The organism is Magnetospirillum sp. UT-4, assembly GCF_902729435.1.
GTDB lineage: Bacteria > Pseudomonadota > Alphaproteobacteria > Rhodospirillales > Magnetospirillaceae > Magnetospirillum.
This window is the reverse complement of the sequence record NZ_LR746523.1, coordinates 50,342-96,206: the sequence shown is the minus strand read 5'-3', so window position 1 is coordinate 96,206 and position 45,865 is coordinate 50,342. Positions and strand designations below refer to the sequence as shown.

45 protein-coding genes and 2 riboswitches are annotated in these 45,865 nt (G+C 69.4%); of the genes, 32 read left to right on the top strand and 13 right to left on the bottom strand.

From position 1 onward, the window contains the following. The first annotated feature begins 104 nt into the window (after positions 1–104). Positions 105–410: a hypothetical protein gene (locus tag MTBUT4_RS17765; protein WP_254434920.1), complete on the top strand. Its 306-nt coding sequence runs from the start codon at positions 105–107 to the stop codon at positions 408–410. 31 nt (positions 411–441) lie between these two features. On the opposite strand, the gene lepA is transcribed toward MTBUT4_RS17765, so the two are convergent. Next, positions 442–2,244: a translation elongation factor 4 gene (gene lepA / locus MTBUT4_RS17760; RefSeq protein ID WP_173981041.1), complete on the bottom strand. Its 1,803-nt coding sequence runs from the start codon at positions 2,242–2,244 to the stop codon at positions 442–444. Between the two features lie 168 nt (positions 2,245–2,412). Between lepA and MTBUT4_RS17755 the strand changes: the two genes are divergently transcribed. The 3 genes from MTBUT4_RS17755 to MTBUT4_RS17745 all read left to right on the top strand — a co-directional run bounded on the left by MTBUT4_RS17755 (position 2,413) and on the right by MTBUT4_RS17745 (position 4,399). Then, the gene (locus MTBUT4_RS17755; protein ID WP_173981040.1) at positions 2,413–2,733 is read left to right on the top strand and encodes an ATPase inhibitor subunit zeta; all 321 of its coding nucleotides are present in this window, start codon (positions 2,413–2,415) and stop codon (positions 2,731–2,733) included. 5 nt (positions 2,734–2,738) lie between these two features. After that, the gene (locus MTBUT4_RS17750) at positions 2,739–3,470 is read left to right on the top strand and encodes a hypothetical protein (protein WP_173981039.1); all 732 of its coding nucleotides are present in this window, start codon (positions 2,739–2,741) and stop codon (positions 3,468–3,470) included. A gap of 182 nt (positions 3,471–3,652) precedes the next feature. Continuing rightward, entirely contained in the window at positions 3,653–4,399 is a 747-nt protein-coding gene (locus MTBUT4_RS17745; protein ID WP_173981038.1) for an ABC transporter substrate-binding protein, read from the top strand. 9 nt (positions 4,400–4,408) lie between these two features. Here the strand turns inward: MTBUT4_RS17745 and MTBUT4_RS17740 are convergent, their stop codons facing one another. After that, positions 4,409–4,912, bottom strand: a complete 504-nt coding sequence (locus MTBUT4_RS17740; RefSeq protein WP_173981037.1) for a cache domain-containing protein — start codon at positions 4,910–4,912, stop codon at positions 4,409–4,411. A 73-nt stretch (positions 4,913–4,985) separates the two neighbouring features. Between MTBUT4_RS17740 and MTBUT4_RS17735 the strand changes: the two genes are divergently transcribed. Continuing rightward, positions 4,986–6,206, top strand: a complete 1,221-nt coding sequence (locus tag MTBUT4_RS17735) for an iron-containing alcohol dehydrogenase (protein ID WP_217424204.1) — start codon at positions 4,986–4,988, stop codon at positions 6,204–6,206. A 233-nt stretch (positions 6,207–6,439) separates the two neighbouring features. On the opposite strand, the gene MTBUT4_RS17730 is transcribed toward MTBUT4_RS17735, so the two are convergent. Both MTBUT4_RS17730 and ispH read right to left on the bottom strand, forming a co-directional pair. Next, a complete protein-coding gene (locus MTBUT4_RS17730) occupies positions 6,440–6,883 on the bottom strand; it encodes a response regulator (RefSeq protein ID WP_173981035.1) in 444 nt (147 codons plus the stop codon). Between the two features lie 90 nt (positions 6,884–6,973). Further along, complete coding sequence (ispH, locus tag MTBUT4_RS17725) at positions 6,974–7,918, bottom strand: 4-hydroxy-3-methylbut-2-enyl diphosphate reductase (protein WP_173981034.1); 945 nt, start codon at positions 7,916–7,918, stop codon at positions 6,974–6,976. A gap of 100 nt (positions 7,919–8,018) precedes the next feature. On the opposite strand from ispH, the gene MTBUT4_RS17720 reads away from it, so the two are divergent. From MTBUT4_RS17720 to gcvPB, 5 genes are all read left to right on the top strand, one after another. Then, on the top strand, positions 8,019–8,549 hold the full coding sequence (locus tag MTBUT4_RS17720; protein WP_173981033.1) for a hypothetical protein: 531 nt from the start codon (positions 8,019–8,021) through the stop codon (positions 8,547–8,549). Between the two features lie 172 nt (positions 8,550–8,721). Beyond that, a riboswitch (glycine riboswitch) is annotated at positions 8,722–8,831 on the top strand. Positions 8,832–8,834: 3 nt separating this feature from the next. Beyond that, positions 8,835–8,924: riboswitch (glycine riboswitch) on the top strand. Positions 8,925–8,979: 55 nt separating this feature from the next. Then, entirely contained in the window at positions 8,980–10,095 is a 1,116-nt protein-coding gene (gene gcvT, locus MTBUT4_RS17715; RefSeq protein WP_173981032.1) for a glycine cleavage system aminomethyltransferase GcvT, read from the top strand. 12 nt (positions 10,096–10,107) lie between these two features. After that, positions 10,108–10,482 carry a glycine cleavage system protein GcvH gene (gene gcvH, locus MTBUT4_RS17710; RefSeq protein WP_173981031.1) on the top strand — a complete coding sequence of 125 codons (375 nt, stop codon included), beginning with the start codon at positions 10,108–10,110 and terminating at the stop codon, positions 10,480–10,482. A gap of 12 nt (positions 10,483–10,494) precedes the next feature. After that, positions 10,495–11,844 carry an aminomethyl-transferring glycine dehydrogenase subunit GcvPA gene (gcvPA, locus tag MTBUT4_RS17705; protein ID WP_173981030.1) on the top strand — a complete coding sequence of 450 codons (1,350 nt, stop codon included), beginning with the start codon at positions 10,495–10,497 and terminating at the stop codon, positions 11,842–11,844. A gap of 1 nt (position 11,845) precedes the next feature. Then, positions 11,846–13,357: an aminomethyl-transferring glycine dehydrogenase subunit GcvPB gene (gcvPB, locus tag MTBUT4_RS17700; RefSeq protein WP_173981029.1), complete on the top strand. Its 1,512-nt coding sequence runs from the start codon at positions 11,846–11,848 to the stop codon at positions 13,355–13,357. Positions 13,358–13,805: 448 nt separating this feature from the next. Here the strand turns inward: gcvPB and MTBUT4_RS17695 are convergent, their stop codons facing one another. Next, positions 13,806–14,639, bottom strand: a complete 834-nt coding sequence (locus tag MTBUT4_RS17695) for an LD-carboxypeptidase (RefSeq protein WP_173981028.1) — start codon at positions 14,637–14,639, stop codon at positions 13,806–13,808. A gap of 55 nt (positions 14,640–14,694) precedes the next feature. Between MTBUT4_RS17695 and MTBUT4_RS17690 the strand changes: the two genes are divergently transcribed. Then, complete coding sequence (locus MTBUT4_RS17690; protein WP_173981027.1) at positions 14,695–16,104, top strand: glutamate ligase domain-containing protein; 1,410 nt, start codon at positions 14,695–14,697, stop codon at positions 16,102–16,104. 89 nt (positions 16,105–16,193) lie between these two features. Here MTBUT4_RS17690 and MTBUT4_RS17685 read toward each other — a convergent pair whose 3' ends face one another. Next, entirely contained in the window at positions 16,194–17,189 is a 996-nt protein-coding gene (locus tag MTBUT4_RS17685; protein WP_254434919.1) for an ion transporter, read from the bottom strand. 184 nt (positions 17,190–17,373) lie between these two features. On the opposite strand from MTBUT4_RS17685, the gene cobA reads away from it, so the two are divergent. Continuing rightward, a complete protein-coding gene (cobA, locus tag MTBUT4_RS17680) occupies positions 17,374–18,153 on the top strand; it encodes a uroporphyrinogen-III C-methyltransferase (RefSeq protein ID WP_173981025.1) in 780 nt (259 codons plus the stop codon). Next, positions 18,153–18,923, top strand: a complete 771-nt coding sequence (locus tag MTBUT4_RS17675) for a CbiX/SirB N-terminal domain-containing protein (RefSeq protein WP_173981024.1) — start codon at positions 18,153–18,155, stop codon at positions 18,921–18,923. Before cobA ends, MTBUT4_RS17675 begins: the two co-directional genes overlap by 1 nt. Positions 18,924–19,114: 191 nt before the next feature. On the opposite strand, the gene MTBUT4_RS17670 is transcribed toward MTBUT4_RS17675, so the two are convergent. Both MTBUT4_RS17670 and MTBUT4_RS17665 read right to left on the bottom strand, forming a co-directional pair. After that, positions 19,115–19,696, bottom strand: coding sequence for a thioredoxin family protein (locus MTBUT4_RS17670; RefSeq protein ID WP_217424203.1), 582 nt, complete (start codon positions 19,694–19,696; stop codon positions 19,115–19,117). A 21-nt stretch (positions 19,697–19,717) separates the two neighbouring features. Beyond that, a complete protein-coding gene (locus MTBUT4_RS17665) occupies positions 19,718–20,164 on the bottom strand; it encodes a DsrE family protein (protein ID WP_173981022.1) in 447 nt (148 codons plus the stop codon). Between the two features lie 72 nt (positions 20,165–20,236). Between MTBUT4_RS17665 and MTBUT4_RS17660 the strand changes: the two genes are divergently transcribed. Genes MTBUT4_RS17660 through MTBUT4_RS17650 form a run of 3 tightly spaced genes read left to right on the top strand, consistent with a single transcriptional unit; the run spans position 20,237 to position 23,716 of the window. Next, a complete protein-coding gene (locus tag MTBUT4_RS17660) occupies positions 20,237–21,805 on the top strand; it encodes a fused MFS/spermidine synthase (protein WP_173981021.1) in 1,569 nt (522 codons plus the stop codon). Between the two features lie 41 nt (positions 21,806–21,846). Next, a complete protein-coding gene (gene magA / locus MTBUT4_RS17655; protein ID WP_173981020.1) occupies positions 21,847–23,130 on the top strand; it encodes an iron transporter MagA in 1,284 nt (427 codons plus the stop codon). After that, positions 23,120–23,716, top strand: coding sequence for a ribonuclease HII (locus MTBUT4_RS17650; protein ID WP_173981019.1), 597 nt, complete (start codon positions 23,120–23,122; stop codon positions 23,714–23,716). Before magA ends, MTBUT4_RS17650 begins: the two co-directional genes overlap by 11 nt. On the opposite strand, the gene MTBUT4_RS17645 is transcribed toward MTBUT4_RS17650, so the two are convergent. The 3 genes from MTBUT4_RS17645 to MTBUT4_RS19850 form a co-directional block, all read right to left on the bottom strand. Next, positions 23,711–24,067, bottom strand: coding sequence for a DUF86 domain-containing protein (locus MTBUT4_RS17645; RefSeq protein ID WP_173981018.1), 357 nt, complete (start codon positions 24,065–24,067; stop codon positions 23,711–23,713). The genes MTBUT4_RS17650 and MTBUT4_RS17645 overlap by 6 nt on opposite strands. Then, positions 24,054–24,359, bottom strand: coding sequence for a nucleotidyltransferase family protein (locus tag MTBUT4_RS17640; protein WP_173981017.1), 306 nt, complete (start codon positions 24,357–24,359; stop codon positions 24,054–24,056). Before MTBUT4_RS17640 ends, MTBUT4_RS17645 begins: the two co-directional genes overlap by 14 nt. Positions 24,360–24,524: 165 nt before the next feature. Then, positions 24,525–25,769 (bottom strand): D-alanyl-D-alanine carboxypeptidase family protein, encoded by a 1,245-nt coding sequence (locus tag MTBUT4_RS19850; RefSeq protein WP_173981016.1) that lies wholly within the window; start codon positions 25,767–25,769, stop codon positions 24,525–24,527. 229 nt (positions 25,770–25,998) lie between these two features. Here MTBUT4_RS19850 and MTBUT4_RS17630 point away from each other — a divergent pair, with 229 nt between their 5' ends. From MTBUT4_RS17630 to clpA, 4 genes are all read left to right on the top strand, one after another. Further along, the gene (locus tag MTBUT4_RS17630; RefSeq protein WP_254434918.1) at positions 25,999–26,655 is read left to right on the top strand and encodes a hypothetical protein; all 657 of its coding nucleotides are present in this window, start codon (positions 25,999–26,001) and stop codon (positions 26,653–26,655) included. A gap of 160 nt (positions 26,656–26,815) precedes the next feature. Beyond that, complete coding sequence (locus MTBUT4_RS17625; protein ID WP_173981014.1) at positions 26,816–27,511, top strand: phasin family protein; 696 nt, start codon at positions 26,816–26,818, stop codon at positions 27,509–27,511. 221 nt (positions 27,512–27,732) lie between these two features. Continuing rightward, positions 27,733–28,065 carry an ATP-dependent Clp protease adapter ClpS gene (clpS, locus tag MTBUT4_RS17620; RefSeq protein ID WP_173981013.1) on the top strand — a complete coding sequence of 111 codons (333 nt, stop codon included), beginning with the start codon at positions 27,733–27,735 and terminating at the stop codon, positions 28,063–28,065. A gap of 20 nt (positions 28,066–28,085) precedes the next feature. Next, positions 28,086–30,377 (top strand): ATP-dependent Clp protease ATP-binding subunit ClpA, encoded by a 2,292-nt coding sequence (gene clpA, locus MTBUT4_RS17615; protein WP_173981012.1) that lies wholly within the window; start codon positions 28,086–28,088, stop codon positions 30,375–30,377. A 666-nt stretch (positions 30,378–31,043) separates the two neighbouring features. Here clpA and MTBUT4_RS17610 read toward each other — a convergent pair. Next, positions 31,044–31,517: an EF-hand domain-containing protein gene (locus MTBUT4_RS17610; protein ID WP_173981011.1), complete on the bottom strand. Its 474-nt coding sequence runs from the start codon at positions 31,515–31,517 to the stop codon at positions 31,044–31,046. Positions 31,518–31,606: 89 nt separating this feature from the next. On the opposite strand from MTBUT4_RS17610, the gene MTBUT4_RS17605 reads away from it, so the two are divergent. Further along, on the top strand, positions 31,607–34,429 hold the full coding sequence (locus MTBUT4_RS17605; protein ID WP_173981010.1) for an ATP-dependent DNA helicase: 2,823 nt from the start codon (positions 31,607–31,609) through the stop codon (positions 34,427–34,429). A 670-nt stretch (positions 34,430–35,099) separates the two neighbouring features. Here the strand turns inward: MTBUT4_RS17605 and MTBUT4_RS17600 are convergent. After that, a complete protein-coding gene (locus MTBUT4_RS17600) occupies positions 35,100–36,938 on the bottom strand; it encodes a GGDEF domain-containing protein (RefSeq protein WP_173981009.1) in 1,839 nt (612 codons plus the stop codon). Between the two features lie 195 nt (positions 36,939–37,133). On the opposite strand from MTBUT4_RS17600, the gene MTBUT4_RS17595 reads away from it, so the two are divergent. From MTBUT4_RS17595 to MTBUT4_RS17550, 11 genes are read left to right on the top strand one after another with little or no spacing between them, the layout of a single operon-like run. Next, positions 37,134–38,399, top strand: coding sequence for a PP2C family protein-serine/threonine phosphatase (locus MTBUT4_RS17595; RefSeq protein ID WP_254434917.1), 1,266 nt, complete (start codon positions 37,134–37,136; stop codon positions 38,397–38,399). Continuing rightward, positions 38,396–38,812: an ATP-binding protein gene (locus tag MTBUT4_RS19640; protein WP_254434916.1), complete on the top strand. Its 417-nt coding sequence runs from the start codon at positions 38,396–38,398 to the stop codon at positions 38,810–38,812. Before MTBUT4_RS17595 ends, MTBUT4_RS19640 begins: the two co-directional genes overlap by 4 nt. Beyond that, on the top strand, positions 38,809–39,135 hold the full coding sequence (locus MTBUT4_RS17590) for an STAS domain-containing protein (RefSeq protein ID WP_173981008.1): 327 nt from the start codon (positions 38,809–38,811) through the stop codon (positions 39,133–39,135). The genes MTBUT4_RS19640 and MTBUT4_RS17590 overlap by 4 nt, the downstream gene beginning before the upstream one ends. Positions 39,136–39,139: 4 nt before the next feature. Further along, positions 39,140–39,943 (top strand): ABC transporter permease, encoded by an 804-nt coding sequence (locus MTBUT4_RS17585; RefSeq protein WP_173981007.1) that lies wholly within the window; start codon positions 39,140–39,142, stop codon positions 39,941–39,943. A gap of 1 nt (position 39,944) precedes the next feature. Further along, the gene (locus MTBUT4_RS17580; RefSeq protein ID WP_173981006.1) at positions 39,945–41,012 is read left to right on the top strand and encodes a hydrogenase maturation protein HypF; all 1,068 of its coding nucleotides are present in this window, start codon (positions 39,945–39,947) and stop codon (positions 41,010–41,012) included. A gap of 7 nt (positions 41,013–41,019) precedes the next feature. Beyond that, positions 41,020–41,241 (top strand): HypC/HybG/HupF family hydrogenase formation chaperone, encoded by a 222-nt coding sequence (locus tag MTBUT4_RS17575; protein WP_173981005.1) that lies wholly within the window; start codon positions 41,020–41,022, stop codon positions 41,239–41,241. Continuing rightward, complete coding sequence (gene hypD, locus MTBUT4_RS17570) at positions 41,238–42,362, top strand: hydrogenase formation protein HypD (RefSeq protein ID WP_173981004.1); 1,125 nt, start codon at positions 41,238–41,240, stop codon at positions 42,360–42,362. Before MTBUT4_RS17575 ends, hypD begins: the two co-directional genes overlap by 4 nt. Beyond that, complete coding sequence (locus tag MTBUT4_RS17565; protein ID WP_173981003.1) at positions 42,355–42,615, top strand: DUF4160 domain-containing protein; 261 nt, start codon at positions 42,355–42,357, stop codon at positions 42,613–42,615. The genes hypD and MTBUT4_RS17565 overlap by 8 nt, the downstream gene beginning before the upstream one ends. 3 nt (positions 42,616–42,618) lie before the next feature. Further along, a complete protein-coding gene (locus MTBUT4_RS17560; RefSeq protein WP_173981002.1) occupies positions 42,619–42,882 on the top strand; it encodes a DUF2442 domain-containing protein in 264 nt (87 codons plus the stop codon). Then, complete coding sequence (hypE, locus tag MTBUT4_RS17555) at positions 42,883–43,932, top strand: hydrogenase expression/formation protein HypE (RefSeq protein WP_173981001.1); 1,050 nt, start codon at positions 42,883–42,885, stop codon at positions 43,930–43,932. 6 nt (positions 43,933–43,938) lie between these two features. Next, complete coding sequence (locus MTBUT4_RS17550) at positions 43,939–45,555, top strand: enoyl-CoA hydratase-related protein (protein ID WP_173981000.1); 1,617 nt, start codon at positions 43,939–43,941, stop codon at positions 45,553–45,555. Positions 45,556–45,865: the final 310 nt, after the last annotated feature.

Below are 45,865 nucleotides of genomic sequence, written 5' to 3'. Positions count from 1 at the left end.
GCGAAATCCGCGGCGCTCGCGGAAAAGCGTTGAAATTTATCCCTCTAGGGTGCAAACCTTAGGGCGTTTATGAAAATCGCCATCTTTCCCACCGGTTCACCATGATGTTCGGACGTTTCCTCGGCTGGTTTCTCATCGCGCTGACCGTGGTCATGGCGTCGGCCGACGCCGTGCTGGCGCTGGGTCCGGCCGATTATTCCGGCATCGTCACCGCCGACCTGCTGACCCTGCTGACCGGCGGCGCCCCCGATGGCACCGACGTTGCGCCGTCGCTGCTGGCCACCGCCTCGGGCATGCTGCTCGACCTGCCGGCCTGGGTGATGGTGGGGCTGGCCGGCACCGCCATGGTGGTGGCCTTCCGCAAGCGCAACAAGCGCTTCCGCTTCCGCCGCACCGGCGGCACTTTCTAGTTTACGCCGCCTTTCCTGCCGCAAGTCCCTTTTAGTCGTCGCCCATCTTGAGGGCGGCGAGGAAGGCGCTCTGCGGGATTTCCACCTTGCCGAACTGGCGCATGCGCTTCTTGCCTTCCTTCTGCTTCTCCAGCAACTTGCGCTTGCGGGTGGCGTCGCCGCCATAGCACTTGGCGGTGACGTCCTTCCTGAGCGCGCTGATGCTCTCGCGGGCGACGATGCGGCCGCCGATGGCCGCCTGGATGGCGATCTGGAACATCTGGCGCGGGATCAGGTCCTTGAGCCGCTGGCAGATGCCGCGGCCGCGGCTTTCGGCATTGGCCTTGTGGACGACGAAGGACAGCGCATCGACGGGGTCCTGGTTGACCAGGATCGAGACCTTGACCAGCTCGCTCATGGCGTAGGAATCCACCTCGTAGTCGAAGCTGGCATAGCCGCGGCTGATGGATTTCAGGCGGTCGTAGAAGTCGAACACCACCTCGTTCAGCGGCAGCTTGTAGACCGCCATCGCCCGCTGGCCGGCATAGGTGAGGTCGAGCTGCTGGCCGCGCCGTTCGGTGCACAGGGTCAGCACCGGCCCCAGATACTCGTCCGGCACCATGATGGTGGCCTTGATCCAGGGCTCTTCCATGTGGTCGATGCGGCCGGGATCGGGCATGTCGGCGGGGTTGTGCAGCTCCATCATCTCGCCGTTGGTGAGATGGACGCGGTAGACCACGCTGGGCGCCGTGGTGATGAGGTCGAGGTTGAACTCGCGCTCGAGCCGTTCCTGGATGATCTCCAGGTGCAGCAACCCCAGGAACCCGCAGCGGAAGCCGAAGCCCAGCGCCGCCGAGGTCTCGGGCTCGTACTGGAAGCTGGCGTCGTTGAGGCGCAGCTTGGCGAGGCTGTCGCGCAGATCCTCGTAATCGGCGGCGTCGATGGGGAACAGGCCGCACCACACCACCGGCACGCTGGGCTTGAACCCGGGCAGGGGCTGCGCCGCCGGCTTCTTGTCGTCGGTGACGGTGTCGCCGACCTTGGTGTCGGCCACCGCCTTGATGCCGGCGGTGAAGAAGCCCATCTCGCCCGGCTTCAGCTCGTTGCACTGGATCAGCTTGGGGGTGAAATAGCCGACGCTGTCGACCTGATAGGCGGCGCCCGAGGCCATCATGCGGATTTTCTGGCCCTTCTTCAGGACGCCGTTCTTGATCCGCACCAGGATGATGACGCCGAGATAGGAATCGTACCACGAATCCACCAGCAGGGCCTGCAGCGGCTCGCCCTCCTCGCCCTCGGGCGGCGGCAGGCGGGTGACCAGGGCCTCGAGCACGTCGCCGATGCCGATGCCGGTCTTGGCCGAGATCATCACCGCGTCGGTGGTGTCGAGGCCGATGACGTCCTCGATCTGCTGCTTGATGCGCTCGGGCTCGGCCGCCGGCAGGTCGATCTTGTTGAGGATCGGCACCACCTCGTGGCCGGCATCCAGGGCGTGGTAGACATTGGCCAGGGTCTGCGCCTCGACCCCCTGGCTGGCATCGACCACCAGCAGCGAGCCCTCGCAGGCGGCCAGCGAGCGGCTGACCTCGTAGGCGAAGTCGACGTGACCGGGCGTGTCCATCAGGTTGAGCTGGTAGGTCTTGCCGTCCTTGGCGGTATAGTCCAGGCGGACGGTCTGGGCCTTGATGGTGATGCCGCGCTCGCGCTCGATGTCCATGGAATCGAGGATCTGTTCCTTCATCTCGCGCGCCTCGATGGCGCCGCAGGACTGGATCAGGCGATCGGCCAGGGTCGACTTGCCGTGGTCGATATGGGCGATGATGGCGAAGTTGCGGATGTGGGCGAGCTTGGTCATGGGTCTTCGCGGCTTTCGAAATCTGGGCGGAACATAGGGAATTGGGCACGGTTTGGGAAGCCCGCGCGATTGCCCATCGCCGGCACCATGGGAGATGCGCGGCCGCGGCACTTCCGCGGCGGCCGCGGTCAGGGTAGAATTGAGTCCAGACCTAGCGGGAGCGTGTCCATGCTGTTCGATCGTAAGCGCAAGTCCGGCGACGGCGACGGCGAGGCGGCGCTGGAGCCCCACCTCAAATCGCAGCGCAACCGCATGGCCGGGATGTGGGCGGCCGAGCTTCTCGGCCTGATCGGCCAGGCGGCGCACGACTACGCCCACGACGTGGTCCACAGCCACGAGTCCAGCCACGACGACGACGAGCCGGTGATCCGCCGCCTCGCCCACGACCTCAAGGGCAAGGTCTCGGCGCACGAGGTCCGCGAGAAGCTGGCCCACCTGCTGCACGAGGCGCGCCGCCAGCTGAAGCATCAGGCCAAGGACCCCGAATAGCCCCCATGAGCCTCACCCGTTTCTCTCCCCAGGTGGTCAAGGCCTTCGGCCTGCCCGCCGCAGAGCCGGCCGCCCTGCTGCGCCTGGCCGCGCCCTGGTTCGCCCTCGCCCTGGCCGCCCATGCCGGGCGCGGCCTGCCGTTCCCAGGCTCCCAGATAGCCGCGCTGGTGGTCTCGGCCATTGCGGTCGGCCTGTTCGGCCATGCCTGGCAGCGCTTCGCGGCCACCGGCGAACGCCCGGCCGGCCCGGTGGTGCTGGTGCTGGGCTGGCGCGCCTTCGCCTGGGCCGGCGCATACCAGCTGATGCTGGGCTTCGAAGGGGCGGTGGCGACCCTGCTGGGGATCGTCCTCGAGGGCGTCGCCAATGCCCACGCCCTGGCCTTCGCCGGCACCCAGCTGTTCCAGCTGCTGTTCGGGCCGATGCTGCTGCTGCTGCCCCATCTGGCCCTGGCCCGGCGCGGCGAAGGCAAGGCCTCGCTGGCCGAGATGGTGGCGGCCGGAGGCCTGGCGGTCGGGCTGGGCTACGTGCTGGTCAACCTGCCGTTCCTGTTCGTCACCCTGGCCTGGGCCGACGTCGCCGTCCAGCTGCCCGACGGGCCGGCCTTCACCTTCGCCGCCGGCGTCGTCCAGTACCTGGTCTCGTTCCTCGGCCTGGCGGTCAGTGCCGGCTATTTCGGCCTGGTATGGACCGAGCTGCGCGACACCGTCACGCCCTTGGCCGCCCGCAAGCCGGAATAAACACCAGTGGTGGAAACACACAGCACTTGGTATGCTGTTTTCACAACCTAGCGTCCTGCCCCAGAAATTCGCATTGCGGAATTCTGGGATAAGCAGGCCACTAACGTGCTGAATTGTGTGGTGATTCTGAAGTTCGCATTACGATGCGAACTTCAGAATCGCCACGCTAGGGGAAACGGGCTGTGCTGCGCATCATCGTTCTGCTTGCCGTCCTGCTGACCGGCCTGGGCGCCCGCGCCGCCGAGCGCGATCTGGTGGTCGGCGTCGAGGAACTGGAATATTTCCCCCTCTATGCCATGCGAGAGGGCGAGTACGTGGGCGCCGCCCGCGACATCCTGGACGCCTTCGCCGCCGCCCGCGGCTATCGCCTGGTCTATCGGCCGATGCCGATCAAGCGGCTGTTCGCCGAGTTGGCGGCGGGCGGCATCGACCTCAAGTTTCCCGACAGCCCGTTCTGGTCGGCCGAGACCAAGCAGGGATTGACGGTCAGCTACAGCAAGCCGGTGATCGCCTATATCGATGGGGTGATGGTGCGCACCGCCAATCTCGGCCGCGGCGCCGACGGCGTCCGCACCCTGGGCACGGTCGCCGGCTTCACGCCCTATTCCTGGCTCGACCGGGTCAAGTCCGGCAGTGTGACGCTGAAGGAGAATCCCCGGATGGAGCTGTTGCTGCGCCAGGCGGCGGTGGGGCACGTGGACGGCGCCTATGTCAGCGTCGCGGTCGCCAACCACGTGCTGGCGACGACGCTGAACATGGCCGGCACGCTGGTGTTCGACCCCGGCCTGCCGCACACCCGCGACCATTACATGCTGTCCTCGGCGACCGCGCCGCAGGTGATCGCCGAGTTCGATGCCTGGATGGCCGCCAACGGCTCCCTGATCCGCTCGATCAAGGACCGTTACGGCGCCGAGAAGGGCGTCGAATAGGGCTGCGACCTACTTGTGGTAGTAGCCGGCGCCGACCACGTAATCGCCGCTGTGGACCACGTACGAGGTCTTGTTCTCCAGCTTGCCGGTCAGCGGGTTCTTCCACAGGTAGTCGACGGTGCTGGTGCCGTGGCGCTTGGCCCGCTTGACGATTTCCTGCACCACCAGCTGGCCGGCGGCGTCGGTCATCTTCCAGGCGTCGGTGCCGGTGCGCTCGGGGCGGTAGCCGGTGGCCTTGTAGACGCCCTTCATGTCGAACACGAAGATATAGAGATCGCCGTCGATCCACTTGCCCTTGGGGTTGTTGAAGGCGGCGAAGGCCTTTTCCGGCCCGACCTTCTTCATGAACTCGACGGCCTCGTTGACGAACGCGGCGACCTCTTCGGCGGAGTGGCGCGGCGGCTCGACCGCCTGGGCGGCAGCCGGCGGCGGCGCGGTCTGGGCGTGGGCCGGCGCGGCCGCCAGCGGAACCAGGGCGAACAGCGCCATGGCGATCAGTCGTGCAGGCAACATCGTCTTGCTCTCCCCCTCGGAGCGGTCATCATGGTGTGCTAATATACATAAGTTTACGCTGAAAGACACGCCCGTGCAGCCGCTTCCCGCCTTCGCCCTGTCCCGCCTGCCGCGCATCGTCTTCGGCGAGGGCTCCCTCGCCCGGCTGCCCGCCGAGATCGCCGCCCTGGGGCGCCGCGTGCTGATCGTCACCGGCGCCCGCTCGTTCCAGGGCGGCCCCCATTGGCGGCCGCTGATGGACGGACTGGCGGCGGCCGGCGTCGGCGTCGAGACCCTGGCGGTGCCGGGCGAGCCCGAACCGGCGCTGGTGGACGGGGCCGTCGCCGCCTTGCAAGGCGCCGGCATCGCGGTGGTGGTGGGCATCGGCGGCGGCAGCGCGCTGGATGCCGCCAAGGCCGTCGCCGGCCTGCTGCCCACCGGCGCCAAGGTGCTGGACCATCTGGAAATCGTCGGCCGCGGCCTTCCCTACCATGGGCCGGCGCTACCCGTGGTGGCGGTTCCCACCACCGCCGGGACGGGATGCGAGGCGACCCGCAACGCGGTCATCTCCAGCATCGGCACGGACGGCTTCAAGCGCTCGTTCCGCCACGACCTGCTGATGCCGGCGCTGGCCTTGGTCGATCCGCTGCTGCTGGAGGGCTGCCCGCGCGCCGTCATGGCCGCCAACGGCATGGACGCCTTCACCCAGCTGCTGGAATCCTACACCTCGACCGGCGCCAATCCGGTCACCGACGCGCTGGCCTGGGCCGGCATGGAGGCGGTGGCCCAGGGCTTCTTCGCGGCGCTCAATGGCAGCGGCGAAGCCGCGTTGGACGGCAACGACGACGAGGCCCGTTCGGGCCGCTCGCGCATGGCCTTCGCGGCTCTGGCCTCGGGCATCTGCCTGGCCCATACCGGTCTGGGGGCGGTGCACGGCCTGGCCTCGCCGCTGGGCGCCTTCTTCCCCATTCCCCATGGCGTGGTGTGCGGCACCCTGCTGGCCGAGGCCACCCGCGCCAATGTCGAGGCGCTGTTCGAGCGCGATCCCTTCGGCCCCGCCCTTCCCCGCTACGCCAAGGTCGGCGCCCTGCTGATGGGGCACGCGCGGGTATGCTCGGGCGACGGGCTGCTCATGCTGGACGACACCCTGGAGCGCTGGGTCGAGGACCTGGAGATGCCGCGCCTGTCGGCCTTCGGCATGACAGCGGCCGACATTCCCCGGGTGGTGGCGGCGTCGGGCGGCAATTCCATGAAGACCAACCCGGTGGTGCTGACCGACGACGAGATCGCCGGCATATTGGCGGCGCGGCTGTAGGCGGCCGCAGCAGCCAAATCACCCTCGCCCGCCCGCGGGAGAGGGAGGGACCCGGCCGCCAGGCCGGGAGGGAGAGGGCGCGCGCCGTCAGGTGCGCTTCGCGCCAGCGAAAATCTTCGTGTTCCCAAGTCATGGGCGCGTGGACACGCGCCGCCCTCACCCTGGCTCGCTGACGCTCGCCCCCCTCTCCCGCAGGCGGGCGAGGGGAAGGTCGGGAGGCCCCTTTCGAGCGCCTAGCCCGGCAGGGCCACCAGTTGGAACCAGTAATGGTCGAGGGTGCGCACCACGTCGACCAGGCCGTCGAAGGTGACCGGCTTGGCGATGTAGGAATTGGCGCCCAGTTCGTAGGTCGCCGCCACATCCTCATCGGCCTTCGAGGTGGTCAGCACCACCACCGGGATGGTGCGCAGCTCGGCATCGCCCTTGATGGCGGCCAGCGCCTCGCGGCCGTCCATCCCGGGCATGTTGAGGTCGAGCAGGATCAGGCCGGGCCGCGGCGACTTGGTCGCCTCGGTGAACTTCCCCTCGCGGCGCAGATAGGCCATCAGCTCGCGGCCGTCGCGGACATGATGGAAGTCGTTGCGCAGCCGGCATTCCTCCAGCGCCTTGCGGGTCAGCAGGACATCGGCGGGATCGTCATCCGCCATCAGGATGGTCACCGGGGAACACGTCTTCATGGTGTGCCTTGGGCTGGGCCGAGCTGATCGGCGATAGGGACAGGATAGATGGCACGGCCACGCAAGTCCATTGCGGATACCCCGCCCCAACTAGCTCGTTAGTTGAGCCGGCAGTTTGAACGCCACGGTTTCTTCGGTGACCCGCACTTCCTCGATGTCCACCGCGAAGCGTTCGCGCGCCGCCGCGATCACCTCCTCCACCAGCACGTCCGGGGCCGAGGCGCCGGCGGTGATGCCGAGGCGGGCGATCCCCGCCAGCGCGCCCCAGTCGATGTCGGCGGCGCGCTGGACCAGGATGGCCCGGGGACAGCCGGCGCGGGCCGCCACCTCGACCAGGCGCTTGGAATTGGAGGAATTGGGGGCGCCGATCACCATCACCGCGGCGCAGGTGGGGGCGATGGTCTTGACCGCGGTCTGGCGGTTGGTGGTGGCATAGCAGATGTCCTCGCGCCGCGGCCCGACGATGGCGGGAAAGCGGGCCTTCAGCACCTCGGTGACGGCGGCGGCATCGTCCACCGACAAGGTGGTCTGGGTGATGTAGGCCAGGCGCCCGGGATCGGCCGGCGCCACGGTGCGGGCGTCCTCGACCGTCTCCACCAGCAGCACCGCGCCGTCGGGGACCTGGCCCATGGTGCCGATCACCTCGGGATGGCCCTTGTGGCCGATCATCACGATCTGGCGGCCGGCCTGGTGGTGCATTTCGGCCTCGCGGTGGACCTTGGTGACCAGCGGGCAGGTGGCGTCGAGCACCTCGAAGCCGCGCGCCGCGGCCTCTTCGGGCACGCTCTTGGGCACGCCGTGGGCCGAGAACACCACCGGGACATGGTCGGGAACCTCGGACAATTCGTCCACGAACACCGCGCCCTTGGCCTTCAGCGAATCGACGACGAAGCGGTTGTGGACGATCTCGTGGCGGACATAGACCGGGCGGCCGTACTTGGCCAGGGCCGCCTCGACGATCAGGATGGCGCGATCGACGCCGGCACAGAAGCCGCGCGGTGCCGCCAGCACGATGGTCAGCTTCGCCTTGTCCATGATCGTCCCGCCTTGTGCCGGCCCACCGGCTTCTCTAGAATCCCGCCCGACAAGTGCCACGGATCGCCCCTGGCCTCAACGGCATTCATCCGGGATCTCCATGACCGCCTCGCTCCGCCCCTTCGTCGCCGCCCTGGCCCTGGCCCCGGTGCTCGCCTCGTGCTCGATCCTTCAGAAGAAGGAGCCGCCGCCCTGCCCGCCCATCTACGTCCTGGGCGACGCCGGCCAGCTCACCCATTTCCGTGACGGCAAGGGCCGCGACCTCACCGACATCGAGTTCGAGGCCGAGATCCAGGGCTTCACCGGCGGCTGCACCTATGACGAAAAGGGCGCGGTGGTGGACCTGCAGGTCAGCTTCACCGTCAAGCGCGGCCCCGCCGATGGCGACCGCAAGGCCGAGTTCTCGTACTTCGCCGCCATCCCGCTGTTCTACCCCTCGCCTGCGGCCAAGGCGGTGTTCCCCATCCAGGTGGAATTCCCCGAGGGCAACAACTACCTGAACCACACCGACGAGACGGTGATGATGCGCATCCCGGTCAAGGACAAGGACGTCATCCAGAAGTACGAAATCTACCTGGGTTTCCAGGCCACGGCCGAGGAAATCGAGCGCAACCGCGCCGGGCGGAAGTAGATTATCTGAACCGTCGTCCCCGCGCAGGCGGGGACCCACGCGTGCACCGCCAGCCTGTCCGTGACTTTGGGTTCCCGCCGGCGCGGGAACGACGGAAATGATCGGCACCATCCTCGGGAACGATTGACTCCGGTTGACTCTCCGGCGGGGGCGGATAAACTTCGCGTCACAGATGATCCCCGTCGGGAGAGTCCGCACCCCAACATCTTGTGGTTGGGGCCAGCGGCGCCGAAGGAGCAACCGCCCCTGGAAACTCTCAGGCAAACGGACCGCGGGGGGATGAATCTCTGGAAAGCGGCACGTTCGCGCGTGCCCACCGACGATGTAAGCCCGCGCCCCGTGCACGGGTGAATCTTTCAGGTTCCAAGGACAGAGGGGGGCACAAATGGGCTTGTGCCCGAAGTGCGACTCCGATTGCCGGGAGGAACCGTTGAGCGACCCCGAGACCACGCTGCTGACCACACCGCTGGATGCCCTGCACCGCGAGCTGGGGGGCAAGATGGTGCCCTTCGCCGGCTATGCCATGCCGGTGCAGTACCCCCAGGGGGTCCTGGGCGAGCACCTGCACACCCGCTCGGCCGCCGGCCTGTTCGACGTCTCGCACATGGGCCAGGCGACCATCGAGGCCGACGACCCCGCCGCCCTGCTGGAGGAACTGGTCCCCGGCGACATCAAGGGCCTGGGTGTGGGACGCACCCGCTATTCGGTGTTCACCAACGAGGCGGGCGGCATCCTCGACGATCTGATGATCTCGAAGCTGGCGCCGGGCAAGCTGTTCCTGGTGGTCAACGCCGCCTGCAAGGATGCCGATTTCGCCCATCTTCAGGCCAGGCTGGGCGGCCGCGCCGACATCCGGGTGCTGGCCGACCGGGCGCTGCTGGCGCTGCAGGGGCCCAAGGCGGCCGAAGTGATGGCCGGCCTGTACGACGGCGCCGAGGCGCAGCCCTTCATGACCATCCGCGAGGCCGGGGTGGCCGGCATCCCGTGCCTGATCACCCGCTCGGGCTATACCGGCGAGGACGGCTACGAGATCTCGGTGCCGGCCGACAAGGCCGAGAAGCTGGCCCGCCTGCTGCTCGGCCTGGGCGGGGTCAAGCCCATCGGGCTGGGGGCGCGCGATTCGCTCCGGCTCGAGGCCGGGCTGTGCCTCTACGGCTCGGACATCGACACCACCACCACCCCGGTCGAGGGCGCCATCGCCTGGATCATCGGCAAGCGCCGGCGCGAGCAGGGCGGCTATCCCGGCGCCGACACGGTGACCCGCCAGCTGGCCGAGGGGGCGCCGCGCCTGCGCGTCGGCATCCGGCCCCTGGGCCGCGCCCCGGCCCGCGCCCATACCGCGATCACCGACCTGGACGGCACCGTCATCGGCGAGGTCACCTCGGGCGGCTTCGGCCCCTCGGTGGACGGCCCCGTCGCCATGGGCTACGTCCCCGCCGCCTTCGCCGCCCCCGGCACGCCGCTGCGCCTGATGGTGCGCGGCAAGGCGCTGGAGGCCGCGGTGGCGCCGCTGCCGTTCGTTCCGCACCATTATTTCAAAGGTTGAGGGGAGACTTCCATGACCACGCGCTTCACCAAGGATCACGAGTGGATCAAGGTCGAGGGTAGCGCCGGCACCGTCGGCATCACCGATTACGCCCAGCACGCCCTGGGCGACATCGTCTTCGTCGAGCCGCCCGAGGCCGGCCGCGTCCTCAAGCAGGGCGACGATGCCGCCGTGGTGGAATCGGTCAAGGCGGCGTCCGAGGTCTATTCCCCGGTCTCCGGCACCGTCACCGAGGGCAACGCCGCCCTGGCCGACCAGCCGGCCCTGGTCAACGAGAGCCCCGAGGACCAGGCGTGGTTCTACAAGCTGACCCTGTCGGCCCCGGCGGAGCTGGACCAGCTGATGGACCGCGCCGCCTATGACGCATACGTCAAGGGCCTGGAGTAAGGACACCCCTTCATGCGCTACCTGCCCCATACCGAGTCCGACCGCCGCGCCATGCTGGCGGCCATCGGGGCCAAGGACGTCGAGTCCCTGTTCGTCGACGTCCCGGCCGCCGCCCGCCTGCCCGGCCCCCTCGACCTGCCCAAGGCGCAGGGCGAGATGGAGGTGGAACGGGCCTTCCAGCGCATGGCCATGAAGAACCTGTCGGCCGGCTGCGCCCCCTTCTTCATCGGCGCCGGCATCTACCGCCACCACATCCCGGCGGCCATCGACCAGTTGCTGACCCGGGGCGAGTTCCTGACCTCGTACACCCCCTACCAGCCCGAGGTCAGCCAGGGCACCCTGCAATACCTGTTCGAGTTCCAGACCCAGGTGGCGCTGGTCACCGGCATGGACGTGGCCAACGCCTCCATGTACGACGGCGCCACCGCCTGCGCCGAGGCCGCCGCCATGGCCTGCCGCGTCACCAAGCGCAAGAAGGTGATCCTGTCGGGCAGCCTGCACCCGCATTACCGCTCGACCACCGAGACGGCGCTGAAATACACCGACATGGCGGCCGAGACCCTGGCCCCCGACCCGCTGGCCATGGAAGACCTGATGGGCCGGGTGGATTCCGCCACCGCCTGCGTCATGGTCCAGAATCCCGGCTTCTTCGGCCATGTCCGCGACCTCGCCCCGCTGGCCGCCGCCTGCCGCGAATCCGGCGCCCTGCTGGTGGTGGCGGTGGCCGAGCCGGTGTCGCTGGGCCTGATCGCCCCCCCGGGCGCCATGGGCGCCGACATCGTGGTCGGCGAAGGGCAAAGCCTGGGCGTCGGCCTGTCCTTCGGCGGCCCCGGCCTGGGGCTGTTCGCCACCCGCGACAAGTACGTGCGCCAGATGCCCGGGCGTTTGGCGGGGCAGACGGTGGACGTGGACGGCAAGCGCGGCTTCGTGCTGACCCTGTCGACCCGCGAGCAGCACATCCGCCGCGAGAAGGCAACCAGCAACATCTGCACCAATTCCGGCCTGTGCGCCCTGGCCTTCACCATGCACCTGACCATGCTGGGCGAGACCGGCTTCACCCGGCTGGCCGAGCTGAACCATGCCGCCGCCGTGCGGCTGGAGGGCAAGCTGGCCCGGCTGAAGGGGGTGAAGGTGCTGCCCGACAGCTATTTCAACGAATTCGCCGTCCATCTCGGCGAGGACAAGGACGCCGCCGCGGTGGTCGATGCCCTGGCCGCCAAGGGGATCCTGGCCGGCGTGCCGGCCTCGCGCTTCTATCCCGACTGGCCCGAGCTGCACCCGGTGCTGATCCTGGCCGCCACCGAGACCAACACCGACGCGGACATGGACGCGCTGGTCGCCGCCCTGCAGGGAGTGCTCTGACATGGCCGACGGTGTCACCACCTTCTCCGGCAATCGCGGCCTCGCCATCGAGGAGCCGCTGATCTTCGAGATGAACGCCCCCGGCCGCGTCGCCATCGACCTGCCCGAGCCGGGACCGGTGGATGCCGACCGCCTGGCCGGCCTGCGCCGCGCCACCCCCATCGGCCTGCCCGATTTGTCCGAGCCGCAGGTGGTGCGCCACTACACCCGCCTGAGCCAGAAGAATTACGGCATCGACACCGGCTTCTATCCGCTGGGGTCGTGCACCATGAAGCACAACCCGCGCCTGTCCGAGAAGATGGCCCGCCTGACCGGGCTGGCCGACCTGCATCCGTTCCAGCCGCAGGCCACCGTGCAGGGCGCCCTGGAGGTCATCGACCAGCTGGCCTGGTGGCTGAAGCAGCTGACCGGCATGCCGGCGGTGGCCATGAGCCCGGCCGCCGGTGCCCATGGCGAATGGTGCGGCCTGATGGCCATCCGCGCCTATCACGAGGATCACGGCGAGGGCCATCGCCGCCGCGTGCTGGTGCCGGAATCGGCGCACGGCACCAACCCGGCCTCGGCCGCCATGTGCGGCTTCACCGTCGATCCGGTCCCGGCCGACGACCAGGGCCGCGTCGACGTCGCCGCCCTGAAGGCCAAGCTGGGGCCGGACGTGGCCTGCATCATGGTCACCAACCCCAACACCTGCGGCCTGTTCGAGCGCGACATCATAGACATCGCCGCCGCCACCCACGCCGCCGGCGCCTTCTTCTATTGCGACGGCGCCAATTTCAACGCCATCGTCGGGCGGGTGAAGATCGCCGATCTCGGCATCGACACCATGCACATCAACCTTCACAAGACCTTCTCCACACCCCACGGCGGCGGCGGCCCCGGCGCCGGCCCGACCGTGCTGTCCGAGAAGCTGGCCCCGTACGCGCCGCTGCCCTTCGTGGTGCACGGGGCGGGCGGCCTGCACCTCGTCGAGCACGCGGCGGAAGTGCCTGAATCGAAACCGTTCGGCCGGGTGAAGGGCTATCACGGCCAGTTCGGGGTGTTCGTCCGGGCGCTGGCCTATATCCAGTCCATGGGCGCCGACGGCCTGCGCCAGGCCTCCACCGACGCGGTGCTGAACGCCAATTACCTGCTGGCAGAATTGAAGGACGTGCTGAGCCCGTCCTTCGACGGCCCCTGCATGCACGAATGCCTGTTCGACGACCGCTTCCTGAAGGACACCGGGGTGACCACCCTGGACTTCGCCAAGATGCTGATCGACGAGGGCTTCCACCCCATGACCATGTACTTCCCGCTGGTGGTGCACGGGGCGCTGCTGATGGAGCCGACCGAAACCGAATCCAAGGAAACCCTGGACGGCTTCATCGCCGTGATCCGCGCTTTGGCCGACAAGGCCAAGGCCGGCGCGGCGGAAGAGTTCAAGGCGGCCCCCCGCCTCACCCCCCGCCGCCGCCTGGACGAAACCCTGGCGGCAAGGACACCGGTGCTGCGCTGGAAGCCGGGGGCGAATAGCTAGGGGGCGTGCTCCCTCCCCCCTGGTGGGGGAGGGGAGTACGAGTCCCCCTCTCCCTCCCCCCTTGCGGGCGAAGCCCGCCTTCCAACAATGCGTGCTTCGCACGCGGGGGAGGGCCGGGGTGGGGGCGAACCGCGTCGGCGCCTGAGTGTGCGGCCTCACCCCGCCCCCAACCCCATCAAGGGGAGGGGAGTACGAGTCGCCCTCCCCGCCCCCCTTGCGGGCTACGGTACCAACACATTTTTATACGCTACTTCAATATGTTGGCGTCACGGCCGAGCTTCATCCGGCCGACTCGTCGGCAGTCCTTCATAGGAACACGGATCTCATTGAAGGCCGCACCGGACAAGGTGTCCAGGCTGCTGCTCCCGGTCTTGACCTGCCAGGCGTGCCTCCTGCGCGGGAATGACTGCCAACATGCAAGACGACCTTCCTTCGCCCGATTGCCCTGTCAACCGGGACGCCACCTCCCGAACGGCACCACCCGGTTTGCCGCGTCGTGGCCGATGTCGGCGCGCCCCGCCCAGGGGATGCCGGAACGCACACACCACGCCTTCGCCACCTGCTCCTCGTCGGCGCCGAAATCCGGGTCGTTGGCGGGAATGTCGGAGCAGCGGCCCAGCATCAGCCCGGCCACCCGCCGCAAAGCGGGGGTGCTGGTGATCTGGCCCAGCGCGCGGTCGATGCGGTACATGGCCTCGGACACCTCTTCCAGCATCAGCACGTGGCCGGCGAGATCGGGCAGGTACGGGGTGCCGATCAGGTGCGACAGGATGGTGATGTTGAAGGCCGCCGCCGGCCTTCCCCGTACCAGCGAGGGCTCCAGCGCGCCGGAATCGCCATCGACCAGGAAGGCCAGGGCGCGGGCCACCGCCGCGGCACCGCCGTCGCGGTTGAGGTCGGCCGGCATGGGGCCGTGGGCGACCCGGCCGATGCCGGCGCCGTAAAGCGCCCCCAACAGGAAGCCGGCATCGCTGTAGCCGAGATAGACCTTGTCCCGCGCCGCCGGACCCAGGGCCGGCAGCACCGCCTCGGCCAGCCGGAACGAGCCGTAGCCGCCGCGGCCGAACCACAGGGCGTCGAAGCCGGGATCGTTGGCGACGGCGACGAAGGCCGCCGCCCGCTCGCCATCGGTGCCGGCGAAATGCCCGTGGGACAGGAAGCATTGCGGGTGGAAGACGATCTCGGGCCGGCGCCCGCCGTACAGCCCGTCCGCCAGGGCCTCCAGGCGGGCGGGCAAGTCGGGGGCGACGCGGCAGCTGGGGGCGACCACTCCGATCCGCATCGATCCTCCCTGTTGTGGCTTGCATGGCCCCGACCCCGGATTGTAGCCTCGGCCGATGGAGCCAGACAGCCTCTATTTCTTCTGCGGCATCGGCGGCAGCGGCATGCTGCCGCTGGCGCTGATCGTGCAGCAGCGCGGCCACCGGGTGGCCGGCTCGGACCGGTCCCTCGATCAGGGCCGTACCGCGGCCAAGTTCGATTTCCTGCGCCGGCGCGGCATCGCCCTGTTTCCCCAGGACGGCAGCGGCGTCACCGGGGCCGGCACCGTGCTGGTGACCTCGGCGGCGGTCGAGGACACCGTGCCCGACGTCCAGGCCGCCCGCGCCCTGGGGGCCGCCATGACGACCCGGGCCGAGCTGCTGGCCCGCCTGTTCAACGCGGCGCCCGCCGGCATCGGCATCGCCGGCACCAGCGGCAAATCGACCACCACCGGCATGATCGGCTGGATCCTGCACCGGGCCGGCGCCGATCCGACGGTGATGAACGGCGCGGTGATGAACAACTTCGTCTCGGCCGATTTCCCCTTCGCCAGCGCCCTGGTGGGCGGCGGCGGCGCCTTCGTCGCCGAGGTCGACGAGAGCGACGGCTCCATCGCCCATTACCGCCCCAACGTGGCGGTGCTGAACAACGTCGCCCTCGACCACAAGTCGCTGGAGGAGCTGCGCCGGCTGTTCGGCGACTTCCTCGGCAGGGCGCGGCTGGCGGTGGTCAACCTGGACGATGCCGAGACCGCCCTGCTGGCCGCCCGGCTGCCCGCCGAGCGGCGCCTGACCTGGTCGCTGGCCGACCCGGCCGCCGACCTGCTGGGCGCCGACCTGGTCCCGGCCCGCGACGGCATCGCCTTCACCGTGCGCGACACGGGCGGCGCCGTGGTGCCGGTGCGCCTGCAGGTGCCCGGGCGGCACAACGTCGCCAACGCCCTGGCGGCGCTGGCGGCGGCGCGGGCGGCCGGGATCGGGCTGGCCGAGGCGGCCGCCGCCCTGGCCGGGTTCACCGGCATCCGCCGCCGGCTGGAGACGGTGGGCAGCGCCGCCGGCGTCACGGTGATCGACGACTTCGCCCACAACCCGGACAAGATCGCCGCCACCCTGGACACCCTGCACGAATTCCCCGGCCGCCTGCTGCTGCTGTTCCAGCCGCACGGCTTCGGACCGCTGAAGCTGATGCGGGACGGCTTCGTGGCGTGCCTGGCCGGGCGCATGGCGGCCGAGGACGTGCTGGTGATGCCCGACCCGGTCTATTTCGGCGGCACGGTGGATCGCAGCGTCGGCAGCGCCGACATCGTCTCGGCCATCGCCGCCGCCGGCCGCCGGGCCGAGCACCTGCCCGACCGCGCCGCCTGCGGGCAGCGCCTGCTCGCGCTCGCCCGCCCGGGCGACCGCGTGGTGGTCATGGGGGCGCGCGACGACACCCTGTCCACCTTCGCCGAGGATTTGCTGGCGCGGCTGGGGGATTGCGGGTCATAGGCGCCAAGACAGGTCTCATTCGGGCCGCATCCTTCGAGACGCCCCCCAGGGGGGGGCTCCTCAGGATGAGGCTACGGATGCGGAATGGCCTAGGGGGGTGCGTCCTGATCGATGGCCTCGCCGCAATGGGGGCAGGCGTGGGGGCGCCTGGCGGCCCGTTCCAGGATGGCGGCGGCATCCTCGTCCGACAGGCCCAGGGACAGGCGCACGTCGTCGAGCTGGCGGCGTTCGCTGCGGCTGATGGAGCCGTCCTCGAGGGCGCGTTCCACCGCCTCCCGGTATTCCTGGCGCCGCACCCGCATCTGCTCGGAAAAGCCCGAGGCCAGCACACCGGCGGGCAGGGCGATCATTCCCACCCCCAGCACCGCGGTGATGCCGCCCAGCACCCGCCCGAGCGGCGTCGCCGGCACCATGTCGCCATAACCCAGCGTGGTCAGCGTCACCACAGACCACCACATGGCGGTGGGGATGTCCTTGAAGACGTGCGGCTGGGCGCGGTGCTCGAACAGGTACATCAGGCTGGAGGTGAAGACCAGCACCACCAGCATCACGAACAGCACGGCCCCGATGGCCCGCGATTCCTGGCGCACCACCGCCGCCATCACCCCCATGGCCATGGAATAGCGGCCCAGCTTGAACACCCGCAGCACCCTGAGGACGCGGATGGCGCGCAGATCCATCTCGACGAACATGCCGAGATAGAACGGCAGCACCGCCAGCAGGTCGATGATCGCCATGGGCGAGATCATCCAGCGCAGCCGCCCCAGCACCGGGTGGTGGTAGCGCCGGTCCGGCAGTTCCACCGCCGTCCACAGGCGAAGCAGGTACTCGACCGAGAACACCGCCACCGAGAACAGGTCGAAGGCATGGAAGGCCGGCCCGTGGGCGATGGACAGCTCCTCGATGGATTCCAGCACCACCGCCACGACGTTGAGCACGATCATGGCGATCAGGAACCAGTTGATGGCCCGCACCAGGGCATCCTCGTGGCCCTCGCCGCCGAGGGCGTGGTGCACGAACCGGCGCGCCGAAAGCCGGCGGCGGTGGCTGTGGCGGTGCGAGGTCTGCGGCTGGGCAGCGGTCACGACGGGCCCCGGATGGCAAGGATGGCGCGAAGGTAGCGCCCGGCCGCGCCCAAGGAAAGGGGGGCGTCGCGGCGGCACGGCAAATCCTCTGGTATCACCGTCGCCAACTTCCATATATTAGGCGGCCGTGATACGGCAGGCGCCCGCCAGACGGCGCCGCCGCGGGGAGCAAGGAGACACGAGGATGCCGCAGGGCAAGGTGTATCTGGTGGGGGCGGGGCCGGGCGATCCCGACCTGCTGACGGTCAAGGCGGCGCGACTGATCGCCAATGCCGAGGTGGTGGTGTTCGACCGCCTGGTCAGTCCCGAGATCCTGGCCCTGGTGCCGCCCGGCACCACCCGCATCTATGCCGGCAAGCAGCTGGCCCACCATCACCTGGTCCAGGACGAGATCAACGAGCTGCTGGTCGGCCTGGGCCGCTCGGGCCGCAATGTGGTCCGCCTCAAGGGCGGCGACCCCTTCGTCTTCGGCCGCGGCTCGGAGGAGGCCGAGGTGCTGGCCCGCGCCGGCATCGCCTTCGAGGTGGTGCCCGGCATCAGCTCGGCCTCGGGCTGCGCCACCTATGCCGGCATCCCGCTCACCCATCGCGGCCTGTCGCAGGGGGTGCGGCTGCTGCCCGGCCATTTCCGCGACGGCAAGACGCTGGACTACGACTGGGCCAGGCTGGCCGACCCGGAATGCACCCTGGTCATCTACATGGGGCTGACCAACCTGTCGCACATCGCCGCCGAGCTGATGGGAGCCGGGCTGCCCGCCGACATGCCGGCGGCGGCGGTGGAGAACGGCACCACCCCGCGCCAGCGCCGGGTGCTGGGCACCCTGGCCACCCTGCCCGAGCTGGCGGCGGCGGTGGAGCTGAAGGCGCCGACCCTGATCATCGTCGGCAAGGTGGTGTCGCTGGCCGGCCAGCTCGACTGGTTCTGCCACGAGCACGACGGCGCCGCCGCCGAGGCCGCGCTCTGATGGCGGCCGGGCGGCAGGCCGCGATCGTCCTGGTCGGGCACGGCTCGGCCCGCCATCCCGACAGTGCCGCCCCCGTCCTCGCCTTGGCCGAGGCGCTGCGGGCGCGCGGCCCGTGGACCGAGGTGCGCGCCGCCTTCATGAAGCAGGAGCCGGGGCTGGAGCACGCTTTGGACGGCCTGGAGGCCGCCGAGGTGGTGGTGGTGCCGGTCTTCGCCGGCCAGGGCTATTACACCGACACCCTGATCCCCCGGGCCATGGGGCTGGACGGCGCCGTCACCCGCCGGCCGGGGCGCCTCATCCGTTACACCGCCGCGGCCGGCGGCCATCCCCGCATCCCCGGGGTGATGGCCTGCCGCGCCTCGGGCACCGCGACGGCGGCCGGCATGGACCCGGCCGCCACCCGCCTGCTGCTGATCGCCCACGGCTCGTCGCGGCCGGGCGGCTCGGGCGCCACCCCGCGCGCCATCGCCGAAGCCATCGCCGCCATGAACCATTTCGCCGAGGTGGCGCTGGCCTTCCTCGAGCAGGAGCCGCTGGCCACCGGCTGGCGCGACCTGGTCGCCCCCGGCGCCGTGGTGGTGCTGCCGCTGCTGGTGGCCCAGGGCATGCACGCCAGCCAGGACATCCCGCCGCTGTTCGGCCTGACCGCCGGCCAGACCGGCCCGGTCACCGTCGATGGCCGCCGGGTGGTCCTGTCCGCCGGCCTGGGCGCCGAGCCCGAACTGGTGGAGATCGTCGCCGGCATGGTGACCGGCGCGCTGGCGGGGTGACCCCCATCGGCGCCAACCGAAGCCCCCTCCCCTCGTGCGCAGCGCGGGGGGAGGTCGGGAGGGGGGCCGGAGGAGCGCAGCGACGAGGGATGCATCCGCCGGCTGCGCCGTCGGCCCCCACCCCGACCCTCCCCCGGCAAGCCGGGGGAGGGAGCGTTATATAAGCGCCTATGGGGACGTTCGCTCCCCCGCTACTGCGCCGCCGCCGACTTCTCCAGGATGTAGCGCTGGAATTCCTGGCCCTTGGCGTAGCGCTTCTCCCACACGTACTCGAACATGGCGAGGAAGTGGAAGTTGCGGAAATAGCCGGGCATGCGCGCCACCTCGGCCTCCTCGCCCTTCTTGCCCTTGATCTCGGCCAGGGTCTCGGGGAAGAACTGGACGGTGGGGGTGAAGTTGACCCGGTACTTGCGCGCCAGCTCCTTCTCGGACATCACCTGCCCGTCGAAGTCGGTGACCTCGCGGTCGCCCCACAGATTGAGCTGAATGACCGCGAAATGGTCCTTCACGTAGGCGCGGATCTTGTCGTCGGCCAGGTTGACGGTGTGGACGTCGCGGCAATAGGGGCAGCCCTTCTGCTCCCAGATGATGGCGAGGCGCTTCTTGGCCTTGGTGGCGTCGGCCAGGTCCTCCTTGAGGTCGAGGAAGCTGTTGACGAACCACGGCTGCTTGTGCAGCCCGTCATCGCCCAGCTTGGCCTGGTACTTCTCGGCCGCGGCGGCCGGCAGCGCCGCCAGCAGCAGCGCGGCGAGGGCCAGAACGAATCGCTTCATGACCATCCTCCCTGTGATTTCTTATGGGGTGATATAGTGCCACCCCGTCATCTTGCGTTCGATGATTTCCGGAATGCCGGCGGTGACCACGGTGACGCCGGGCAGCAGGTCCTTCTCGGTCTTGCCGATGGTCTTCAGGGTGTTGCCGCAGGCGACGAATTCGACCTCGTAATCCTTCAGCGAGGCCACCCGCTCGGCCACCGGCGAGGACTCCTTCAGCAGCGCCCGCACGCCGGCGGCATAGGCGATGATCGCCACCTTGGCGTTGTCCTGGCCGTAGAAGTCGAGCACGTTGACCGCGTTGTAGAGCACGTTGTTGACGTGCCGGGGCTCGTCCGAGGTGAGCTGCAGCATCACCTTCCTGGGATTGTCCCAGCCGGGCTTGGGATCGGCGATCCTGGTATCGCCGGCCCGGGCGGGAAGCGCGGCGGCAAGGGCGATGGCGAGAACGGCAAACAGCACGCGCATGGCAGCACCCATCGTGTATGATGCCGCGATGATATAATCTTCCGGTTCACCCTGCTTCTGCTTTTTTGCCCCATGGACAGCCCCGCCCCTCCCTCGCGCATGCTCCAGGCCGGCTACGGCGCCGCCCTGTTCCTGGTCTCGGCCGCCGCCCTGGTGGTGGAGATCGTCGCCGGCCGCCTGATCGCGCCCTATGTGGGCATGAGCCTTTATACCTGGACCGCCATCATCTCGGTGGTGCTGGCCGGGCTGACCATCGGCCACTGGATCGGCGGCCGCCAGGCCGAGGCCGCCGCCGACCCCGCCTCGGCCCGCTTCCGCCTGGCCCTGGTGCTGGCCCTGGCGGCGCTGTCGACCCTGGCGGTGCTGCCGCTGATCCGGCTGGCGGCCAAGCCGCTGCTGGAGGGCGGGCTGCATCCGGTGGCGGCCATCGTCACCCTGGCGACGCTGCTGTTCCTGCCGCCCTCGCTGTTCGCCGGGGTGGTGTCGCCGGTGCTGACCAAGCTGGCGGTGGATTCCGACCGTCCCCATGCCGGGCGGGTGATCGGGCGGATGTACGCCCTGGGCGCCGCCGGCAGCATCCTCGGCACCCTGTCGGCCGGCTACCTGTTCATCTCGTGGATCGGCTCGACCGGCACCATCCTGATCGTGACCGCCATCTACGGCCTGCTCGCCGTGCTGTTCGCGGTCGGGTGCCGCCGCCGGCTGATCGCCGTCGCGGTGGCGGTCAATGCCGGAGCCGGCCTGCTGGTCCTGGCCGGCCGCCCGGTCGAGGCGTTCCGCACCCCCTGCACCGTCGAGAGCGATTACTACTGCCTGCGGGTCGCCGATTTCCGCCCCCAGAGCGGGCGCGAAAGCGCGGTGCTGGTGCTCGACCACCTCGGCCACGGCATGAACGACGCCGCCGAGCCCAGGCTGCTCTATTCCTCGTACCTGCAATTCGCCGACGAGCTGGCGCGGCGGCGCTTCGGCCGCGACGCGCTGTCGGCCTACTTCATCGGCGGCGGCGCCTTCACCCTGCCGCGCGCCTGGTCCGAGCGCTTCGGGCGCCCCCACCTGCACGTCGCCGAGATCGACCCGGCGGTGACCCGCATCGCCCGCGACCGGCTGTGGCTGAAGCCCGAGGCCAACGGCCTGGTGGTCGACCACCGCGACGCACGGGTGGCGCTGCAATCGCTGCCGCGCCAGCCCCAGTTCGACGTGGTGTTCGGCGACGCCTTCCACGACATCGGCATCCCGCCCCATCTGGTCACCGCCGAGTTCCACGCCGAGATCGCCGCCCGCCTGAAGCCCGGCGGCTTCTACGCCATCAACGTCATCGAGGCGCGCCACGACCCGAAATTCCTGTTCGCCCTGCTCAAGACCCTGTGGCGCGACTTCGCCGCCGTCGAGGTCTGGGTGGACGGCGACGAGATGAGCCAGGGCGAGCGGGTGACCTATCTGGTGGTCGCCTCGGACCGCCCCACCGAGGTGGCGCTGGTGCGGGCGTCGGACTTCCTGGACCGCCACTGGCTGCGCCTCCGGGACGATCAGGTGCGCGCCCGGGTGGGCGAGGCCGGGGTGCCGGTGCTGACCGACGACTTCTCGCCGGTCGACCGCCTGATGGCGCACGTGTTGCTGGCGCCCGAGGTGGGCGAGCGGTGAGCCGCCACATTCCCGCCACCTCTTTCGGCTAAAGCCCGCCCATGGACCTGCACCACCCCGAACTCACCTCCGCCGCCCTGGTGGCCCTGGCCGCCCTGGTCTGCGGCGTGATCATGAGCCGCCTGAAGCAGCCCGCCATCGTCGGCTACATCCTGGCCGGCGTGGTGCTGGGACCGGCCGGCTTCGGCCTGGTGAACAACCGCGACGCCATCGCCACCCTGGCCGAGTTCGGCGTGCTGATGCTGCTGTTCGTGGTCGGCATCGAGCTGGATCTCAGGCGCTTCCTCCAGGGCTGGCGGGTGGCGCTGGTGGTCACCGTGCTGCAGATCGCCGGCTCGGTGGGGGCGGCGCTGCTGTTCCGCCAGCTGCTGGGCTGGAGCTTCGGCCTGGCCATGGTGCTGGGCTTCGCGGTGGCGGTCTCGTCCACCGCCGTGGTCATCAAGATGCTGGAGAGCTCTGGCGACCTGGACAAGCCGGTGGGCCGCACCATCGTCGGCATCCTGATCGCCCAGGACATGGCGGTGGTGCCCATGATGCTGTTCCTGGGCAGCCTCGAGAAGAAGGGCATCCTGCCCATCGACGTCGCCCGGGTGGTGTTCTCGGTGGCCTTCCTGGCCGCCCTGTTCTGGCTGCTGGTCAAGGGCAAGCTGAAGGTGCCGGTGACCGAGCGGCTGGCCAAATCGACCGAGCTGGGGCCGCTGATGGCGCTGGCCTGGTGCTTCGGCGCCGCCGCCCTGTCGGGCCTGATGGACCTGTCGCCGGCCTACGGCGCCTTCCTGGCCGGGGTGGTGATCGGCAACTCGACCCAGCGCGAGACCATCCTGAAAAGCGCCGAGCCGGTGCAGGCGGTGCTGCTGATGGTGTTCTTCCTGTCCATCGGGCTGCTGCTGGATTTCCGCTTCATCTGGAAGCATCTGGGCCAGGTGCTGCTGCTGCTGCTGATGGTCACCCTGTTCAAGACCATCCTCAACGTCGCCGCGCTGCGGCTGCTGCGCCAGGACTGGACCTCGGCCTTCTTCGCCGGCGCCGCCTTGGCCCAGATCGGCGAATTCTCGTTCCTGCTGGCCGAGATCGGCAAGGCGGCCAAGCTCATCACCACCACCGAGACCAAGCTGGTGGTGGCGGTCACCGTGCTGTCGCTGGTGCTGTCGCCGTTCTGGCTGTTCACCATGCGCCGCCTGCACCGGGTCGCCGAGGACGGCGCCACCACCCTGCGCGGCCTGCTGGGTGCCGTCTATGGCCGCGAGGCGGGGGCGGTGGCGCGGCTGCTGGCCGCCCCGCGCAAGCTGCTGCCGCCCAGGAGACGAGCCGCCGATGCCTCCTGACCTCGCCTTCGAGACCCGGCTGGGCGGCGTGGTCTGCGGCATCGACGAGGTCGGGCGCGGCCCGCTGGCCGGACCGGTGGTGGCCGCCGCGGTGATCCTGGATTCCGCCACCGCGCCCGAGGGGCTGGACGATTCCAAGAAGCTGAGCGCCCGGCGGCGCGACGCGCTGGCCGAACGGGTGCTGGCCCGCTGCGCCGTCGGCCTGGGCCAGGCCAGCGTCGCCGAGATCGACGCCACCGATATCCTGAAGGCCACCTTCCTGGCCATGGCGCGGGCGCTGGCCGCCCTCGGCCGTCCGGTGGACCACGCCTTGGTGGACGGCAACCGCCCGCCGCCGCTGTCCTGCCCGGTCACCTGCGTGGTCGGCGGCGACGGCAAGTCGCTGTCCATCGCCGCCGCCTCGGTGGTGGCCAAGGTCCACCGCGACCGGCTGATGGCCGAGCTGGCGCGGGACTTCCCCGGCTATGGCTGGGAGCGCAACGCCGGCTACGGCACCGCCGAACACCTGGACGCCCTGCGCCGGCTCGGCCCGACCCCCCACCACCGGCGAAGCTTCGCCCCGGTGGCGCAGTTGTGTTTGCTATGACGGGTCGCGCCGCTCCGCGCCGATGAGAAGTTCGGTGACCTGGGCAAGCAGCCGGGGTGCCGCGTCGGCGACCGTCGTCCACAGGATGTCGTGATCGACGTCGAAATAGGCGTGCACGAGGCGATTGCGCATGCCGATGATCGCCGCCCAGGGCACATCCGGATGGTCGGCACGGGCCTCCGGACTTATTTTGGCGGCCGCCTCGCCAACCACCTGGATCGCATGCAGCAGGGCGAAGGTGAGCATCTCGTCGCCATCGAGATCCTCCCGGCACCGCCCCGAGGCAAAGCGGACAACCGCGTTCAGCGGATCGGCGATGTGGCGGAGACGGACGAGGTCATCGGGCCTCATACTGGACCTCCGCCGCCCCCACCACGTCGTCGCGGAAATAGCGGCTGAGGTCCTGAGGCGTGCGCAAATCGACCTTTCGCCCCCCCAGCAAGGGCGACAGTTCGATCTCGATCTCGGCCATGGTCAGCAGGCTCGGCCTGGCGGCGGGCTCGAATTCCACCAACAGATCGACGTCGCTGTCGGGGCTGGCCGTTCCCTTCAGCGCCGACCCGAACAGCGCCAGCCGCCGGATGAGGTGGCGGCGGCACAGATCGGCCAAGGCGGCATGGTCGGAGAAGACCCGGGTGGACATCGCAAGGCTCGTCTGGGTGGGAAACCGCAGTCGATGCCAGAATGGGCGGAAACCATCGGTCAATCAAGCGCAGGCGCGTTCTCACGCGCGGGCAAGCGCAGGCGCGTTCTCACGCGCGGGCAAGCGCAGGCGCGTTCTCACGCGCGGGCAAGCGCAGGCGCGTTCTCACGCGCTGGGCTGGACCACCTTGCAGTCCTTCTTGGCCTTGGCCAGGCGCTTGCAGGCGGCGAGGGCCTGGTCCTCGGTGAAGCCCGACAGGCGGGCGCGGTAGAGCGCCTTCTTGCCCGATCCCGCCTTATCGACGTCGATGGTGGCGCGGCTGACCAGGCCGCCCAGCTTCTTGGCCGCCGCGCTGGCCGCCTTGTGCGCCGGCTTGTAGGCCGAGAAGGCGCCCACCTGCACCGACCACGAATCCGGCTCGGCATCGCCGGCGCCGCGGGATTCGTCGTCCTGCGGACGGGCGGCGGCCATCACCACCTTGCCCTTGCGGTCCTGCGGCCCGGTCTTGGCCGAGGCGATCAGGCGGTCGAGGTCCTGGCGGTCCTCCTCCTCCACCTGGGCCGAGCGGATGTCGATGCCGCCCTTCAGGCGGGCGAAGCCCTTGTCCAGGTTTTGCGCCATCTGGCGGTCGCGCCAGCCGGCGGTGTCGCCGCCGAACACCACACCGACGATGCGCCTGCCGTCGCGCTTGGCCGAGGCGATGAGGTTGAAGCCCGAGGCGTTGATGTAGCCGGTCTTGATGCCGTCGGCGCCCTTGTAGCGCAGCATCAGGCGGTTGTGAGTGCTGATGGGCTGGCCCCGCCACTTGAACTGGCGGGTCGAGAAATAGTGGTAATGCTCGCCGTGGTCGCGGATCAGGGCGCGGCCCAGCCGGGCCTGGTCGCGCGGGGTCGAGATCTGGCCGGAATCGGGCAGGCCCGAGGCGTTGCGATAGGTGGTGGAACTCATGCCGAGCTGGCGCGCCTTGCGCGTCATCATCTCGGCGAACTCGTCCTCGCTGCCGCCCAGCGCCTCGGCCACCACCACGGCGACGTCGTTGGCCGACTTGGTGACCAGCGCCAGCACCGCGTCCTCGACCGCGATGCGGTCGCCCGGGCGCAGCGCCAGCTTGGACGGGGCCTGGGCGGCGGCGTGGGACGACACCGGCAGCATGGTGCGCAGGGACACCTTCCTGCTTTCGAGGGCGTCGAACAGCAGGTACAGCGTCATCACCTTGGTGAGGGAGGCCGGATAGGACTGGCGGTCGGGATTGACGGCGTGCAGCACGTCGCCGCTGTCGAAATCGACGACGATGGCGGCGTAGCGGCTTTCGCGCGGGGCCGCCTCGGCGGCCGGCGCGAATCCGGCGGCGGCGGCCGCGCAAACGAGAAGAGTAAGGACGAATCCAGCGAGGCCCCGGGTCGCGCGCACGTTCTCGACCTTCCGTTCGTTAGCCGACTTCGATTAGAGTAGCCACGCACGATAAAGAAATTGCAAAAGCGTGTCCAGTTTGCGCAGGCCCGTGGGCTGTGATTTTTCGGGGGCAGGCAGCGCTCGTGCGGGGTTCCAGAATATCCCGGCGGGCGGCGCGAAGGAGCCGGCGCGAATCCCTATGCCCGATGGAGCATGATCGATGTCCATGTCCCTATGGTTCTCGCGTATGACTGCAGTTGTGCTCGCCTTTTCGGCGCTGGCCGGATGCACATACCGGGGTGGCGACATCGGCGACCCGGCCGTCCGCAAGTTTCATTGGTATTCCTACCTGGAAGGCGAGGATATCCGCGCCAATTGCCAGGCCGGCACCCCCGACCGCTTCCGCGTGGTCTACACCGGACTCTATGACCAGCAGCTTAGGATGTACGAAGTTGATTCCCTCAGGCGGGTTCTGTCGGTGAAGGTGGTGGAACCGGGCGGCATGGGGCGGCTGTCCTTCGACGACCCGATGGCGCCGTCGCGGGCCCGCGAGGAGCGGGTGCAGCTGAACGAGGCCAGCTATCACGGGCTGGTCGCCGCCTTCGCCGCCAGCGGCGTGTTCGCGCCGCCGCCGGTGGGCCTGGAACTGCCGTCGCGGTCCTATCACTGGACCGCCGCCACCTGCCGGGGCGGGCGCTACGGCTTCACCGCCTGGAAGCACCCGTCGCCGGCCTTCGCCGCCATCACCTTCGACAAGGTCCTGTTCGGCCTGGACTTCACCGGAATCCCGGTGGCGGCGGCAGGGCCGGTGCCGTTCGATCCGCAACTGGAGGATCGGGCGAAGCGGCTGGAAACCACCACCTTCACCCTGAAGGTCGGCGAAAACGGCCTGGGCGGCTGGTAAGGGGGGACAGCATTACGCCTTTGTTGCACTGCACAAAGTCGTATTGACTCCGGGTCGGCATCTGCCTCATTATGCCTATGCTGCGCTGCAACATAGGCCCATGGGGGCGTATGAGGCGCTCCATTCCGACCGACGACAGAATCCAAGGAGTGCGTTCCCGATGACTACCGCGAAAGTGAAGGCCACCGCTTCGGCCGCCACCGCTTCGGCCGCCGCCGCGACCCCCGCCGCCGCGACCCCCACCGCCGCGACCCCCGCCGCCGCGACCCCCACCGCCGCGACTCGCGCCGCCGCCGCTCCGCTGGCCGCCACCGACGCCGCCAAGCACATCGAGCAGGCCGTGACCGCCGGCAAGGAAACCATCGAGCAGGCGGTGACCGTCAGCAAGGAGGCCGTCGAGCAGGTGGTCAAGGTGTCCCAGGACGTCGCCTCGAAGGGCTACGAAAAGGCCGTGGCCCTGACCAAGGACCAGGTCGAGAGCGCCGTGAAGGCGCAGACCCAGGCGTTCAAGTCCTACGAGGACGGCGTCGCCTCGGCCAAGGAGACCATGGATGCCGTGGTCAAGGCCGGCCAGGTGCTGACCAAGGGCCTGCAGGACATCGGCAAGACCGTCATCGGCCTGACCCAGGAGAGCATCGAGGAGAGCATGGCCGTCTCGAAGCAGCTGCTGGGCGCCAAGACCCTGCGCGAGCTGGTCGATCTGCAGACCTCGCTGGCCAAGGCCCAGATGGACCGCATGGTCACCGAGGGCACCCGCCTGACCGACATGTCGGTCAAGCTGGCCGAGGAGGCCCTGGCCCCGATCAACGCCCGCGTCAACGCCACCGTCGACAATTTCGTCAAGTCGGCGGCCTGACCGTATCCGACAAAAGTCGGCCCCCATGGCCCGGCGGAGGAATCCGCCGGGCCATTTGGCGTTTCGGGGGCGACGGGGTCCTTCCTCCGGGCCGTTTGGCATTGGCTGGACGATCTTTTTTCGGGCTCGACCATCGATCCCGCACGAGGCCCTTTTCGACAGGCGCTTCCGCCCAATATTATAGGCGTGTACCAGGGCCGAAACCCTTGCATGCGGATACCATGAGCGACCAACGAGACGACCGGCACAACGACGACGGCAACCAGACCGGCGTGGTCATCAAGACCAGGCCGAAGACGAAAAAGCCGTCCATGTACAAGGTGCTGATGCTGAACGACGACTACACCCCGATGGAGTTCGTCGTCCACGTGCTCGAACGGTTCTTCTCGAAATCCCGCGAGGAGGCGACGCGCATCATGCTGCACGTCCATACCCGCGGCGTCGGAATCTGCGGCGTGTACACATACGAGGTGGCGGAGACCAAGGTCACCCAGGTCATGGACCTGGCCCGGCAGAACCAGCATCCGCTGCAGTGCACCATCGAAAAGGATTAGCCCCGGAAGGAAGCCGCCCCATGCTGTCGCGTAACCTGGAGCAAAGCCTGCACCGAGCCCTGGCTTATGCCTCCGAACGCCGCCACGAATACGCGACGTTGGAACACCTGCTGCTGGCGTTGACCGAGGACCAGGATGCGGTCGCCGTTCTGCGGGCCTGCAACGTCGATCTCGACAAGCTGCGCCACGATCTGACCGAATTCGTCGACGGCTCGCTCGGTGACCTGGTCAATGCGCGCGGCGTCGAACCCAAGCCCACCGCCGGCTTCCAGCGGGTGGTCCAGCGCGCCGCCATCCACGTCCAGAGCTCGGGCCGCGAGGAGGTGACGGGCGCCAACGTCATCGTCGCCCTGTTCTCCGAGCGCGAGAGCCACGCCGTCTATTTCCTGCAACTGCAGGAGATGACCCGGCTGGATGCCGTCAACTACATCAGCCATGGCGTCGCCAAGGCCCCCGGCCGCAGCCAGAGCCGGCCGGTCCATGGCGCCGACGAGGAAGCACAGCCGGAGAAGGTGGTGAAGAAGGGCCAGGACGCGCTCAACGCCTATTGTGTCAACCTCAACAAGAAGGCGCTGCAGGGCAAGATCGACCCGCTGATCGGCCGCGAGCCCGAGATCGAGCGCACCATCCAGATCCTGTGCCGGCGGTCCAAGAACAACCCGCTTTACGTCGGCGACCCCGGCGTCGGCAAGACCGCCATCGCCGAAGGGCTGGCGCGGCGCATCGTCAAGGGCGAGGTCCCCGACGTCCTGAAGGGCGCCACCATCTTCTCGCTCGACATGGGCACCCTGCTGGCCGGCACCCGCTATCGCGGCGATTTCGAGGAGCGGCTGAAGGCGGTGGTGAACGAGCTGGAGAATTACGAGGGCGCCATCCTGTTCATCGACGAGATCCACACGGTGATCGGCGCCGGCGCCACCTCGGGCGGCTCCATGGACGCTTCGAACCTCTTGAAGCCGGCGCTGGCCTCGGGCTCGCTGCGCTGCATCGGCTCGACCACCTACAAGGAATTCCGCAACCACTTCGAGAAGGACCGCGCCCTGGTGCGGCGCTTCCAGAAGATCGACGTCAACGAGCCGTCGGTCGAGGATTCCATCAAGATTCTCAACGGCCTCAAGCCCTATTACGAAAGCCACCACCGGGTCCGCTACACCCCCGACGCCATCAAGGCCTCGGTCGAGCTGGCGGCCAAGTACATCACCGACCGCAAGCTGCCCGACAAGGCCATCGACGTCATCGACGAGGTCGGCGCGGCGCGCATGCTGCTGCCCGAATCCAAGCGCAGGAAGACGGTGACGGTGAAGGACGTCGAGGAGATCGTCGCCAAGATCGCCCGCATCCCCCCCAAGACCGTGTCGCTCAACGACATGGAGGCACTGAAGAACCTCGAGCGCGACCTCAAGACCCTGGTGTTCGGCCAGGACCGCGCCATCGAGGCGCTGGCCGGCGCCATCAAGCTGGCCCGGGCCGGCCTGCGCGAGCCCGAGAAGCCCATCGGCTGCTACCTGTTCTCGGGTCCCACCGGCGTCGGCAAGACCGAGGTGGCGCGCCAGCTCGCCCGCATCATGGGGATCGAGCTGACCCGCTTCGACATGTCGGAATACATGGAGCGGCACTCGGTGTCGCGCCTGATCGGCGCCCCGCCCGGCTATGTCGGCTTCGACCAGGGCGGCCTGCTCACCGACGCCATCGACCAGCATCCCCATTGCGTGCTGCTGCTGGACGAAATCGAAAAGGCCCATCCCGACCTCTTCAACATCCTGCTGCAGGTGATGGATCACGGCCGCCTGACCGACCACAACGGCAAGAACGTCGACTTCCGCAACGTCATCCTGATCATGACCACCAATGCCGGCGCCGCCGACATGGCGCGGCCGGCCATCGGCTTCGAGCGCGAAATGCGCGAGGGCGACGACCAGGAGGCGATCCAGCGCATGTTCACGCCGGAATTCCGCAACCGCCTGGACGCCACCATCGCCTTCGCCGGGCTGTCGCAGGAAATCGTCGCCCAGGTGGTGGACAAGTTCGTCATGCAGCTGGAGACCCAGCTGGGCGACCGCGACGTCGCCATCGAACTGACCGAGGCCGCCCGCGCCTGGCTGGCCAAGCGCGGCTACGACCGCCAGTTCGGCGCCCGCCCGCTGTCCCGCGTCATCCAGGAGCACATCAAGAAGCCGCTGGCCGAGGAACTGCTGTTCGGCAAGCTGGCCAAGGGCGGCATCGTCAAGGTCGATGTCGCCGACAACAAGCTGGTGTTCGACATCGTCGAAGGCCCGGGCAAGGACGAGAAGGTGGCGGAGCTGGTGGACTGAGCGGCCGCCACTCCGGAATCTTGACATCGCTCCGTCATCGGTGGATAATGGGCACGTAGAAAAGACGGAGGGTATGGGCAGTCGCCCGCAGTCAGTCTCTAGTGAACCGGCACCTCGTCAAGCTTCACCCGAAGCCGCGAAACCGGTCAGGAGGATGCAGACGGCATGACGCCGCCGGGTTACAGTAAGGATGCCGCCTAATATGGCATCTGCGACTTTAACATCACTGACTCTCTACTGTCGGCCCTGAGCCGAATACATGGGCCGCGCGGCCCGAACCCAAAACCCCGCGATGAGCGCTGATCCGCCCGCGGGGTTTGGTGTGTCTGGGGACCGTGGTAATCCTGTCTCGTCAGAACCGCCGGGGGAATAACCACAGAGACACAGAGAAGGATGTTTTTTTCCTCTGTGCCTTCTTCGTGCCCTTCGTGTCTTCGTGGTGAATCCATTTTTTCACACCCCCAGTCGCGGACACGCTGTCGGTGCACCCCTGGGTCCCCGCCTGCGCGGGGACGACGGGTATTGGGCGCGACGAGGTATCACCCCGTCAGAACCCGCCGGGGGATTAACCACAGAGACACAGAGGAGTCACAGAGAAGGATGTTTTTTCTCTGTGCCTTCTTCGTGCCCTTCGTGTCTTCGTGGTGAACCTATTCCTACCCCCCCTTATTCCGGCCGCTGCGATTGCTGCGGCATCTGGCGGCCCCCTTGGCGGCGCATTTCGTCGGCGGTGATGCGGCCGTCCTTGTCGGCATCCATGGCGTCGAACATGGCGGTGCGCTTGGCGTCCAGCTCGGCGCGGGTGATGGTGCCGTCCTTGTTGGCGTCCATGGCGTCGAAATAGGCGCCGCGCCGCTGCTGGGCGCCGGCCAGGAATTCCTCGCGGGTGACCGAACCGTCCTTGTCGATATCCATGCGGGCGAAGCGGTCGTCGGCGCCCTGATGGGCGGCCAGGAATTCCTGGCGGTTGACGGCGCCGTCGCCATCCTTGTCCATGCTGCGCAGCCCCATGGCGGGACTCTGGCGGGGCGGCTGATCGGCCACGTAGGCAGGGCCGCGGTCGGGCGGCAGCGTCTGCGCGCCGGCGGTATTGGCAGCGGCGAGGACGAGCGCGGCGGCGAGCGGGAAAGCGAAGCGCATGTCGGTCTCCGGGACAATGGGAGGGTTAGCCGGTAAATGGCGCCGGTGCGCCCTTTGTTCCCATGCGCAATGCTCCTATACTGCCCGCCATGTCGTCCTCCCCCACCAGCCGCATCATGGTTCCGCACGTGCCCGTCCTGGCGGTGGGGGTGCGGGGCGCGGTGCTGCTCGACACCGATGGCGAGTTCCATCGCCTGACCCTGGCCCAGGCGGCGGCGCGGGCGCGCGAGTCCTCGCCGCTGCTGTGCCACGCGCCCTCGGTAGTGGCGCGGCTGGGGGCCGAGCATTTCCCCGCCCTCGACCTGCTCGAGCTGTTCGCCTTCGTCCGCCCCGCCCGTTTCTGCCTGCCGACCCCGCGCGGGGTGGCCGAGGCGCTGGGCCTGGCGCGCCCTGCCGACCTCGAGGACGAGGCCGAAGCCTTGCTGCGGGCCACCCGCATGCTGCTGGAGGAACTGGCCGCCCGCACCAACGGCGACACCGCGCGGCGCGCCGCCGACACCCGCTCGGTGGCCTGGGCCATGGCGCGGGCCGGCTGGGGCTGGGGCACGGCGGTGCTGGCGGCGCTGGGGGTGACGGGCGACACCCCGCGCGGCACCGGCCTGCGGGTGTGGGAGCGCCTGCCGGAATGGTCCGAGCACGCCCCCGAGCCGCCGCCCGGCAGCATCCCGGTCGATCCTGCCGAGGCCCGCGCCCGGCTGGCCCGTTTGCTGGGCGCCGGGGCCGAGCAGCGCCCCTCGCAGGCCGACTACGCCTCGGCGGCAGCCGCCGCGTTCCAGCCGCGCGAGGTGGCCGGCGAGCCGCGGCTGGTGCTGGCCGAGGCCGGCACCGGCACCGGCAAGACCCTGGGCTACATCGCCCCGGCCAGCCTGTGGGCCGAGAAGAACGGCGCCCCGGTGTGGATCTCGACCTTCACCCGCAACCTGCAGCGCCAATTGGACGGAGAGCTCGACCGGCTGTACCCCGACCCGGCCGAGAAGGCGCGCAAGGTGGTGGTGCGCAAGGGACGCGAGAACTATCTGTGCCTGCTGAACCTGGAGGAACAGGTGGCCCGCGCCCGCCCCGTCGACGCCGTCGCCTCGGGGCTGATGGCGCGCTGGGTGCTGGCGACGCGGGACGGCGACATGGTCGGCGGCGACTTCCCCGGCTGGCTGGGCGACATCATCGGCCGCGCCCGCTCGCTGGGACTGGCCGACCGCCGCGGCGAGTGCATCTATTCCGCCTGCCCGCATTATTCCCGCTGCTTCATCGAGCGGGCGGTGCGCCGGGCCCGCCGCGCCGACATCGTGGTGGCCAACCATGCCCTGGTGATGATGCAGGCGGCACTGGGCGGCCTCGACGACGGCAGCATGCCGACCCGCTACGTCTTCGACGAGGGCCACCACGTCTTCGAGGCGGCCGACAACGCCTTCTCCGCCCACCTCACCGGCATCGAGGCGGCCGAGATGCGGCGCTGGCTTCTGGGGGCCGAGGGCGAGGGCACCCGCTCGCGCGCCCGCGGGCTCAAGCGCCGGGCCGAGGACCTGGTCGGCCTGGCCGCCGAGGCGCCCGAGGCCCTGGACGCGGTGCTGGCCGCCGCCGCCGCCCTACCCGGGCCGGGCTGGCAGAACCGAATCGCCGATGGCCAGCCGGCGACCATCGCCGAGCAGTTCCTGGCTTTGGTCCGCCGCCAGGTCTATGCCCGTGCCCAAGGCTCGGACTCACCCTACAGTCTGGAAGCCGAATGCCGCCCGCTGCCCGAGGCCATGGCTCCGGCGGCGGCCGAACTAGGACGCGCCCTCGGGCGGCTGGGGGCGCCGCTGCAGGTGCTGGTGCGCAGCCTGGTCAAGGCCCTGGACGACGAGGCGGCCGAGTTGGACAGCGCCACCCGCTCGCGCATCGAGGGCCTGGCCCGCTCCATCGAGCGCCGCGCGCTGCTGCCGCTGCAGGGGTGGACGGGGATGCTGGAGGAACTGGTTCAAAACGAGGGCGCGGGCAGTGGGGTTGGCGGGGCGGCCGCTGCCCGCGCCCAGAAATTTGTGGATTGGTTCGCCGTCGATCGCATCGACGGCCGCGACATCGATGTCGGCATGCACCGCCACTGGATCGACCCCACCCTGCCCTTCGCCAAGGCCGTGGCCGAGCCGGCGCATGGGCTGCTGGTCACCTCGGCCACCCTGCGCGACGGCTCGGGCGAGGTCGAGGCCGACTGGCGGGCGGCGGAGCGGCGCACCGGCGCCGTCCACCTCGCCGCCCCGGCGGTGCGCGCCGCGCTGGCCTCGCCCTTCGACTACCCGGCCCAGACCCGGGTGCTGGTGGTGTCGGACGTGCGCAAGGACGACCTCGCCCAGGTCGCCGCCGCCTATCGCGAGCTGTTCCTGGCCGCCCGCGGCGGCGCCCTCGGGCTGTTCACCGCCATCTCGCGGCTGAAGGCGGTCTACAAGCGCATCGCCGGGCCGCTGGACGAGGCCGGCCTGCCGCTGCTGGCCCAGCACGTGGACGGGCTCGACACCACCACCCTGGTCGACATCTTCCGCGCCGAGGAGGAAACCTGCCTGCTGGGCACCGACGCGGTCAGGGACGGCGTCGACGTGCCCGGCCGCTCGCTGCGCCTGATCGTCTTCGACCGGGTGCCGTGGCCGCGCCCCGACCTGCTGCACAAGGCGCGGCGCGCCGCCTTCGGCGCCAAGGCCTATGACGACATGATCACCCGTCTGCGCCTGAAGCAGGCCTTCGGCCGCCTGGTCCGCCGGGCCGGCGACCACGGGGTGTTCGTGCTGCTCGATCCGATGATGCCGTCCCGCCTGCACGGCGCCTTCCCCGAGGGCGTGGCGGTGCAGAAGGTCGGGCTGGCCGAGGCGGTCCGGGTGACGGGGGAGTTTCTGGGCGCCCCTCCCGCCCCTGGCTGGCCGGAGGAAGGCCAGGGTGGGGGCTGAGGTCGTGCCCCCTCCCCGTCGGGCCGCCCAACAGGATGCCGAAAAATGCCAATACGGGGCGGTTCGACCTTTTATCGTCATGCCCGGACTTGATCCACGGCTGTCCGGTTTAAATTTCGGCTGGGGTGAGGGCGGCGCGCGTCGGCGCGCCCAAGACCTGGAGAAACCAGCGCTTTCGCTGTCGCGAAGCGCACCTCGCGGCGCGCACCCTCTCCCTCCCGTCGCTGTCGCGACGGGCCCCTCCCTCTCCCGCAAGCGGGCGAGGGTAATCCTGTCTACTTCGGCCAGCGTCANCCCCCTCGCCCGCTTGCGGGAGAGGGGGGCGAGCGCCAGCGAGCCGGGGTGAGGGCGGCGCGCGTCGGCGCGCCCAAGACCTGGAGAAACCAGCGCTTTCGCTGTCGCGAAGCGCACCTCGCGGCGCGCACCCTCTCCCTCCCGTCGCTGTCGCGACGGGCCCCTCCCTCTCCCGCAAGCGGGCGAGGGTAATCCTGTCTACTTCGGCCAGCGTCACCCTGGACGCAGCCGTCACCAAGGGCTCCAGAAGGCAATCCGAAAACTAAACCGGAAAGCCGTGGGTCAAGCTCGGGCATGACGAAGGGGGCAAGCAATAAGCCGTCGTCCCCGCGGCCCGCGGATGGGGGCCGGAATGCCCTCGGTCAGGTCGTAGGGGCTACCCCACCATCGCCGCCGAAGCCATCCGGTCCTCGGCCTTCTTGGCTTCCTTCTTGAGGCCAGCGATCAGCTGGCTGACCTCGTCCACCGTGTGCGCGCCGCGGCCGGGCCGCAGTTGCACCACCGCCGCCGACACCGACATCAGCGGGAAGCGGGTGGGGTTGCCCTGGCGGTCCTGGCCCGAGATGTAGCCGCGCAGCCGGGTCTCGTCGTCGTAGAAGCTTTCCACGTCGCGGCGGAAGGTGGCGATGATGCGGCGCACGCTCTCGACCGCCAGGTCGAAGTCGCGCTGGCGGTAGCCGCCGAAGAAGTCGTCGCCGCCGATATGGGCGGGAAAGCAGGTCTCGCAGGCCAACTCGCGGGCCAGCAGCTCGGCGAACATCAGGATGGCGCGGTCGCCCAGGCGGAAGCCGTACTTGTCGTTGAACGGCTTGAAGTTGTCGAAGTCGAAATAGGCCAGGGTGTAGTGGGTGTCGGTGTCGGCCAGGGCGCCGGCCACGTAGTCGTGGATCAGGTTGTTGCCGGGCAGCTTGGTCAGCGGGTTCTGGTCGCGGGCGGCGGCCAGGTTCTTCTCGTTGATGACCCGCAGCAGCGAGTGGGCCGACAGGAAGCCCACATACTTCATGTTGTCGACGATGATGATCCCTTCCGAGTTCTCCACCGCCGAATAGGCCTGCAGGATGTGCTCGGCCTTGGTGTTGATGTCGGCCATCGGGCAGCGGGTGGTGAAGTCCCGCAGCTTGCGGCCGATGATCTTGTTGCTGATGAGGTCCTTGCCGAACGGCGAGTAGGTGTATTCCTTGAGCTCGCGGTCGCGCACGATGCCCACCGGTTCGCCGGCGCTGTCCACCACCGGGAAGAAGGTCGAGGACTTGTCGGAGCGGAAGCGTTCGAACACGTCCTCCATGCGGCTGCCCAGCACGATGGGCACCACATAGGCGATCTGGTCGCCGATCAGCTTCTGGTCCGACACCGTCACGCGGCGCTCGCTGCGGGCCAGCGCCTCGACGTCGCCGTAGCTGGCGCGCAAGGCGCCCACCTCGGTGGCCGGGGCCTGGATCAGGAAGCCCTGGGCGAGGTCGCAGCCGACCTCCTTGCAGACGAAGAATTCCCGCTCGGTCTCGATGCCCTCGGCGATCACCACCACACCCAGCAGGTGGGCCAGGTTGACGATCTGGGACAGGAACAGCCGCTTCTTGGAATCGGTGGCGATGCCGGCGATGAAGAAGCGATCGACCTTCACGAATTCCGGCGCGGCGTGGTAGAGCAGCCGCAATCCCGAATGGCCGGTGCCCTGGTCGTCGACGGCGAGCTTGAAGCTGCCGCGCCGGTGCGGTGCCAGCGGGCCGTCGGCGGCCGCCGTGTGCGACAGCGGATCGTGCTCGGCCAGTTCGAACACCACCGCCGCCTCTTCGACGCCGTACCGCTCGATCATGCTCCGCATCCTCCCCACCAGGCCGGCATCCCACGAGCGGCCGTCGAGGTTGAGGAACAGCTTGGACTGGCGCCAGGTCTCGAGGCCGACGAACTTGGCCAGCGCCATCTCGTGCGCCTTGGCCTCGACCTCGGCCAGCACCCCGGCGGCATGCGCTTCCGCCAGCAGGGCCGAGGCGTTGGCGAAACCGGCCGCCTCGACGTCGCGCAGCAGCGCCTCGAAGCCGTAGCAGGCGCCGGTATGGAAATGCACGATCGGCTGCAACGCCACGTCCAGCCGCGCCAGCACCTGTGCCCAGCGCCCGTCGGCGGGTTGCGGCTCGGGCTGCGGCGTGGGGGGCTGCGCGGCACGCCCGTCCGCCAAGCCAAGGCCCTTGCGCAGCGAATGATTGAAGTTGATCATGCTGGAACGAACTTCCCCAGGAAGCAGCCCCGGGTCCTCCGGGACTGGCGTAGGTTCCAACGCCGGGCCAGGGGAAGTCAACGCACGCACCATGACGGCAACAAAAAATTCACCGGCGATTCCGGCCCGCGATTTCGGATCGCCCCACCGGCAAAAGGGTTTTACCCGCTTGACCGAACGGGGCATGATTTAACCATGTCAAGCGTGGCGCATCCCATCCACCTGCCGGCCGGCCTGGCCGACGATCTCGACCTGATCGCCGAGATGACGGCGGACTTCGCCCGCTCGCGCGACATCGAGGAGACGCTGCGGGTCGGCCTCGAACACATCGCCCGGCGCATGGAGGCCGAGGCGGCGTCGCTGTTCCTGGTCGATCCCGGGAGCGGCGAGCTGGTCTGCCACGCCTGCTTCGGCCCCACCGACGTCACCGGCCTCAGGCTGCCCCCCGGCAAGGGCATCGTCTGGCGCGCCGTCGATTCCAACACGCCGCAGCTGGTCGAGAACACCGAGACCGACCCCGATTTCGCCGCCCAGGTGGACAAGAACACCGGCTTCCGCACCCGTTCCATCCTGTGCGCGCCGCTGGCGGTCCGCGACGAGAAGCTGGGCGCCATCGAGCTGTTCAACAAGCGGGTGCACGATAGCTTCGACAAGGATGACCGGCGCATCCTGCTGGCCCTGGCGGCCTCGGCGGCGCTGGCGGTGATCAACGCCCGCCAGGCCGCCGCCATGGCCGAGCAGGAGGCGTTCCGGCGCGAGCTGGCGCTGGCCGCCGACATCCAGCGGGCCATGCTGCCGCCGGCCCGCGACCCGGACTTCCCCATCCACGGCGTCAACCTGCCGGCCCGCGGCGTGTCGGGCGATTTCTTCGACGTGATCGAGCTGGACGGCGACCGCGTCGCCTTCGCCATCGCCGACGTGTCGGGCAAGGGCATGAACGCGTCGCTGCTGATGGCCAAGACCGCCAGCCTGTTCCGCTGCCTGGCCAAGCGGCTGGACGGGCCGGGGGCGCTGCTGGTGGCCATCGATTCCGAGTTGGCCGAGACCGGCTCGGCCGGCATGTTCGTCACCATGGCGGCGGGCGTGCTGGAGCGGGCCAGCGGCCGCGTCACCATCGCCATCGCCGGGCACGAGCCGCCGCTGCTGGTCACCCCGTCCGGCATCCGCCGCATCGAGGGCCTGCTGCCGCCCTTGGGCATCCTGCCCGAGCTGTTCTGCGACGGCTGCCCCGAAACGGTGCTCGACCTGGAGGGCGGGGCTCTCTATCTGTTCACCGACGGACTGACCGAGGCGCACGAGGAGAGCCGCATGCTGGGCAGCGAGGGGGTGGAGACGCTGGTGCTGCGCCACCGCGACCTGCCAGCGGCCGAGCGCCTGGAGGCGGTGATCGCCGACGTCGCCCGCGACGGCCTGATGCTGGAGGACGACCTCACCATGCTGGTGGTGGAGGACCGCCGGTGACGCTGCCCGCCCTCGACCGCCTGTTCCCGGCCCGGCCCGAGCGGCTGTGCGACATTCGCCACGCGGTGGCGGAAACCGCATCCCACCTGGGATGCTCGGACGAGACGGTGCAGGATGTGGTGCTGGCGGTGGACGAGGCCTGCCAGAACATCATCCGCCACGCCTATGGCGGCGCTCCCGGCGACATCGTGGTCCAATTGGGGCGCGACGACCACCGGCTGGTGGTCCGCCTGATCGATTTCGCGCCGCCGGTGGACGTCGCCAAGGTCTGCCCGCGCCCGCTGGACGAACTGCGCCCCGGCGGGCTGGGCACCCACTTCATCCGCGAGGTGATGGACGAGGTGGATTTCGTCACGCCGCCGGCCGGGGCCGGCAACATGCTGCAGATGGTCAAACGGATCGAAGAGCCATGAACGTCGATACCAGGGAAATGAACGGGTGGGTGGTGGTGACGCTGGCCGGCGAGGTCGATCTCCAGCATTCGCCCACGGTGCGCAAGCACCTGATGGAGCTGATGTTCGAACGCCGCGACGTGGCGGTGGACCTGTCCGGGGTGGTCTATATCGACTCGTCGGGCATCGCCAGCCTGGTCGAGGCCTACCAGATGGCGCGCAAGGGCGGCAACAAGCTGGTCCTGGCGCCCATCAGCCAGTCGGCCATGCGGGTGCTGCAGCTGGCGCGGCTGGACAAGGTGTTCGCCATCGCCGACAGCCTGGACGCGGCGATGGCGGGCTAGGCGGATGCCGGCGGCCCGCGCCCTCGACCTGCTCGACCGCCTGGGGCGCGCCACCTTGCGCGGCGTGGCGGAGCTGGGCTTCGCCGCCACCCTGCTGGGCCAATCCCTGTACTGGCTGGTCATGGGCCGCGCCCGCAAGCAGCCGGTGCGCCTTGCCCCCATCGCGGCGCAGGCCATGGATATCGGCATCGCCGCGCTGCCCATCATCACCGTGCTGTCGGCCACCATCGGCCTGATGCTGGCCATCCAGGGCATCTACACGCTGAAGACCTTCGGCGCCGAAAGCCGGGTGACCCTGGGCATCGCGCTGTCCACCGTGCGCGAATTCTCGCCGCTGATCACCGGCATCCTGGTGGCCGGGCGCTCCGGCTCGGCGCTGGCGGCGCGGCTGGGCACCATGCGCATCAACCAGGAGATCGATTCGCTCACCGTCATGGGCATCTCGCCGGTGCGCTTCCTGGTGGTGCCGCCGCTGGTGGCCATGATGGTGCTGATGCCGCTGCTCACCCTGTGGGCCGATCTGGTGGCGCTGTTCGCCGCCGGGATCTACGTCGCCGCCGAGCTGCAGACCAGCCTGGCCGCCTATGCCGACGAGGTGATCTCGCTGCTGAAGGTCAACGACCTGATGCACGGCCTGGCCAAAAGCGCCATCTTCGCCGTGCTGGTGACCATCGTCGGGGTGGTCAACGGCGCCTCGGTCTCGGGCGGCGCCGAGGGCGTCGGGCGGATGACCACCCGTTCGGTGGTGCACGCCATCTCGGCCATCGTCATCACCGACATGATCTTCGCCTTCCTGGTCACGCGCTGACATGACCCAGGTCCTTGCCCTTCCCCGCGCCGTCCCGCCGGTGCTGGCACTGGGGGCCTTCCTCAAGAACACCGTCTGCGTCGCCAAGGGATGCCAGGCGTGGATGTCGCCGGTCCACGGCGATCTCGGCACGCCCGAGTCCATCGCCGCCTTCGAGGCCTCGGTGGAGGCGATGGTGGCCGGGCTGGGCGCGGTGCCGGTGCGGGTGGCGCACGACCTCCACCCCGACTTCCATTCCACCCGCTTCGCCCAGTCCCTCGACCTGCCTGCCGTGGCGGTGCAGCACCACCACGCCCATGCCGCCGCCATCGCCGCCGAGCACGGCCATGCCGGCCCCGTCCTGGGGCTGTCGCTGGACGGCTTCGGCCTGGGTCCGGGTAACCAGAGCTGGGGCGGCGAGCTGCTGTATTGCGACGGCCCCGCCTACCGCCGCCTCGGGCATCTCGCATTGCTGGCCCAGCCGGGCGGCGACGTGGCGGCGCGCGAGCCCTGGCGCATGGCCGCCGCCGCCCTGCACCGGCTGGGCCGCGGGATCGAGATCGCCGGACGCTGGCCCGACTACGCCGCCGCCGCGCGGCTGGAGACGATCCTCGACAAGGGCCTGAACTGCCCCGCCACCTCGTCGGCCGGGCGGCTGTTCGACGCCGCCTGCGGCCTGCTGGGCATCCACCCCAGGGCGGCGTTCGAGGGCCAGGCGCCGATGGCGCTGGAAGCGATGGTGACCAAGCCCACGATCATGGCCGGCGGCTGGACGCTGGCCGACGGCATACTCGACTTCGCGCCGCTGCTGGAGGCTCTGGCCGGTTGCGCCGAGGCCGCCGACGGTGCCAATCTCTTCCACGGCACCCTGGTGGCCGGACTGGCCGAGTGGTGCGCCTGGGCGGCCGAGGCGACCGATTGTCCGGTGGTGGCGCTGGGCGGCGGTTGCTTCCTCAACCGGGTGCTGTCGAACGGGCTGGTGGCGGCGCTGGAAGCCCGCCTCCTGCGCCCGTTGACCGCCATCAAGGTGTCGCCGGGCGATGCCGGGTTGTCCTTGGGCCAGGCCTGGATCGCCGGCCAGGTGGAGTGAAGAAGAGATGTGCCTTGCGCTGCCCTCGCTGGTGACCGAAATGCTGGATGACGACCAGGCCCGCGTCGAGCTGGGCGGCGTGTCGAAGACCATCTCGCTGGCCCTGGTCTCCGACATCGCGCCGGGCGACTACGTCATCGTCCATGTCGGCTATGCGCTCAGCAAGGTCGATCCTGCCGAGGCCGAAAAAACTCTCGCGCTGTGGGCCGAGATGCAGGCCAGTGCATGAAATACATCGATGAGTTTCGCGATGGCGAAATCGCCCGCCGCCTCGCCGCCGCCATCGCCGCCGAGGCCGATCCGGGACGCGACTATCACCTGATGGAATTCTGCGGCGGCCACACCCACGCCATCTCGCGCTATGGGCTGGAAGACCTGCTGCCGGCCAATGTGCGCATGGTGCACGGGCCGGGCTGCCCGGTCTGCGTGCTGCCCATCGGCCGCCTCGACGCCGCCTTGTGGCTGGCCCGCCAGCCCGGAGTCATCCTGTGCACCTATGGCGACATGCTGCGGGTGCCGGGCTCGAAGCGGGTGTCGCTGCTGAAGGCCAAGGCCGAGGGCTCGGACATCCGCATGGTCTATTCCACCATGGACGCGCTGAAGCTGGCCGAGGCCAACCCTGAGCGCCAGGTGGTGTTCTTCGCCATCGGCTTCGAGACCACCACGCCGCCCACCGCCGTCGCCATCAGACAGGCCGAAGCCCGGGGGCTGGCCAATTTCTCGGTGTTCTGCAACCACGTGCTGACCCCATCGGCGATCACCCAGATCCTGGATTCCCCCGAGGTGCGCGAGCTGGGCACGGTGACGCTGGACGGCTTCATCGGCCCCGCCCACGTCTCCACCATCATCGGCTCGCAGCCCTACGAATACTTCGCCGAGGAATACGCCAAGCCGGTGGTCATCGCCGGCTTCGAGCCCCTCGACGTGATGCAGGCGGTGCGCATGCTGGTGGCCCAGGTCAATGACGGCCGCCACCAGGTCGAGAACGAATTCTCCCGCGCCGTCACCCGCCACGGCAACGAGAAGGCCAAGGCCCTGGTGGCCGAGGTGTTCGAGCTGCGGAAAAGCTTCGAATGGCGCGGCCTGGGCGTGGTCCCCTATTCCGCCCTGCGCATCAAGGAGGCCTATGGCCGCTTCGACGCCGAACGGCGCTGGGACGTGCCCCAGGATTCCCCCCCCGACACCAAGGCCTGCGAGTGCGGCGCCATCCTGCGCGGGGTCAAGAAACCGGCCGACTGCAAGCTGTTCGGCACCGTCTGCACGCCCGAGAACCCCATGGGCAGCTGCATGGTCTCGGCCGAGGGCGCCTGCGCCGCCCACTGGACCTATGGGAGGTTCCGGGATGCCTGAGATCAGCCGCTTCCTGGGCATGATCATATCCATGTACTACGACGACCATGCGCCGCCGCATTTCCACGTCCGCTATGGCGAGCGCGAGGCGGTGATCCGCATTGAGGACCTTGCCTGCACCCGGGGCGACCTGTCGCCAAGAGCCATGGGGCTTGTGATAGAATGGGCCGCACTCCACCGGAATGAGTTGATGGAGGACTGGCGCTTGGCCCGCCAGGAGAAGCCGCTGAACAAGATTGCGCCGTTGGAGTGAGCCATGGACAGAGACGTGGTGGACGTGACCAGGACCGGTGAGTACCGGCTGCGTTTGAAGTTCCAGGACGGCACCGTGGGCGAGTTGGACTTCGCCGGCTTCCTGTCGTTCAGCGGCGTGTTCGCCCCGCTCAAGGACCCCGCCGAGTTCGCCAAGGTGCGGGTCGATCCGGAACTGGGCACCGTGGTGTGGCCCAACGGTGCCGACCTCGATCCCTATGTCCTGTATTCCCGCGTCACCGGCGCGCCGCTTCCCGGCCAGGCCTGAATGACCCTGCCCCGCCGCGCCCATCCCCGCCCGCTGGACATCGCCTCGGGCCGCGTCGATCTCACCCATGGCGGCGGCGGCCGCGCCATGGCGCAGTTGGTGGACGAGCTGTTCGTCGCCGCCTTCGACAACGAGGCGCTGAACCAAAGGAACGACCAGGCCGCCTTCGACGTGCCGGGCGGGCGCATGGTGATGACCACCGACGGCTACGTCATCAGCCCGCTGTTCTTCCCCGGCGGCGACATCGGGTCGCTGGCGGTGCACGGCACCGTCAACGACGTCGCCATGGCCGGGGCGGTGCCGCTGTCGCTGTCGGCCGGCTTCATCATCGAGGAAGGCTTCCCGCTGGCCGATCTGAAGCGCATCGTCGAGTCCATGGCGGCGGCCTCGAAGCAGGCCGGCGTGCCGGTGGTCACCGGCGACACCAAGGTGGTGGAAAAGGGCAAGGGCGACGGCCTGTTCATCACCACCGCCGGCATCGGGATGGTGCCGCCGGGGGTGGAGATTTCCGGCGACCGGGCACGCCCCGGCGATGCCATCCTGATCTCGGGCACCATGGGCGACCACGGCGTGGCGGTGATGAGCCAGCGCGAATCCCTGGGCTTCGAGTCCGACATCCTGTCCGATTCGGCGGCGCTGCACACCCTGGTCGCCGCCATGGTGGCCGAGCGGCCGGGCATGCGGGTGCTGCGCGACCCCACCCGCGGCGGCCTGGCCGCCACCCTGAACGAGATCGCGGGGCAATCGGGGGTCGGCATGCTGATCGAGGAAGCCAAGGTGCCGGTTCGGGCCGCGGTGCGCGGCGCCTGCGAGCTGCTGGGCCTCGACCCGCTGTACGTCGCCAACGAGGGCAAGCTGATCTGCATCTGCCCGCCCGAGGACGCCGAGGCGCTGCTGGCGGTGATGCGCGCCCACCCGCTGGGCGCGGATGCGGCGCGCATCGGCACCTGCGATGCCGATCCCCACCACTTCGTGCGCATGACGACGGCCATGGGCGGCACCCGGGTGGTCGACTGGCTGGCCGGCGAGCAGCTGCCGCGGATTTGTTAGGGCACCATGCGAATATTGCTCCTCGCCCATTCCTTCAATTCCCTGACCCAGCGCCTGTGGGTGGAGCTGACCGAGGCCGGGCATCAGGTGTCGCTGGAATTCGACGTCAACGATGCCGTCACCATCCAGGCGGTGGCGCTGGCGCGGCCCGACATCATCATCGCCCCGTTCCTCAAGCGCGCCATCCCCGAGGCGGTGTGGCGTCACCACACCTGCCTGGTGGTGCATCCCGGCCCCGTCGGCGATCGCGGCCCGGCGGCGCTGGACTGGGCCATCCTGACCGGCGCGACGGAATGGGGCGTGACCGTGCTGCAGGCCGAGGCCGAGATGGATGCCGGCCCGGTCTGGGCCAGCCGGTCCTTCCCCATGCGCGCCGCCACCAAGTCCAGCCTGTACCGCAACGAGGTGACCGAGGCGGCGGTGGCGGCGGTGTTCGAGGCGCTGGACGGCGCCGCGCCGCGCCGCCCCGACACCACCACCTGGCGCCCTTCCATGCCCCAGGCCACGCGCGCCATCGACTGGGCGGCCGACGACAGCGCCACCGTGCTGCGCAAACTGTTCGCGTCGGACGGCACGCCGGGGGTGCGCGACGGCGCGTTCTTCCTGCACGACGCCGCCCCGGCCGAGGGGCTGGAGGGGCCGCCCGGGGCCTGGATCGCGCGGCAGGGCGGCCGGCTGGCGCGGGCCACCCGTGACGGCGCGGTATGGATCGGGCATCTGCGCGCCGCCGGGGCCGGGTCCCTGAAGCTGCCCGCCGCGTCGGTGCTGCCCGGGGCCGCCGACCTGCCGGAACGCCCCGGCCGCCACGACATTTCCTATGACGAACGCGACGGCGTCGGCTACCTGCACTTCCCCTTCCACAACGGCGCCATGAGCACCGATCAGTGCCTGGCCCTGCGCGACGCCTTCGTGGCCGCCGCCGCCCGGCCGACCCGGGTGATCTGCCTGATGGGCGGCCCCGATTTCTGGTCCAACGGCATCCACCTCGCCACCATCGAGGCGGCCGACAGCCCGGCCGAGGAATCCTGGCGCACCATCGAGGCCATGAACGAGCTGTGCCGGGCCATCATCGCCTGCACCAGCCACCTGACCATCGCCGCCATGGCCGGCAATGCCGGGGCCGGCGGGGTGTTCATGGCGCTGGCCGCCGACGTGGTGATGGCGCGAGCTGGCGTGGTGCTCAATCCCCATTACAAGGGCATGGGCAACCTGTACGGCTCGGAATACTGGACCTATGTGCTGCCGCGGCGCTGCGGGCCGGAACGGGCCGAGGCGGTGGTGCAGGCCCGCCTGCCCATGGGCACCGCCGAGGCCTTGCGGCTGGGCCTGGTCGATGAAGCCTTCGGCACCTCGGTGGGCGATTTCCGCGCCGCCGCCGCCGCCCGCGCCGCCGCCCTGGCCGCCGATCCCGCCCTGCCCGACCGCCTGGAGGCCAAGCGCCAGGCCCGGCGCGCCGACGAGGCGGCCAAGCCGCTGGAGGCCTACCGCGCCGAGGAGATGGCGCGCATGCGCCTCAACTTCTTCGGCTTCGACCCCAGCTACCACGTGGCGCGCTACAACTTCATCCGCAAGGTGCCGAAGTCGCGCACGCCGCTTTACCTGGCGCGGCATCGGGGCGCCTAGAGCCGGATGCTATCAGGTTGAATCGCGAGGCGATCCAACCTGATAGCTGAATCCGCCTCTAAATCAATAAATTAGAGTGCGATTCAGACATTAGGTCGGCGCACCCCGTGCGCCGACCTAATGTCATCGCGCTCTAACAGGCTGCGGAAAAACCCCTGTTTTTCTTTCGTCATTCCCGCGAAGGCGGGAATCCATGCCTCAGCACACAATATATTGCGGCCAGAACGCCATATTGCCCCTGCATGGACCCCCGCCTTCGCGGGGGTGACGGATCAGAGGGTGGCAAGCAGAGTATTTCCGCACCCTGTTA

What these genes read in the sequence shown, in the direction of transcription:
- MTBUT4_RS17665 (WP_173981022.1), bottom strand. Translation starts at nt 20,164, where the DNA reads ATGCGCGTGCTGTTTGCCGTTCTCGCCATCGCCCTTGCCGCCGCGCTT.
- gcvPA (WP_173981030.1), top strand. Translation starts at nt 10,495, where the DNA reads ATGCGCTACCTGCCCCATACCGAGTCCGACCGCCGCGCCATGCTGGCG.
- hypE (WP_173981001.1), top strand. Translation starts at nt 42,883, where the DNA reads ATGACCCTGCCCCGCCGCGCCCATCCCCGCCCGCTGGACATCGCCTCG.
- MTBUT4_RS17650 (WP_173981019.1), top strand. Translation starts at nt 23,120, where the DNA reads ATGCCTCCTGACCTCGCCTTCGAGACCCGGCTGGGCGGCGTGGTCTGC.
- ispH (WP_173981034.1), bottom strand. Translation starts at nt 7,918, where the DNA reads ATGGACAAGGCGAAGCTGACCATCGTGCTGGCGGCACCGCGCGGCTTC.
- MTBUT4_RS17690 (WP_173981027.1), top strand. Translation starts at nt 14,695, where the DNA reads ATGGAGCCAGACAGCCTCTATTTCTTCTGCGGCATCGGCGGCAGCGGC.
- MTBUT4_RS17590 (WP_173981008.1), top strand. Translation starts at nt 38,809, where the DNA reads ATGAACGTCGATACCAGGGAAATGAACGGGTGGGTGGTGGTGACGCTG.
- MTBUT4_RS17730 (WP_173981035.1), bottom strand. Translation starts at nt 6,883, where the DNA reads ATGAAGACGTGTTCCCCGGTGACCATCCTGATGGCGGATGACGATCCC.
- gcvH (WP_173981031.1), top strand. Translation starts at nt 10,108, where the DNA reads ATGACCACGCGCTTCACCAAGGATCACGAGTGGATCAAGGTCGAGGGT.
- MTBUT4_RS17565 (WP_173981003.1), top strand. Translation starts at nt 42,355, where the DNA reads ATGCCTGAGATCAGCCGCTTCCTGGGCATGATCATATCCATGTACTAC.
- MTBUT4_RS17600 (WP_173981009.1), bottom strand. Translation starts at nt 36,938, where the DNA reads ATGATCAACTTCAATCATTCGCTGCGCAAGGGCCTTGGCTTGGCGGAC.
- MTBUT4_RS17670 (WP_217424203.1), bottom strand. Translation starts at nt 19,696, where the DNA reads ATGAAGCGATTCGTTCTGGCCCTCGCCGCGCTGCTGCTGGCGGCGCTG.
- MTBUT4_RS17640 (WP_173981017.1), bottom strand. Translation starts at nt 24,359, where the DNA reads ATGTCCACCCGGGTCTTCTCCGACCATGCCGCCTTGGCCGATCTGTGC.
- MTBUT4_RS17740 (WP_173981037.1), bottom strand. Translation starts at nt 4,912, where the DNA reads ATGTTGCCTGCACGACTGATCGCCATGGCGCTGTTCGCCCTGGTTCCG.
- MTBUT4_RS17580 (WP_173981006.1), top strand. Translation starts at nt 39,945, where the DNA reads ATGACCCAGGTCCTTGCCCTTCCCCGCGCCGTCCCGCCGGTGCTGGCA.
- MTBUT4_RS17625 (WP_173981014.1), top strand. Translation starts at nt 26,816, where the DNA reads ATGACTACCGCGAAAGTGAAGGCCACCGCTTCGGCCGCCACCGCTTCG.
- MTBUT4_RS17765 (WP_254434920.1), top strand. Translation starts at nt 105, where the DNA reads ATGTTCGGACGTTTCCTCGGCTGGTTTCTCATCGCGCTGACCGTGGTC.
- magA (WP_173981020.1), top strand. Translation starts at nt 21,847, where the DNA reads ATGGACCTGCACCACCCCGAACTCACCTCCGCCGCCCTGGTGGCCCTG.
- MTBUT4_RS17560 (WP_173981002.1), top strand. Translation starts at nt 42,619, where the DNA reads ATGGACAGAGACGTGGTGGACGTGACCAGGACCGGTGAGTACCGGCTG.
- lepA (WP_173981041.1), bottom strand. Translation starts at nt 2,244, where the DNA reads ATGACCAAGCTCGCCCACATCCGCAACTTCGCCATCATCGCCCATATC.
- MTBUT4_RS17720 (WP_173981033.1), top strand. Translation starts at nt 8,019, where the DNA reads ATGACCGCCTCGCTCCGCCCCTTCGTCGCCGCCCTGGCCCTGGCCCCG.
- MTBUT4_RS17695 (WP_173981028.1), bottom strand. Translation starts at nt 14,639, where the DNA reads ATGCGGATCGGAGTGGTCGCCCCCAGCTGCCGCGTCGCCCCCGACTTG.
- MTBUT4_RS17595 (WP_254434917.1), top strand. Translation starts at nt 37,134, where the DNA reads ATGTCAAGCGTGGCGCATCCCATCCACCTGCCGGCCGGCCTGGCCGAC.
- MTBUT4_RS17575 (WP_173981005.1), top strand. Translation starts at nt 41,020, where the DNA reads ATGTGCCTTGCGCTGCCCTCGCTGGTGACCGAAATGCTGGATGACGAC.
- clpS (WP_173981013.1), top strand. Translation starts at nt 27,733, where the DNA reads ATGAGCGACCAACGAGACGACCGGCACAACGACGACGGCAACCAGACC.
- MTBUT4_RS17675 (WP_173981024.1), top strand. Translation starts at nt 18,153, where the DNA reads ATGGCGGCCGGGCGGCAGGCCGCGATCGTCCTGGTCGGGCACGGCTCG.
- clpA (WP_173981012.1), top strand. Translation starts at nt 28,086, where the DNA reads ATGCTGTCGCGTAACCTGGAGCAAAGCCTGCACCGAGCCCTGGCTTAT.
- MTBUT4_RS17605 (WP_173981010.1), top strand. Translation starts at nt 31,607, where the DNA reads ATGTCGTCCTCCCCCACCAGCCGCATCATGGTTCCGCACGTGCCCGTC.
- cobA (WP_173981025.1), top strand. Translation starts at nt 17,374, where the DNA reads ATGCCGCAGGGCAAGGTGTATCTGGTGGGGGCGGGGCCGGGCGATCCC.
- MTBUT4_RS17660 (WP_173981021.1), top strand. Translation starts at nt 20,237, where the DNA reads ATGGACAGCCCCGCCCCTCCCTCGCGCATGCTCCAGGCCGGCTACGGC.
- MTBUT4_RS17585 (WP_173981007.1), top strand. Translation starts at nt 39,140, where the DNA reads ATGCCGGCGGCCCGCGCCCTCGACCTGCTCGACCGCCTGGGGCGCGCC.
- hypD (WP_173981004.1), top strand. Translation starts at nt 41,238, where the DNA reads ATGAAATACATCGATGAGTTTCGCGATGGCGAAATCGCCCGCCGCCTC.
- MTBUT4_RS17550 (WP_173981000.1), top strand. Translation starts at nt 43,939, where the DNA reads ATGCGAATATTGCTCCTCGCCCATTCCTTCAATTCCCTGACCCAGCGC.
- MTBUT4_RS17755 (WP_173981040.1), top strand. Translation starts at nt 2,413, where the DNA reads ATGCTGTTCGATCGTAAGCGCAAGTCCGGCGACGGCGACGGCGAGGCG.
- gcvPB (WP_173981029.1), top strand. Translation starts at nt 11,846, where the DNA reads ATGGCCGACGGTGTCACCACCTTCTCCGGCAATCGCGGCCTCGCCATC.
- MTBUT4_RS17610 (WP_173981011.1), bottom strand. Translation starts at nt 31,517, where the DNA reads ATGCGCTTCGCTTTCCCGCTCGCCGCCGCGCTCGTCCTCGCCGCTGCC.
- MTBUT4_RS17630 (WP_254434918.1), top strand. Translation starts at nt 25,999, where the DNA reads ATGACTGCAGTTGTGCTCGCCTTTTCGGCGCTGGCCGGATGCACATAC.
- MTBUT4_RS17645 (WP_173981018.1), bottom strand. Translation starts at nt 24,067, where the DNA reads ATGAGGCCCGATGACCTCGTCCGTCTCCGCCACATCGCCGATCCGCTG.
- MTBUT4_RS17750 (WP_173981039.1), top strand. Translation starts at nt 2,739, where the DNA reads ATGAGCCTCACCCGTTTCTCTCCCCAGGTGGTCAAGGCCTTCGGCCTG.